This is a genomic window from Palleronia pontilimi (assembly GCF_016412875.1).
In the GTDB taxonomy this organism is placed as follows: domain Bacteria; phylum Pseudomonadota; class Alphaproteobacteria; order Rhodobacterales; family Rhodobacteraceae; genus Palleronia; species Palleronia pontilimi.
Genome location: NZ_JAEKPD010000022.1, coordinates 1 through 57545, shown reverse-complemented (window position 1 = coordinate 57545; position 57545 = coordinate 1). Strand labels below are relative to the sequence as shown.

Below are 57545 nucleotides of genomic sequence, written 5' to 3'. Positions count from 1 at the left end.
CGGCATCAAGCCCAACCGCCCCGAAACGGGATACGGCTACCTGGAGAAAAGCGAACCCCACAACGGCCCCCAGCCGCTGGCGCGCTTCGTGGAAAAACCCGATGCCGCCACCGCGCAGGAAATGGTCACGGGCGGCAAGCATCTGTGGAACGCCGGGTTGTTCCTGTTCCGCGCCGACGTGATGCGCGCGGCCTTCGAGGCGCACGCACCGCAGGTCCTGCAGCATGTGGAAGCGGCCTACGTGAACGCCCGACGCGATCTGGGGTTTACCCGGTTGGACCCAACACATTGGGCTGGAATAGACCCTATTTCGGTCGATTGCGCGGTGATGGAGAAGGCTAACAACCTGTCGGTCATGCCCTATACCGGCGCTTGGTCCGATCTGGGCGACTGGAAGGCCGTCTGGCGCGAAACCGAACAGGGCGGCGTGGCCACCGCAGGCCCCGCACTGGCGATGGATTGCACCGACACGCTGCTGCGCTCGGAAAACCCCGACCAGACCATCGTCGGCATCGGACTCGAAAATATCGTGGCCATCGCCATGCCCGACGCGGTGCTGGTGGCCCACAAGGACCGGGCGCAAGAGGTCAAGCAGGCCGTCGCCACGCTTCATGCCCGGGGACTGAAACAGGCCAAGACTCTTCCGCGCGACTATCGCCCTTGGGGCTGGTACGAAAGCCTGGTCGTCGGCGGGCGCTTCCAGGTGAAACGTATCGTGGTCCATCCCGGCGCCGCCCTATCGCTGCAATCGCATCACCATCGCTCGGAACACTGGATCGTGGTTGAGGGCACCGCGCGAGTGACAGTGGACGACGAGGTGAAGCTCGTGACCGAGAACGAAAGTGTCTACATCCCGCTGGGCGCCGTTCACCGGATGGAGAATCCTGGCAAGCTGCCGATGGTGCTGATCGAAGTTCAGACAGGCTCTTACTTGGGCGAGGACGACATCCTCCGCTACGAGGATGTCTATGCCCGCGACTGAGCCCCCGAAATTCGGCACCTCGGGCCTGCGCGGGCTGGTCACCGGCCTGACCCCCGATCTGGTTGCGCGCCATGTGGCGGGGTTCGTGACCGCCTGCGACGCGGGCACCACGGTGCTGATCGCCGAGGATTTGCGCCCTTCGTCCCCCACCATCGCCGCGATGGCGGCCGCGGCGGTGCAGGCGGCAGGTTCTGTTCCAATCCGGCTGGGCGCGCTGCCCACCCCGGCGCTGGCGCTGGCCGCGCGCAAGGCGGACGCGGGGGCGATCATGGTCACTGGAAGCCATATCCCTGCTGACCGTAACGGACTGAAATTCTACACCCGTGGCGGGCTTGAGATCACCAAGACCGACGAGGCGGCCATCGTCGGTGCCGCTCAGGCAGACGCCCCTGCCCTGACAGGGGCTCCCGATGTGAATCCAGACCAAAACAGAGCCGCATCCGACGCCTATATCGCCCGCTATGCAGAGGCATTCGGCACCAATCTGTCAGGCCTGCGGCTGGGCCTTTACAGCCATTCGAGCGTGGCACGCGACCTGCTGGCCGATCTGCTGACGCGGATGGGAGCCGAGGTGGTCGAGCTGGCCCGCTCGGGCGCCTTCGTGCCCGTCGATACGGAAGCGGTATCGGACGCCACACGCGCCCTGTTGGACGATTGGGCGAGCCAGGGCTTCGACGCGATCCTGTCCACCGATGGCGATGCCGACCGGCCGCTGCTGACCGACGCGGCGGGCCGGATTATCCCCGGCGACACCTTGGGCGCGATCACCGCGCAGTATCTGCAGGCCAGCCATATCGTCACCCCCGTGACCAGCAACACCATGCTGGAGCGGATGGACTTCACGGACGTATCACGCACCCGGATCGGATCACCCTTCGTCATCGCCGGAATGGACGCGCTGGCGGGCCAGAACGTGGTCGGGTTCGAGGCCAATGGCGGCTTCCTGCTGGGCTTCGACGCGCAGGGACTGACCGCGCTGGTCACCCGCGACGCCGTCCTGCCCCTGATCGCACCGCTCATGGCCGCGAAAGCCCAAGGTCATAGCCTGTCCGACTTGGTCGCCGCCCTGCCCGTCCGCGTCACCGCCGCCGATCGACTGCAGCGCGTGGACCGTCCCTCAGCGCAGGCCTGGATCGACAGCTTGCGCGACGACCCTGCCGCCCGGGCCGATTTCTGGGATGGCGCGTCGACCGTACTAGACCTGACCGATGGTGTCCGCATGACCCATCCTTCGGGCAACATCGTGCATCTGCGCATGTCCGGCAACGCGCCGGAACTGCGCGTCTATGCGGAAGCGGACGGGGCGGATGCGGCACGAACCTTGCTGGAGAACGGATTGCGCCGGGCGCGGGCCGCGATCTCGTGACCCGCTTCGTCATCCTGGGCCTGCCCCGGTCCGGCACCACCTACCTTCAGACGCTTCTGAATGCCCATCCCGATATTCATTGCCGGGGCGAGATGTTCGACCCCTGGCAGATCGACGACGACGGAGACAAGATCCACGACACCGACGCGCTGGTCGCCCGCGACCGGGATCCGGGGGGCTTCCTGGATCGAGCGCTGGCGGGCGATGGGCTGGACACGGTGCCGCCCGTCCTGGGTGTGAAGATCCTGTTCCAGCATGATCCGGCCCTGTTTGCCGATGTCGTTCCCGCGCGCCCCGACCTGCGGCTTATCCATGTGGTCCGCTCCAACAAGTTGGCACAGTTTGCCTCGATGCGTCAGGTTGAGAAGACGGGCGCCTGGACGGCACGGGCCGACAGCGCCCCGGTCAAGGTGAAGGCGGGACCGTTCTGGGCGCTGGCGGAATGCAATCGGCTGTGCAACCAAGACCACCTGCTGGGCGTCTGGCTGGCGGGTCTGCCCCATGCGCGCCTGACGCTGGAGTATCGCGATCTGTTCGCCCCCGAAATCTCGGGGCGTCTATCCGATTTTCTCGGAAGCTCCCGGCGCGACCTGTCGAGTCCCCTGCGCAAGCAGGGTCAGAACCGGGTGATCGACCGATTCCAGAATGCTGCCGAAATAGAGGCGCATTTCCGCGACCGGGATTTGGGTCACTGGCTGGGCCCTGAACTCGGCTGACGCATGACCATGCGCGCACCGGCCAAACCGTCGCGCGGCACGTCAAGCACGGCGAAACTGATCGCGGGCTTCGACGCATCGGGGCTCCGCGCCACTTCGGTCTCCATCGGCAGGACCGTGCCATCAGCCAATCGCAGCCGCCAGCCATCCCGTGGCGCGGTGGTGCCCGTCAGTTGCAAGAGATCCGATCTCCAGGACTGGCGCGGCGGGTCAATCCTGCAGCCCAAATGCGTCACGAAATTGGCCCATTGGGCCGGGTTCGGGTCGGGAACTGCCCCCAGCGTCATCGGCGGGATTTCCGAGACCGCCTTGCGGAACGCATCGTGGTTCGGCGCAAGCGCGTAGAGGCTCTGGGTCTTCTGGCCGCCGCCGAACAGTATCTCGCGGTCTGCGCCATCGGCGGCGTCCCCGGCACGGTCTAGGCCCAGGCCAGCCGTCAGTCGCGCCAGTCGCGCCAACGAAAGGGACGGGGCGTCGTAATCGTAGAGATCCTCGAAAACCGCGATCAACGGGCGCGTTTCCAGCGCATCAGCCCGCTCATATACCGCCAGAAGACGGGCCCGATCCAACCGTTCGCGCGCCAGAAGGCCGTCGATCGGAATGGGCGTGTTGCGGGCGATCCGGCTCAGATTGTCGATGCTGTTCTGCGCCACCATGCGAGCGCCCCATACGCCCGAGGCCCCGGCGAAATGCAGGCTGACCAGACGGTCGCCAGGCGTCCGGCGGATCAGGAAAAGGTGGCGATATCCGTGCGCCACGCTGCGCTCCAGCAACGCCAGCGACAGGGCCAACGGCACCGTTTCGACGCAGTGCTTCATTAGGATGCCATCGGCGCAGATCCGGTCCAGCGGCGCGGTATCGCCGTCGCGCTCGAAATCGGCACTGACCTTGCCGAAAACCCGGTTCTTATTGAAGGGTTCGTGCTGAATGGACCGGAAACGCGACCGCCGAAACACATGCTGAGCCAGATTGGTGCCTCCGGTCCGGCGCAGCGTCCAGATGATGAAGGGGCGCGCCTCTGTCGCACTGTCGCGATCGCTCGCATACGGTGTTGACGCCATCCATGCCTCCAGTTTTCGATCGAGCGATCCACTTAACACGACCGGTTAGGCCGGGCCAGATGGGCCCGCTGCCAGGCGCGGAACATCGGTCTAGCCGAACAGGAAATCAGACGCCGACAGATCGGCAGCATCGACGTTCACCAGGGTTAATCCGTCCGCCTGCATGATCAACCTGCGCATGGCCCGTCGCCGTTCAGCGGATCGTTGCCGCGATCGCCACCTAGGAAGTCGCGCCCGCCACTCCCGCACAGGTCGAACTTGCGAACGTCCCCTGCGCGGTGGTCACGATCTCGAGCCCCAAGGTCCCGTGATCCAGACTCCCCTGCCCGGTCGCCACCTGTCCGACGAATTGCAAGCCCGTCTGCCCGCCCTCGCGCCCCCCCCAGCGCGGCCGGAATGACCCGCGGGCGTGGCGGTGGAACGAGCGACAACAGGGTCGTATGGTAGGCTTCGCTCTCACTTCCGCCAAGCTCGTTGATGATAATGGAGACCCACCCGGGCCGCGCGGCGTTGCGCTGCGGCACGAGGTTGCCTAAAGCCAGCGAAACGCCGTCAACCGGGGATCGACGCGATGCACATTCTGGTAGTGGGAGCGGGCCTGTCGGGAGCCGTGACCGGGCGCGCCCTGGCCGAGGCGGGCCACCGCGTGACGATTCTCGAGGCGCGCGACCATGTGGCGGGCAAGTGCCACACCGCGCGCGATACGGAGACGGGTGTGATGGTCCATACCTACGGGCCACACATTTTCCACACCGACGATGAAGACGTCTGGGGCTACGTGAACGCATTCACGCCGTTCAAGCCCTACAAGAACCGGGTGAAGACCACGTCCCGGGGCGCGGTCTATTCGCTGCCGGTGAACCTGCACACGATCAATCAGTTCTTCGGGCGGACGATGCGCCCCAATGAGGCCCGCGCCTTCATCGAAGAGCGCGCCGACATGACCATCACCGATCCGCAAAGCTTCGAGGAGCAGGCGCTCCGCTTCGTCGGCCCCGAGCTCTATGCCGCGTTCTTTAAGGGCTATACCGAAAAGCAATGGGGCTGTTCACCCACCGCCTTGCCCGCCGCGATCCTCAAGCGCCTACCGCTGCGCTTCAACTACGACGACGATTATTTCGCCCACCGTTTCCAGGGCATGCCAGAACACGGCTACACCGTGCTGGTCGAAGCCATCCTGGATCATCCGAACATCGACGTGCACCTGTCGACGCCATTCGACCTGGAACATGGGCAAAACGCGGATCATGTGCTCTGGACCGGGCCGCTCGATGCGTATTTCGGCCACCGGCTGGGACGGCTGGGCTACCGCACGCTGGATTTCGAGCCCTTCCGCGCCGATGGCGACTACCAAGGATGCGCGGTGATGAATTACGGCGATCCAGACGTGCCCTATACCCGCATCACCGAACACAAACATTTCGCCCCTTGGGAAGACCACGAGACGACTATTTGCTTTCGTGAATACAGCCGCGCATGCGGGCCGGACGACACGCCTTACTACCCGATCCGGCTGGTCGAGGAAAAAGCGCTTCTGAACGATTATGTCGCCGCCGCCGAGGCCGAGACAGGCGTCACTTTCTTGGGGCGGCTGGGCACCTATCGCTATCTCGACATGGACGTCACCATCCGCGAGGCACTGGACGCGGCCGAGATGCTGAAAAGCGCCCTTGCCGCGGGCACGACACCGCCAGTCTTTCCCAAATCGCCGCTCTGATCAGGGCACGGAGCGCGACAGCCGTCTGCCAGGCGGCGCCAGTCGGGGATGTTATACGCAGCGAGCCGGACATTAATGCGGCAATCCGGGGCTTGATAGTTCCTGATCTTAACCTCCAGCGCGAGCGTCCGACCGTCGATCTCGCTCAGCACCGGCCGATTTTCGCGAGGCAGATCGCCCGGCGAACGGCCCAACCTCGTGCAGATCCGGGCGAAATCCTCGCCCAAGCACTCCTAGGGAAGCATCTCGTAGGGAAAATGATGTCGGCGATGGGCCCACCGCGCCCGTAGCAAAATATCCGGCGCTGCAGATGCTGCTCGCCCGATAGGCGGCAAATGTTCCAGTCGGCGCGCGCCCGGAAATCGGTAAAATCCATGTCGGGAGTCAGCGGGCTTTCAACCTTGGTGCCCCTGCGATGGCGAACCCAGCTGCCGATCCAGTTCACCGGATTGCTGCATGACGCCGAAACTCAGCACCCGGTCGGGCGCCACGCCCGCTCGGGCGAAATCACCGCGCGCGTCTCCAACACCTCGACTAGCGCCATGTGCTTGCGGGGCGGATCCTCCTGCTGAGCGATATCGGCGAAGGGCCACAGCACCGCCTCGAGCGATGCCGAGGCGGTCTTAGGCATTGGCCACGAACAGATGCCGCTTGGAGAAGCTAAGAAACATGGCCCGGTTCAGACCCCTTTATGGACCAGTTTGCGTTCTAACACGCGGGCCACCAGGTCTGCATCGAACGGTTCGTCCAGCAGATCGAAGAGCGCGCGCAGAGCGTCCGGATCGGCACAGTAATCGTCGTAGCGCAGCGTGACGCAGCGCGCGGGCGCGCGCGCGGCGAAGGCGGCGAAATCGCTTTCCATCTCGGCCAGGATGCGAGCGACGTCACCTGACGGCATGGTCCGCCACCAGCCCGACCGCGCCACTGCCCCGTGATCACGCGTGTTGAAAACGATGCGCGCCTTGGGAAAGGTGTCCGTCAGGAAGTGCAGGTAATCCACCACGTTTCCGGCATCGCGATGGTGGCGGATTTCCTTGAAGCCCGCGACACGCGTGCCGGGCGGCAGGGTCAGGACCTCGCGCACAAAGGTATCGGCCAGCGCCGTCGCATAGCGTGCCGTGTCCACCCGCTCGGCCCCGTACCAGGGAACGGTCGGCGCGGTTTCGTGCCCTTGCCGGTTGAAGCCCGAAAACGCGTCATTGCTCATCAGCACAGCATGGGCCGCGTGCAGATGGCGCAAGGTGCCCGCGTTCTCTCCGCGGATGCAGTAGCCCGGCAGCGTGTTCAGAAGGCTCTGGATCAGGGTCGAGCCCGACCGGCCATAGGTCACGACGAAGACGTATCCGCCATCGGGGGCGTGCAGATGCGGGAAGTCTGTCATGGAGATCATGGGTAATGAAACCACGCCCGCGGCACAATGCGATTTGCCCTTGTCGGCCTTGCGGACATGACCCAACAAGTCGCCCATGAACAGCCCGGGCCAGACCTCCCCGCGCGTCTGCGTGATCGTGCCGGTCTTCGATGTCGAGGACCACATCGCCGACTGCATCGCGGCTCTACGCGCCCAGTCAGGCGTCGCGTACGAGGTGATCGTCGTCGACGACGGCGCCCGCGATGCGAGCGCCGCGCGGGCCGAGGCCGCGATGGCGGGCGATTCACGCTTCCGCCTGATCCGGCAAGACAACCGTGGCCTGTCGGCGGCGCGCAACCCGGGCCTTGCCCACACGACCGCGCCGCTGATCGCCTTCGTCGACGGCGACGACCAAGTGGCACCGGACTTTCTGTGGCAGATGGTCGACGCGCTGGACCGGACCGGCGGCGACTGGGTTGCATGTGCCATCGCCTTTCGGAACACTGACCCGGGCGCACCCGGCCACGGCACGCTGCATTCGGCCATTCACGGCGTGGCCGACCTGTCGCGCCACGGAAGTCTGCGCCGCTATCCCCTGGAGGACTGGCGCGATGTCGCGCGGCACTTTCCGTCGGCTTGGAATAAGCTCTATCGGCGCGACCTGATCGAAGGCCTTTGCTTTCCCGAAGGCACCTGGTTCGAGGATCACGAGTTCTACTGGCAAACCGCCGCGCGCACCGATCATATCATTCACCTGCCGCAGGCGATCTATATCCAGACCCGCGGTCGGCCCGGCCAGATCACCGCGCAAGACGACGACCGCATCGCCCAACAATTCGACGTCTTGCGGCGATTAAAGTCCATCATCGACCGCGGCGGCAAATCTCACGGCGCAGAGGCGTTCGCCCATATCGCCAGCCGCTTGCTGTTCGAGCGCAGCACGGTCCTGCGCCATCCCGAGCGGCGGGCGCGACACGCCCGGGATGCGGCTTTGTTCCTGCGCGAACACGGCCTGTCTTACACGCCTGACTGGGATCCCGACATCGCCCTGACTTTCGGATGCGAGCTGGCAGGCCACCTGCCCCTGTCGGTGATCATACCCTGGAACGGCACCGATGATCTGACGGCGACGTTGGCCGCGCTGGCCGCGCTGCACGGTCCGGGGCGCGAAGTGCTCGTGGTCTGCGACAGCCCCGACATCGCCGCCCGCGCCGATCTGGGGGACCATCTCGACGCGCGCGCGGTGGTACAACCCGGGCAAGGTCCCGACCCGGCGCGCAATCACGGTCTGGCCTGCGCGCGCGGCGCATTCGTCCTGTTCCTGCGCGCGGGCGACACTGTCCTGCCGGGCGCGGTGCAGGTCCTGGCCGACCGCTTGTTGCAAGACGGGGCCGATCTGGGGGTGATGGGCCATATCGACCCGCAGGACCGGGCCCACCAGCCCTTCTTTCGCCGCCCCCCCGATCCGGGGAGCCTGACACCCGCCGATCTGATCGAGCTGCGGCCGGTCCTGTCCGCGACCCTGTTCCGGCGGCAGGCCCTGCAAGACGCGGCGCAACCGTTCGGCACCGCGCCGCACGGCGACTGGTCCGTCCTGCTGCGCGCCGCCCACGCGGCCCGGTCGATTACTTGGCTGGACTGGCCCGGTGTGCGGCTGGCCGCGCCGTCCCGACGCCCGCTCCGTATGCGCGACCTGCTCCGCGGCCACGCCGCACTGATCGCCTCCGTGCCGCCGGACCGGGCGCGAGGTCTGCACCGGGGCTGGGAAGCGCGGCTTTTCGCCCGCGCCCTGCACGACACGTTGCTGCGCGCCGACACCTCCCCGTCGCCTCGCCGGAAAATCCGCGCCCTGGCCGCCATCCTTGCCGCCCGACCCGATGGCCGATCCTGGGGTGCGGGTACGTCCGGGGCAGTGTTCGACCCTGATACCCCCCGTGCCCTGCGCCGGTTCGTGACCGCGGGCCGGTTGGCGCGCCTGAGGCTCTGCGCATCCCCCGTTCCGCTGCAGCGGCTCTCGCAATCCACGACCCAGCTTGCGGCCGATCTCGGCGGCGCACTCTTCCTGCCACTTCGACCCGGCGACATCCTGCGCTTCCGCGCCCGCTTCGACCGCAAGACACGATACGCCAATCTGGGCCTTCTCGACCGGGACGGGACGCAGGCGCTTCTCCATATCTCGCTGCAGCCCGATACCGGCAAGATCGCCTGCAACGATTTCCGCGATGGTCACTGGGGCGAGGTCGTCGAAGCTCCGTTCCAGCTGCGGGGACGCGACGACGTAGAGCTGAGCCTGACCGTCGCGCCGTCGCGGACCGACATCGCGCTGGACGGGCGGACGGTTCTGACCTTCGGGGATGGACGGGCCCCGGTCCGCTTTACCGATCTGGGGGCGGTGCGCCATGCCGATCCGGCAGGCGGCATCGACCTTGCCTCGGTCTGCTTGGCGCGAGTGCCCAAAACGCGGGGCGGCCCCACCGTCTCACGTGGGCAGCTGGTCCTCGACGACCGCCTGATCCTGCGCGGCGGTCTTCACGGCGATGCGGCCGCGCGGCTGGAGATCACCGGCGGTTCGGATACGACACCGCCCATGCCGATCGTGGATTCCGGGACGCACCAGATCACGGCCGCCCTGCCCGGTCGGCTCTGGCGGGACGCAATGACGCTGACCATCCGCATCCTCGACGACCGGGACGGCGTGCCGCCCGTGTCGCTGACCGTCGGGAAAGCCGATATTCTGGCTAGGTTGGAGACGCTTTTGACCGATCCTGACCTGCCCGCCGATCCCGAAGCCGCGATGCTGGCCATAGAACACGCCCGCTTCGCCGAATTGTCGCGGGACCTGTCGCCCACCGCCCGAGCGGCGCTGGACAGGCTGGTGCGGTTCTACGGGCTGGGGGATTTCCTGCCGCCCGCGGCACGGGATCTGGCGCGCCCGATCGACGGCGGGCAGGTTCTTCTGAACGCGGCCCTGTCGCGAACCTGCGAGGCCTTGGCGGCCGACCCGCCCCCCGATGCGGACGCGGTGCTGGCCCAGATCATCCTGCCGCGCCCACTGATGCAGACCCACCTGCTGGATCTGGCCGAGGCCTTCACCTGCGACGGGCGCGACCCGGCGCCGCTGTTCCGCCACGCGCGGCGCAACGGGACATCGCCTTTCGCGCCCGGCCCCGATCTCTGGCGCAACTCCGCGATGCTGCCCTTCCTGTGGGACCAAGGGCAGCTCGGGCCGCTGGTCGACGCCATCCGCTCGATGGAGCCCGATCACGGCGCATGGTACGCCACATCACCACTTGCCTGGGTCATGGGACAGGCCCTGTCGGACGGGACCTGCGCCCCGCAGGACCGCGACGCACTCGCAACGGGCTTCATGGAGTTCGTCTCTGGAGATGTGGGTTCCTATCCCCGACGCGCCGCGTGTCGCGACCTGACCCGCACCGCCGCGGATCTGGTGGCGCGGCGCGATCGGCTGATCCCCGATCTCAGCGCGCGCGTCATCGATTGGGCCGCGCGCGAATTCGGACCGTCCCGGTGCCTCTGGGACGCTCTCTCGCAACTGACGAATTCAGACATCTTTCCCACGGAACTGGCCGTCCATCGGCAGGCATGCGCCGCCATCGTCGCGCCTGTTTCGGGCACCGGACGCGATGAGGCCTTGCGCCTCTTCGATGCCGCCAAGAGCCCTGATGCGGTTCGGTTCCGGCGTGACCTGGGGGCTGCCGCCGATCCCGGCGAGACGGGCAGCGAACTTTTGCGCCGCACGGCCAGCCCCGGCGCGCCAACCGTTCCCGATGCCGGGCGGATCGACACGGTGCGCCGGGCGATGCGCGATCTCTACGTCAACACGCCGCAATCGCCCGATGCGGATCTGCAGATGCGCATCGGGCGCCGCATGGCCGCCCTGAGCGAACCGGTCCCCGATGCAGCCTGCGCCGCTCTTCTGTCGGAACTGTCCGCGTTTTCGGATGCGCCGTTTCACCACCTGGGGCTGGGGCTGGCCCTGCGCCTGGCCGCCATGGCCGATCAGGACGGCGCCGCGCGTGTCGATGCCTGGCTGACGGCCCGAAACGTCACGACCCATGCACAAGCGCCCGCGATCCGCTCCGGCCTGTCGATCCGCAACCGCGCCAGAACACCCCTGTCCCGGTTGCACGACATCATCGTTGTCGTCGTGTCGTGCCGCGCGAATCTCGAGACCCGCATCCCCGCCATGCGCCACGGGTGGCTGGGTCAGCTTGCCGCGAAGGGCATTCCCTACATTGTCGTCACCGGCGACGGGGACGGGCAGCAGGAGGGCGACGTGGTGCATCTGGACGCCCCCGACGATTACGAAGGCCTGCCGCAGAAGGTGTTGGCGGCCATAGACTGGGTGCGGGATCGCACGCAGGCGGGCCACATGCTGAAGGTGGACGACGATTGCTTCGTCGAGGTCGACACCTTTTTCGACAGCCTGACCTACATGAAGTTCGACTATCACGGACGCTTGCTGTCGCGCCTAGCGGGACATATGGATCGCGCCTGGCACATGACTAAGTCCAGATCCCAGCGCGGCCGGTTCGAGCTTGACCGCTCGCCCGAGCCGTCGATCTACGCCGATGGCGGCACCGGCTACACGCTCAGCCGCCACGCCATGGAAGCGGTGGGGAACACCGCCCGTAGCGTCGCGGGGCGCCGTCTGATCGCGGCCAGTTTCATGGAGGACAAGATGCTGGGTGACCTGCTGCGCCTGGCTGGCATCGGGCTCGAGGACGAGGATTACCACGTCACGGTCCGCCGCCGCACCCATAGCGGCGGGATCCCTGTGCCGATCTGGGTCAACGGCTTTGATGCCAGCGCCGCGGCGCCGGTGAAACTGGTTCATCTCGACACGCATCTGGATCAGAAAAAGGCGCTGTCTCGGCGTGCTTCGCCCGACCTGACGCCCGCGAAGATCTGGCCCAGCTTCCTCGACACACGGCTTGGCTATCTCAGCCACGCGCTAGAAATGGTCACGCCCGCAGACCGGATTGACCGGCTGCGCGAGGTCCCCGTGGCCGTCGTGGCCGTCATGCGCAACGAGATGTTCCTGCTGCCGCATTTCCTGGACCATTACCGCCGGTTGGGGGTCGGTGCCTTCGCCATCGCCGACAACCTGTCCGACGACGGCACGCTGGAATACCTGGCCGCACAACCCGATGTGGCGGTGTTCTCGGTCGATACCGAATACCGCCTTTCGCAGTACGGCGTGGCGTGGCAGCAGGCGATCCTGTCGGCCTTTCGCGTCGGGCGCTGGTCGCTTCTGGCGGATGCGGACGAATTGCTGGTCTGGCAGGCCGACCAGACCCAAACACTAACCGAACTGCTGGACCGTCCCGATTTCGCCGATGCGGATGCGGCGCGGATCTTCATGCTCGACATGTATCCCGAGGGGCCCTTGTCGCGCGCCGATTTCGCGGAAGCGGACCCGTTCACGCTGGCCCGCTTCTGCGATGCGCGCCCGTTCCTGCCGGGACATCCCGGCAAAGGGCCGTTTTCCAACAGCGATACCTGGACCAGCGCCCTGCGCCACCGCCTGATCCCCGGATCGCGTCCGCAGCTCTTCGTGGCGCAGAAATACGCGCTGCTGCGCTATCACCCGTTCCTGCACCTATCGGCCGGGCTGCATTATGTTGGTGGCGCCCGCCATGTGGCGGCGCGCGAGCTTCTGTTCGGCCATTTCAAATACAATGCCGATTTCCGCCGCAAGGCTCTGGCCGAGGTCTCGCGCGGCCAACATTTCAACAATGCCGAGGAATATCGACGCTACCTGGCCCTGACATCCGAAGGGCGTGAAACGGTCTTCGAGACGGGCGTGTCTGCCCCTTGGACCGACAGTCCCTTCGTCCGCGCGCGGCTGGATTGATCCCGCGGCCGACGTCAGCGCCTCGCGTGCGGACCTTCGTAGATCTCCAGCAATTCCGCCAGATGTGCCGCCATGCTCTGGGGCGCACGCGCGTCTCGCCAATAGGCGTCGATATCGATCTTCCCGTCCAAAATCGTCTCAATCCTTGCCCGAAAAGAAGCCGTGTCCCCCGACGTGAAGACCATCGCGTCATGGTTCGCCAATTCGCGCGCACCGCCCCGATCGCTGGTCAGAAGCGGGATACGCCGCGCGTGCATCTCGATGGCGACCTGGGGCAGGTTGTCTTCCCACAGAACGGGCACGACGCCCACATCCACGTCGTCTAGAATGTCGTCTAGGTTGTCGTGGGTGTAGCCGTCGTGGTGATGCAGACCGGCGAGACGTCGGGCCAGGACGTCGAGCCGACCCATCGCGGCCGCATCGCCCCGGCGCGCGGCGACGGTCAGCCGGACGCGCAGTGCCAGATGCGCGGGCAGTGATTCAAGCGCGTCGAGAAGGAAGAAGAATCCCTTGTCGCGCCGCATGTAGCCCAGATAGGCCAAATGCAGCGTCCGAGCCTTGCCCGGCAGCGGCCCGCGCGGCTGCGTGTCGTCGAACAGGGCGGCATGGGCCGTGCCGATATAGGACGTGCGCAGAATATCGCGGGACACACCGTGGGACGCGGCGATGTCGCAAACACGGTCCGACACGCCCAGCACCGTATCGGCATGATCATTGAGCGCGTCGATCATGGTGCGCCGCCGTCGTGCGAAGGCGCCCGAGTGTCGGGGCCCCCGCGCCGCGGGAAGGGAGGCCACATCGCCCGGCTCCACGGTTCGGGGATGCGCGCGCACCCGGCGCAGCGCACCCACTGCCCGCGATCCACGATGCCCCACGCGGATGGCGGCCCCGAACGTCGCGTTAAACAGCCGCGACCCGGGCGTCATGCCCAGCCGCTGCAACCGGTAGGACAGCCCATGCGCCGCCGTCACGAGCTTAGCGGACGGCTGGTGCATCAGGCAGCCCACGCAAGCGCGCCCGTCCCGAAAGTCGTCGCAATGGGCCTCTTCGCGCTGCCACAGGTTCACCTGAGGACAGATCGGATAGTAGTTGTGCAGGCTGGCCACGATGCGCAGGTCGGGAAAGCGCCCCTTCAGCGCCGCCAAGACGCCGATGGGAACGCCCTCGAAATTCTGGAAATGGACCACGTCCCATGGTCCCGTTTGGGCCACCATGTCGCAAAAGGCGGCTTCGGTCGCGGGGTGGGACAGCTGTGCGTCATGGCCGAAGGAATGGTGTCCGGGGGCCAGAACACCCGAATTGACCAGGACATAGCGGCGGTCGCGGTCGGCCCGCGGGCCCACACGCGTGGGCTCCCACCGCGGCGCACCTTTCGGCAGATCGTGGATCAGACCCGCACTCAGACAGGCCGCCTTGACTCCGTCGTGGTTCTCGAACTGGGCCATCAGGTTGCGCAGATAGACGGTAACACCGCCGCCGCGCTTTTCGGGGTCCAGGTAGTCGACCCAATTGTAATGCAGGATACGCAGCGGCCGGACCGCGTTCGTCACAATTCCGGCTCCAGCCAATCGGCGCGACCGATCGTGGTGAAATAGTTCTCGATGGCCTTTGGATTCTGGAAACGATCGAGGATATTGTTGCTGCCCTGCTTGACCAGGGGGCTTTTCATCTTGCGATCCGGCTGCACGCCCAGAAAGCCGCAGATCCGTTCGTTGAAGCCGGGGGCGAACAATTCGCGGTACTCAAGCTTGATCTTGTGATGCGGCAGATCCTCAAACACCCGCGAAAACAACGCATCGGTGGTCGCGTATTCATGCCAGATATGGCTGACCTTGCGCGGCGCGACCTGGATCTTCTTCGACACATGTTCGTCGACCGTGTTCTGCGCCCATTTCCGCTCGGACGACGCCTTGATCCACGACGACACCTGCGCCAGCTTGTTGTCGCGATGGACGTAGATCAGCGTCACGTCCGGCGTCTTCAGAAGGTGATCCAATACCCGGATGTTGTGTCCCAGCATGAACTTGAACCCGACCCTTTCGACCTTGCGGGTCTCGGCCTCGGCGAAGAAGGCGTTCATGTGCTCTTCGGGCGCCGCATCGCGCGACAGGACCGTGTCGATATCCCGTTTCTTGTCTGAGACGTTGACCACCGCATAGGGATTGAACTGCTCACCCGAGCAGTCGATCTGCCGGTGGGAATTCAGCAATGTCATCAGGTAGGTCGTTCCACTGCGCGGCAGTCCCATGAGAACGAAACGGCGTCCCGGAGCAGGCGGAAAAACATCAGGCGCGGGCATGGCAGTCGCTTTCGATCACATGAATTCCGAGCGGATATGCACGTGCACGCGTCGAAGGGTCAAGGCGGTGCCGTCGACGGTATACCCTCCGTCGGATGCCCGGTCTGGATGTAGACCCCCAGGATCCGGATCGTCGACAGCGCTGCGTGCATTCGTGCCGGTCCCCTTAGTCAATACGAAGATCAGGTTGGACTTGGATACCGGCGACGGCGTGCCGGTGGGGATCGGGACCGACAGTGTTCCGCGCATGTCTTTTTCGCTGGAATAGGCCCGCAAGGGTGTGCTTTCTGCGCCGCGGCCCGATACGCCCAGCTGGGTCATGTTGACCGCGGCGATTTCCAGCGGGTAAACGCTGACGCCCGCCTGCGGGAAGACTTTGCCGCGGTGCATATGCAGCATCCCAGTCGTAGCATTCCCGGCGCTCCAGCGCCTCGTTATGGGTGACGTACTTCTGGCCCCGCGCGGGTTGGACCGGGGGAAGGTTCAGCTTCGAGGTATCCTCGGGCATGGGGCGGCTCCTCTTTAGCCGCCCTCATGGCAGAGCGGGAGAACCCATCCGCCGAAGCTCCGTCCCGTCCCCGGCCCGTATCCACAACGGTCGCTACAGACCCTTTGCCACCGCATCGAAGGCTCTGAGCCGCCCGATCAGCGCCTCCATGCGATCCACTGGGATCATGTTCGGGCCGTCGGACGGCGCGCGGTCGGGATCCTCGTGCGTCTCGATGAACAGCGCCGACACCCCCACCGCGCAGGCCGCGCGCGCCAGGACCGGAGCGAATTCGCGCTGGCCGCCCGACGTCGTCCCCTGCCCGCCTGGCTGCTGCACCGAATGGGTCGCGTCGAATACCACCGGATAACCGGTCCGCGCCATGGTCGGCAGACCGCGGAAGTCGCTGACCAGCGTGTTATAGCCGAAGCTGGTGCCCCGATCGCACAGCAGGATGCGAGTATTGCCCGTGGACGCGATCTTCTCGGCCACGTTGCCCATGTCCCACGGCGCCAGGAACTGGCCCTTCTTCACGTTGATCACGGCACCCGTCTGCCCGGCGGCCAGGAGCAGGTCTGTCTGGCGGCACAGGAATGCCGGGATCTGGATCACGTCGCAGGTCTCGGCCGCGGGTGCGCAATGGTCGGGCAGGTGCACGTCGGTCAAGGTCGGACAGCCAAATTCGTCCCTGATTCTGCCAGGATGGACAACCCTTCCTCCATGCCAATGCCCCGCTCGGTCCCGATCGAGGACCGGTTGGCCTTGTCGTAGCTGGCCTTGAAGATAAAGCGGGTACCGGTGGGCGCGCAGGCCGCGGCGATCCGTTCGACCATCATCCGTGCGTGGTCCAGGCTTTCCAGTTGGCAGGGTCCGGTGATCAACGCGAAGGGCTCACGCCCGCCGATGGCGATATCCCCGACCTTGACCACGTTCGTCTCGATGAAATCCATCATGCCTGTTCCTTCAAAGCTATCTCGATGCGGGGAATGTCCTCGGGATTGTTCAATTCCCAGAAAACGCGGCCACGGCCGTCCACCTCGACACAGGCGACCGTCACGCCGTTTTCTAGGAAGCGGAGCTGTTCCAGCCCCTCCAGCTCCTCCAGGATGCCGGGGGCGAAGCCGGTATAGGCTCTGAGCGCGGCGGGCCGGTAGGCGTAGACACCCACATGATGAAAGACCGGGATCGGATCCGGCAGCTTGCCGGGATCGATGAAGGGAATGACCTCCTTCGAGACATAGAGCCCGTGGCCGTTGCGGTCGAACACAACCGTCGTACCGCCGACCCGGCCGACCAGCCGATCCTCACGGAAATGTCCATAGGTCACCGCATCGCAGCGCAACACTGGGGTGGCCACCTGCGCCGTGTCATCCCGCGTCATGGCCGCCATCAGATCCTCGATAAACCAAGGCGGTGTCAGCGGCGCGTCGCCTTGCAGATTCACGACCAGATCCGTCTCTATTCCCGCGTTTACCAGCGCCTCAGCGCAACGCTCGGTGCCGTTGCGCGCCTCGGACGAGGTCATCACGACATCGGCTCCGAAGCCGCGCGCGTGTTCGGCAATGCGGTCGTCATCGGTGGCGATCGCGACCCGGTCCACGCCGTGCACCTGACAGGCGGCGTCCCAAGACATGCGGATCAGGCTTTTCCGCGTGCCCGACGGCAGCGTCAGCTCGGCCAGCGGTTTGCCTGGATATCGGCTGGATTGATAGCGCGCGGGTATCAGGATCGTGGTCTTCATGGATGCCCTTCTGAACCGACCCGACCGGAGTAGCGGTTGGCGCGTCCTTTGCCAATGGAATATCGGCCTGGCCTAAGGGAGGACACGATAACCGATCTAGGAAATCCCGGGCCTCTCGCATGTCATCGCCATGGCCTGTTCTTGAATGGGTAAACATTTCTATTTGAGTAACCAATTTACGGATCATTACCCAGTAATAAATTAATAACCGCGGCACGCTGCGTGTGGCAATATTTAAAATGATAATCGGTAATTTTAGAATTATCTAAAATTCAGGAATTATCAAATTTCGCCATTAATGGTTTATCCAATCGAATGCGCAATTAATACCCGGAGCGTTTCAAGCTTAACTTGCGCATGGTTCAAATTGCGGGTGCCAAATTGAGTCTCATAAATCACGGACATACCATCACTGGATCGTCGAAGGACGACGACCTGCAGTTTGTCGGCGGGTCGATCACGCTGGACGGCTACGGGGGCGATGATCGGATAACCTATTTTGCTGACGCCACCAACGCCCACGACGACATGACGATCCTTGCGGGTCACAAGGGCGACGACATACTTTGGGCCGAGATATCCACGCGCGGCCAGGTCCATATATTCGGCGGAGACGGTGACGATCGCCTGATCCTCGACCTTACGAAGGCAAGCGGACCTCAATCGCTTCTCGCCAGCGACCCGGTACAGGATGCGTCGATCGGTCGGCACGGCCATCATGTGTTCGGGGGCAGCGGCGCGGATACATTCGAGTTTCGCGATCTGGACGAGGCAGAGAACAAGGTCATCGGACGCATAGATGATTTCGACGCGTCCCGCGACACGATCAGTATCGACGGCCAGGTCGTCGATTTGACCGACCCGCCTGCGAATGTCCGCATCGTGGGTTATCAGGGTCAGCAATGGATTCTAATCGACGACAAAATCCTCTACGCGCTCGAGGGGGCCCGCCTCGAGACCGAGGAAGAGGAGGAAGTACATTTCATCCACTGGCCCGAGGAGTGGAAAAACGGTGTGCCAGCCTCCGCCGATGAAATTTGGATCGATCAGGTCAACTTCGTTCCGTTCGCGATCTATTCCGATCGAATCGATACCATGAACCATGTGACATGCACGGGATTGGACATTCGTGGAAGCGCCGAAGCGGATTATTTCTATTCCAACAAGAGCGGCGGATCGTCCGAAGTGATAAACGGCTACGCCGGCGACGATGTAATTCACGCGTCCACCGGTCACGACACGGTTTTCGGCGGCAAGGGCAACGACGCCATCGCCGGGGGCCTCGACGACGACCGCCTCTTCGGGAACGATGGCGATGACAGTCTATGGGGCGGAAGCGAAAACGATCTTCTGAACGGTGGGGAAGGGTCCGACAGCCGGTGGGGGGGCACCGGGAATGACCTTCTTCTGGGCGGCAATGGGAACGATGTCCTGATGGGCGGATCGGGTCGGGAAACGATCTGGGCGGGCTCGGGGTCCGACACGCTGCGTGGCGGCGTCGGCAACGACAGGATTGGGGGCGGAACCGAGAACGACCTTCTTCTGGGCGGCAATGGGACCGATGTCCTGCTGGGCGGATCGGGTCGGGACAGGCTGTGGGCGGGTTCCGGCTCCGACACGCTGCGTGGCGGCGGCGGAGACGACAGGCTAGGCGGCGGCGGCGGAAACGATGTCCTGCACGGCGGAACGGGCCAGGACAGGCTCTGGGCGGGTTCCGGCTCCGAGACTCTGCCTGGCGGCAGCGGAGACGACAGGCTGGGCGGCGGCGGCGGGAACGATCTTATCGACGGCGACAGCGGAAGCGATACGCTGATCGGCGGAAGTGGTCAGGACGTCTTCGTGTTTAAAATCTTTGGTGCAACGGACCGGGATGTGGTCAAGGACTTCGACGACGACCGTGACATGCTGGTCTTCTATGGCGACACACCCGATGTTCAGAGCACGGACGGCGGCGCCTTGTTCAAGATGGACAATGGTTACGAGTTGTTCGTCGAAGATCTGTCCATCTCCGACATCGACAACTGGAATTTCACTGTCTTGTAATTCGTGGGAGATCCTCCCCGACCCCGGGCGCGGCGGTGATCTCTGGGCCTCCGCCCCTGCGCGCCGCAACCCGTTCGCCGGATGGATTGCCGCTGTGCGGACCAACGCTTACACCACACCCGCGCGCAGCAGGTCGTGAATGTGCAGGACGCCTTCGGGACGCCCGTCGCCATCCACCACCATCAGCGCCGAAACCTTGCGCTCATTCAGCACCGCCAGCGCCTGCGCGGCGAGCATGTCGGCGGACACGGTGACGGGGTTTCGCGTCGCGACATCGCCCGCGCGGGCCTGCATCAGTCCCTCCATATGCCGCCGCAGATCGCCGTCGGTCACCACGCCCGCCAGACGCCCCTGCCCGTCCACCACGCCCGCGATGCCGAAGCCGCGCGCGGTCATCGTGACCAGCGTCTCGCCCATCGCCGTATCCGCGCCCACCAGCGGCAGGTCATCCGGCCCGTGCATCAGCTGACGCACCCGCATCAGCTGCGCGCCCAGCTTGCCGCCCGGATGGAACACCGCGAAGTTCTCGGCCGCGAAGCCGCGGTCCTCCATCAGCGCCACGGCCAGCGCATCGCCCAGGGCCAGCGTCAGCGTGGTCGATGTGGTGGGCGCCAATCCCATCGGGCAGGCCTCGGGCGCGTCGGGCAGGGTCAGCCGATAGGTCGCCGCGCGCATCAGCGTGCTGTCCGGCCGCTTCGAGATGCCGATGATCGGAATCGAAAAGCGGGTGCAATAGGTGAGGATATCACCCAGTTCCGTCGTCTCGCCGGAATTGCTGATCATCAGGCAGATGTCGTTTGCGCCGATCATCCCCAGGTCGCCATGGGACGCCTCGGCGGGATGGACGAAATGCGCGGGCGTGCCGGTGCTGGCCAGCGTCGCCGCAACCTTGTTGCCCACATGCCCCGATTTGCCGATCCCCGACACGATCACGTGGCCGGGGGCGGCGCGAATGGCCGCGACGGCCGCCGAGAAGTCGGACGGCATGGCGTCGGCCAGCCCGCCCAGTGCGGCGGCCTCGGTCATCAGGACGCGGCGCGCGGCATCCAGGGGCGTTGATCCTGTCGATCCGCTCATGTCTTATTCGCCTTTACCCGGCCCATGTTGTCCTCGTGCATCGCGATCGCTTCCTCGAGATCCTCAAAGAAGGTCAGCCGCCCATCTTCCAGCACGATCCCCGCATCGCAGAAATTCCGCAGGTCGCTGGTACTGTGGCTGACCAGAATGGCCGATGCGTTTTGCATGCGCTCATGGAACAGCGCGCGGCTCTTGCGGCGGAAGGCCGTGTCGCCCACCGCCGTCACCTCGTCGACCAGATAAGTGTCGAACGGAATGCCCATCGACGTGCCGAAGGTCAGCCGGGACCGCATTCCGCTGGAATAGGATCGAACCGGCATGTGGAAGTGCTTGCCCAGCTCGGCGAAATCCTCGACGAAATCCTCCAGCTCCTGCGTATCGGCGCCATAGACACGCGCCAGAAACCGCACGTTCTGCGCGCCGGTCAACTCCCTGTGAAACGACCCGCCCAAGCCCACCGGCCACGAAATCGAGCCGTCGCTGACGATACGCCCCCGATCGGGCTGGAGCGTGCCCGCGATCAGCTGCATCAGGGTCGATTTTCCCGCCCCGTTGCGTCCCATCAGTGCCAGCGAATGACCGGTGGGCAACACCAGATTCAGATGGTCGATGACCACCTTACGAAAGCCGCGCAGGTTGAAGCTCTTGGTCAGGTTCTCGAATACGATCATGGCCGTTTCCGCCTATTGCGTTCCTGCTTCCCGCGATCTTTCCGCCGCCGGGGCTGTGCTGGACCGCGCCTCACCCACGGTCGCGGATCGAATAGTAGACCAGGGCCAAGACCGACCAGAGCAGCACGAGGAACCCTCCCGCGATGCCGGTCAGGACCAGTCTTTGGGGGTATTCCGACATTTCGGGCAATGTCGGCGGAATATAGGTCGCCAGATAGCGGCTTTGCCGCGATGCCTTGGCCCGCGCCACATCGAGGGCCGCCAGCGCCGCGCGATAGGTTTCTTCCGCGAATTCACGATCGACGATAAGGCCTTCGTACTCGGCGATAAGCGTCGGGTAGTCTTCGCCGTCGGGGTCGGCGCTGTTGTCCTCCGTGGCGAAGCTCTGTCGCTCGTCGGCGATGCGGGCCCGGATGACGGTAATGCGCTGCTGGGCCTGGCGCAGCCGCGGATCGCCCTCGCTGGTGGTCTGCTGCAGCAGGTCGTATTCGATCAAGGCTTCGGCCAGTTGTTGCTGCAGATTGTTCATCACCCCCATCCGGCCCTGGATATCAGCCGACGGATCGACAATCTGGGTCCGTGTGCGGAACGATGTCAGGGCTTCACGAGCGGTTTTTAGCCGCAACAGGGCCTCATCCAAATCGGCGCGGGCGTAGCGCATCGCGTCCTCGCGCGATTGCAGGTTCAGATCGTTGATCATGTCCTGGCTGCGCGCGACGATCTCTTCGTTGATCGCGTGGGCCGTCTGCGGCGCGAAGGCGAGGCTGCGCACCTCGATGAGGCCGGTGCTCTGGTTGAAGGTGATCCGCACCTTGCGCTGCCAGTGCTCCTGCAGAGCCTCAATGGTGGGATCGGGCCACAGCGCGAAGATCGGATCACGCGGGAACGGCCCGGTGTAATGCGTGACCAGGTCCAGCGCATCGTCGACGCCGCGCACCATGTCCTGGCTCTGGATAAATTCGTAGAGAATATCCGCATCCGACGACGCGCTCGATCCGGTCAGCGCGCTCAGCCCGCCCAGGATTTCCGACGCCCCACCCGACTCCTCCTGCCGGATGGTGAACCCGGTGACCGAAGAATACTGGTCCACGGCGAAAATCCACAGGTAGATGATCGTCGCCAGAAGCGGACCGACGACGATCCCGAGGAAGCTGTACACGATCCCCCAGTGGCGCCGCCGCATCTGGGCCGGGCGCGCGACCGGGTGCAGCGGCATCTCGGTCGCGGCAGACTTCTTCTTGCCGCCGGATTTGACGTTCTTCTTGAAAGAGCCGGGGTTCGATACGGTCTGACCCGTAGGCTGCAGCATCGCCTGCGGGTCTGTCGCAGCGCGCCCTGAGCCGTCTTCGGAACTGATCATGGAGTGGAAATCCCGGCCTGGCAGGGTTTGTCTTTCATCACGCAGGGTCTTACATATCGCAGGGCGCAATTGCCAGTCTTCCGAACGGTTCCGCTGCCCATGTCCGAGATCACAGATCCGCGTCATCGCGGCGCCAAGCTCAAGCGCGTGAACCGCTCTTTCGCCGCACCGCGATCGATCATCGCGCTGATCCTGCGCGAGATGTCTTCACGCTATGGCCGGTCACCCGGAGGCTACATCTGGGCCATCCTGGAGCCCCTGGGCGCCATTCTCGTCCTGTCGGTGGGATTTTCGCTGCTGCTTCGGGCGCCGTCCCTGGGAAACTCGTTCCTTCTGTTCTACGCGTCGGGCTTTCTTCCGTTCCAGCTGTACCTGAGTATCTCGAACGCCGCCGCACGCTGCATCACGTTCTCGAAATCGCTCCTGTTCTATCCGGCCGTGACCTGGATAGACGCGCTTTTGGCACGGGTCATCCTGAACACGCTGACTGGGATGCTCGTCTCCTATATCCTGCTCACCGCCATCTTCATCGCCACCGATACGGGCACCGCGCTTTCCATCGGCCCGATCGCCCAAGCATTGGGCTTGGGCGTCCTGGTTGGGATCGGCGTGGGCGCGCTCAACTGCGCGATCATGGGGCTCTTCAGCCCGTGGGAGCAGATCTGGTCGATCATCACCCGGCCGCTTTTCATCGCCTCGGGCGTGATCTTCCTCTACGAGGATCTGCCCCCGCTCGCGCAATCCATCCTGTGGTGGAATCCGCTGATGCATATCACCGGCCTGATGCGCAGAGGCATCTATTCAACCTACAATGCCACCTATGTGTCCATTCCGTACGTGACGCTCGTCAGCATGATCTGCCTGGCCCTGGGGCTTATGCTGGTGAGGCGGCACTACCGCACGATCCTGAACAACTAATCCGCCAGCGCGCGCACCTCGTCCAGCCGCAACCCCGTGCGCCCGCGCATCCCGTCCTCCACGGCGCAGGCCCAAACCCGGCGAAAGCGCGGCGCGTCCGCTCCGTAATGCCGCGCATCCAGCCGCCATTTGGCCGCCAGAACCGGCCCGAACAGCCAGAACAGCGGACCGGCGGCGTGGCGGTACATGATCAACCGGTTCCGGAACAGGTAATAGGCTTTCCAGAGCGGCCGGATCCGCGCTGCCCCCTGCCCCGGAACGTAGGTCGCGCAATCGTGCTCGAACCGCAGCGCCGGGTCGAACAGGATGCGCACGTCGGCCTTGCGCAGCCGCAGCGAATAAATCACGTCATCTCCGTAGAGAAACAGCGCCGGATCGGGCAGCCCCACGGCCCGAATGGCTGTTTTTGGCAAAAACAGCCCCACGAACGACCCCATATCGATGTCGCGCAGCGCGACATCGTCATAGGCCGCCGCGTCAAGCTGATAGCCGTTGCGTCCGCCCCCCGTCAGCGTGGCCCACAGGACGCGGGGCCGCGCGAAAGGGTTCAGCCCGGGGCGGTTCATTTCGCAGATATCGCCCGACGGATAGCGGACAGCCCCGGCATAGGCCGTATCGCGGTCCCGCGCCACGGCGTGAAAAGCCGCCAGCGCTCCCGGCTCGGGTCGCGCGTCGTCGTCCATCAGGGCGATCCAGCCCGCACTCAGGCGCGACAGCGCGTGTTCGATGCCAGCGGCGAAGCCCCCCGCACCGCCGCGATTATCGCCCAATCGCAGGACATGCAGCCGCGCATCGTCCCGGCCCGCCAGCCAGTCCCCCGTGCCGTCACGGCTGGCATTGTCGACCACCAGAACCGCCGCCAACTGATCGGGTGCCGCTTCAAGCAACCGCGCCACGGTGATCTTCAACTGCTGCAACCGGTCATGGGTGACCACCACCGCCACAAGACGGTCCGAATGTTGTGTGACCTCATCCACCATCCGCGCCGTTTCCGATGCCGGACCGGCGAGGTCAAGTGACAGAAGACGATGCGGTTGCTAAAGCGGAACCGCGACGGATGGGACGGACGCGCATGTATATCGAAACGACCCCCCTGCCCGGCGTTCTGATCCTGACGCCGAAACGCTTCGGAGACGATCGCGGCTTCTTCGCCGAGACGTGGAACCGGCAGCGCATGGCCCAGGCCGGGCTCGATATCGACTTCGTGCAGGACAACCATTCGGTTTCGGCGCGTACCGACACACTGCGTGGACTGCACTACCAATCGCCGCCCCACGCCCAGAGCAAGCTGGTGCGTTGCGGCCGCGGCGCGCTGTGGGACGTGGCGGTCGATATCCGGGTGGGCTCGCCCACCTACGGTCGGTGGACCGGCGTCGAACTAACGCCGGAAAACGGCAAGCAATTGCTGATCCCCAGTGGTTTCCTGCACGGTTTCGTCACCCGCGCGCCCGATACCGAGATCGTCTACAAATGCAGTGATCACTACCACCCGGATTGCGACGGCGCGATCGCCTGGAACGACCCCGACATCGGCATCGCCTGGGGCCTCGAAAGCACGGCCCCGATCTTGTCGGACAGGGATGCAAAAGCTCCCGCTCTGGCCGATATGGATCCTGTTTTCACGTGGGGCGCCCCATGAAGATCCTTGTCACCGGCGGCGCGGGCTTCATCGGCTCCGCCCTCGTGCGCCGCGCCATCGCCGACGGCCACGAGGTCGTCAATCTCGACGCCCTGACCTATGCCGCCTGTCTCGATAACGTGGCCACCGTCGCGGACGCGCCCGGCTACGCCTTTGTGCAGGCCGATCTGCGCGACCCGCCGTCCTTGGCCAAAGCTTTCGCTGCGCACCGCCCGGACGCGGTGTTGCACCTGGCCGCAGAATCCCACGTGGACCGCTCGATCGACGGGCCGGGCGTGTTCATCGACACCAACGTGACTGGTACCTACAACCTGCTGCAAGCCGCCCGCGCCCACTGGAACGACCTCGGGCGCCCCGATAATTTCCGCTTCCACCATGTCTCGACCGACGAGGTCTTCGGCTCCCTAGGGGCAGGGGGCAAGTTCACGGAGGACACGCCCTACGCCCCGAACTCTCCCTATTCCGCGTCAAAGGCCGCCAGCGATCATCTGGTCCGCGCCTGGGGCGAGACCTACGGCCTGCCCGTCCTTCTGACCAACTGCTCGAACAATTACGGGCCCTATCATTTCCCCGAGAAGCTGATCCCGGTCGTGATCCTAAACGCGCTCGCCCATCGCCCCATTCCGGTCTATGGCAAGGGCAAGAACGTGCGGGATTGGCTCTACGTTGAGGATCACGCCGACGCGCTGCTGACGGTCTTGCGAAAGGGCCAAGTCGGGCGACGCTACAATATCGGCGGCGAAAATGAAGCGCGCAACATCGACCTGGTGCAGATGATCTGCGCAATCCTGGACCGGTTGCGACCCTGGCATCGCCCCTATTCCAGCCTGATCACGTTCGTGACCGACCGCCCTGGCCACGACCTGCGCTACGCCATCGATCCGGGCCGCATCCGCGCCGAACTGAACTGGCGCCCCTCGCTCACACTGGAACAGGGCCTTGAGAAGACCGTGCAATGGTACCTGGAGAACGAACCCTGGTGGCGCACACTGCAGGGCCGCGCCAACGTGGGCGACAGGCTGGGGCGGGGGGCGTGAAAGTTCTGGTTTTCGGGGTCTCGGGCCAAGTCGCCACGCATCTAAACCAGCATGATTGGGTGACGGGCCTCGGTCGCGAGCAAGCGGACTTGAGCGATTCCGAAACATGCGCCGCGATCATTCGCGACAGCGACGCCGATGCCATCATCAACGCCGCCGCCTATACCGCCGTGGATCGCGCCGAGTCCGAGCCTGACCTGGCTCGCAGGGTCAACGCCACCACCCCAGGTGCCATGGCCCAAGCGGCCGCGGATCGCGACATTCCCTTCCTGCACATCTCGACCGATTACGTCTTCGACGGGCAGGGCGAGGACCCGTTTCGGCCCGATGCCTCCCCTGGGCCACTGAACGTCTATGGCCGCACCAAGCTGGCGGGTGAAGAGGCGGTGCGCGGGGCAGGGGGGCGACACGCGATCCTGCGCACGTCCTGGGTCTTCTCGGCGCACGGAATGAATTTCGCGAAGAGCATGCTGCGGCTGCCTGAGACCCGCGATGCGCTGACCATCGTGGAAGATCAGATCGGCGGGCCGACACCGGCGGGCGCGATCGCCGACGCGCTGATGATCATGGCCCGGGCCATCGCGGACGGGCAAGGGGGCGGTACGTATCCCTTCGCGGGGGCGCCGGACACGTCCTGGAAATGTCTCGCGCGCGAAACATTTGTCGCCGCCGGACGTGATGTCAAAATCATCGGCATCCCCACCGCAGACTATCCAACACCGGCCAGGAGGCCGCTGAATTCGCGCCTGGATTGCAGCGACCTCGCGTCGGATTTCGGTGTGACACGTCCCGACTGGAAAGCCGCCCTCCGGGACATTGTAAAGGAGCTGACATGAACGTCGCACGCAAGGGCATCATCTTGGCCGGGGGCTCGGGAACACGGCTTTACCCGATCACCCAAGGCATCTCAAAACAGCTGCTGCCAATCTTCGACAAGCCGATGATCTATTACCCGATCAGCGTACTGATGCTGACCGGTATCCGCGAGATCGCGATCATCACCACCCCCGACGACGCGGACCAGTTCCGCCGGTCGCTGGGCGACGGGTCGCACTGGGGGCTGAGCTTCACCTGGATCGTCCAGGAACGCCCCGAGGGGCTGGCGCAGGCCTATCTTCTGGCGGAAGACTTTCTGGACGGCGCCGCGTCGACCATGGTGCTGGGCGACAACATCTTCTTCGGACACGACCTGCCGATCGTCTTGGGCAACGCCGCGGCGAAAGGGCAGGGTGGTACCGTCTTCGGCTATCGCGTGGTGGATCCCGAACGCTATGGCGTGGTCGATTTCGACAGCGACGGCAGGGTGAAGTCAATCATCGAGAAGCCCAAGGTCCCCCCGTCGAAATATGCCGTGACGGGGCTCTACTTCCTGGACGAAACCGCGTCCGAACGCGCCAAGAGCGTCACCAAATCTGCGCGTGGCGAGCTTGAGATCGTCACCCTGCTGAACATGTACCTGGCCGATGGGCAACTGGATGTGGCGCCGATGGGCCGCGGCTTCGCGTGGCTCGATACCGGCACCCATGGCAGCCTTCTGGACGCGGGCAATTTCGTGCGCACCCTGTCAGAACGCCAGGGCCAGCAAGTGGGCTGCCCCGAAGAGATCGCCTTCTCGAAAGGCTGGATCGACCGGGATGCCTTGCGCGCGCTAGGCGAGAAATTCGCCAAGAACTCTTACGGTCAGTATATCTTGGGACTGCTGAAGGACTAGGTTTCTTCTTGCAGCCAGGCCAAGATCGCATGCCGGAAGTTCTCGTCGATGGCGGGGCCGGACAGGTGCACGGCGCCATCTTCGAATTTGACCAGATCCAGCCCCTCCCTCACCGAAAGACGGGATGTTCTGGTGCGCGGCATCGGATCCCCGCGCCCGCCCTTCAGCACATTCTCGATCGCGTCTTGCTCGCCCGTGGCGTCATCGATCAAAGCCTCTTCCAGCGCCTTTTCCAGTTTTCGGGCCAGGGTGGGGTCGGCGTCGAGCGCCTTGGACAGGCGCAGCCCCGTCCGCTCACCCAGGGCTTCGGGGAAGCGCAGCGTGCCGTCGAGGGCTTCGACCACCGTCACGAAGCTGCGGATCTTGGATCGCTTGGCGCGGCTGGCGGCGTGGAAAAGAGACAGAAGCGCCTTTTTCGTATCGGGAAACGCGCCCTGTTCGACGGCTTTCAGGGCAATGCGGGCGCGTTCGTAATAGCTCAAATTGACACGGATTTCGTTCTCTTCGACCATCGACAGATAGGCATCGCTGGCCTCGGAAGGACTGCGCAGAAGCGCCAGAGCAAGGACAGTTTCGCCCTGGTCGGCGAGGATCCGCAGGGCGTGTAGGCGCCGCCAGCCCGAGATCAGCCCATGGCGGGGTCGCGCGTCGCGACCCAGATCGACGACTTCGATGGGTGTCTGCTGGCCGCGCGCGCGGATGCTGGCAACAAGAGCTGCCATCTCGCTTTCATCGATGCCCACGCGGTCGCGCACCAGATAGGTGGCGTCGATATCGTCCAGCGGCAGCGCCACGACCATGCGGCCCTGGGCGCGGGCGTCGGACAGGGTCTGCGCCAGCTCGGCCGCGGCGGCGGAACCGGCCGCGTCACCCGCCACACCCGCGATGGGCGGCGGGGCGGAGATGGGGGCACTGGCGAAGGGCGCGCGGCCTAGGGTGCTGTCGCTGAGGTAGTCGGTCTTGGGCGGGTCCAGTCGTTTGCGCTTGGCCATGGGGCGATCCTTGGGTCAGACGGGATGGCGTAGAACGGGTGCCGGTATGGAGATGTTTCGCGCGCGAAACATTTGGGAGATCTGCCCCCACCCTTGGCAAAGCCGCGTCCCCCGGAGGCATTTCGGGAAAGATGAAGCCGGGTGCGGGCTCATTCGGCGGCGGCACTGGTTTGCCGATCACGGTGCCAGGCACCGATCAGCAGCTGCTTGAAAGCGGCGTAGGTGGCGTCGAATGTCTCGCGGCCGCGCACGTAGGTTTCGCGGTTGAAGTCGCGGTAGTCGGCTTCGTAGATGCCCTGGACCTGCTCGCCGGCCTGACCGATCAGCGCGGTGATGCCCTGACGGTGCGGCGACAGGGTGGGACCCAGATAGGCCTGCATCAGGGCCGAAAGCTCGGCCTGTTGCGCGCCGTCGTAACGGGTGATGACTGCGCGCACGGCGTCCCACTCGAACCGCGTCTCGTCGCGCCCCAAGGCGCGGGCGGCGATGTTCTCGCCCTCCTCAATCGAATGGAAGGTGGTGTGGAGCATGTCGAAGAAGCGCCCCGTACTGTCGAATTCCAGGAAGGATGCGCCCAAGGGGACAAGCAGGATATCGGCAGCGGCCAGCCCATTGATCGTCAGGTAGCCAAGGGCCGGTGGCGTATCGACGAAGACCACGTCGTAATCGCCAAGCACCCCGTCGGCGGCCAGCGTGTCGGTCAGCGCGTCCCACAATTTCCAGCCGCGGCCCTGCATGCGCCAGACGGGCATCTGGAACTCGGCCCAGTAGAGATTCAGCTGGGCGCCGATCAGGTCGATATTGGGCCAGTGGGTGGGCTGAATCAGGTCCTTCGCGGTGATGTCGAGCGCGTCCGACAGCGTCTCGTCCAGCGGCTGGGGGGGATCGCCGCGGTCGAGACGGCGCTGGTTGTCGGCGCGCAGGTATTGGGCATAGTGACGGGCCAGCAGCGGGAAGACGGTCTGCCATTCGTCTTGAACGCGGCCGCCAAAAATCGACGTCATGGAACCTTGGCTGTCCAGGTCGATCACCAGTACCTTGTAGCCGTCGAGCGCGGCGGACATGGCCAGGTGGGCTGCCGTGCTGGTCTTGCCAACGCCGCCCTTGAAATTGGCAACGGCACAGATCTTGGCGGGCAGGCCCTTGGGGCGGTAGGGAAGATATTCCTTGGCCTTCGACCCCTCCTGCCCGAAATGGGCCTTGAGGCGCAGCACCTCTTCCAGCGTGAACCACTTGGCACCGCCCGGGGTCTCGGACAGGCCCTGGGGCAGATCGGGGTTCTGCTTCAGCACGCGGCGGAAATGGCCTTGGGCCACCGGGATCAGGTAGCGTGTGATCTCCCACGTGGAGAACATCCGCAGCTTGCGGGTGCCGTCGCCCTCGAGGCCGCGCGAGGCCAGATCGTCGCGGCCCCGGCTGCAGGCGCGGGCGATCTCGGCGAAGGCTTCGGTGTCTGTGGCAGCGCCGAGCCCGGCCAAGGCTGCGTCGGGATCGAGTCGGAAATAGGGGGGAAGGGGGGCGTTGGACCTGGGAGGGTGCCTATGGATGAACTGCTGCTCGGCACGTTGATGTGCGCTATTTTCGGCAGGATACCACAAAAGCGCGCACATGGAAGAAATCTTGTGACGCACCGTCCGATTCTGTCGATTTTCTCAGCATTTGCCCGGGCTGACCAGCGGTGTGACGGGACAGGAGGTGCGCTGATGCAACTTCTTTGCTGTTAGAGAATGTTAGTTGAATCGTTACGTGAAGATGATCGGTGGTTCAGAGTCGCAGCAACATCCTGAAATTCCCATGATTTTCTTAGCGCGGTCCGATCCGGGCGACTCTGAACCCACGATGGAACGACTCCGAACCCACGGGGGCGCGATTCCGATCCCCCGATCCGGGCGCTGGACCGGGGCCTGTGGATATGTCTAGGGTGTTACTGAACCCCCGAAGAAGTCCCGGCGCGCCCGAATGACGCCGGACCGGAAGGTTCGCGAGCAGGACGGACGACATGAGCAGCGGCACCCATCCGGGCGGGCTTGGACCCGCGCGCCATCCCTCGGGCGATTTCTTCGTCTGCGACATCTTCGGCGCCAGCCTGAAGGACGATCTGGCCAGCATGGAGCATCCTCTGTTTTCGCTGTCGACGCGGCCCGACAGGCGAATCCTGAGCTATAGTCACAACGGCGCCGACATCACCGTGACGCCGTCGGTGCGGGGACGGGCGACGATCCACGACAAGGACATCTTGATCTATTGCATCAGCCAGCTGGTGGCCGCGCTGAACGCGGGCCGTGCGGTGACGCGCACCCTGCGGTTGACCGCGCATGACCTGTTGGTTGCCACCAACCGCGACACGTCGGGCGACAGTTACGCGCGGCTGGTGCAGGCCTTCGAGCGCCTGGCGGGCACCCGTATCACCACTAATATCACCACCGCGGGCGAAGAGACCACCAGCGGCTTCGGCCTGATCGAGGCCTGGGAAGTGGTGCGTAAATCCCGGGGTGGGCGCATGGTATCGGTCAGCGTGACATTGTCGGACTGGCTGTTCCGCGCTGTGCTGGCGAAATCGGTCCTGACGCTGTCACGGGACTATTTCCGCCTGAGAAAGCCTTTGGAGCGGCGGGTCTACGAGCTGGCGCGCAAGCATTGCGGGCGGCAGCCCGGCTGGCATGTGGGGCTCGCGACGCTGCATCTGAAAGCGGGATCGACGGCGCCCCTGCGGGTCTTTCGCGCCGCCATTCGCCGGATGATCGCGGAAGACCATTTGCCCGATTACCGGCTGGAAGAAGTCCCGGGCGACCAGTTGCGCGTCACGCCGCGCCGCGCGGTCCCGCCGCCGGGGATGGGGCCGCCGCCCCTGTCGGACGACACGCTGGAGACCGCCCGCGCCATGCTGCCGGGCGCCGACGTCCACGCGCTGGAGGCCGAGTGGCGCAGCTGGTGGGAGGTCTCGGGCCGCAAGCGTCTGGCCGCCCCCGAGCGGGCGTTTTTGGGCTGGGTGGAGAAGAAGTCCGTGAAAGGGAAGGGGGCGCCATCGTGATGTCGACCGAACCGGTCGGGGTCTTCATGGAAGCCGCGCCTCTCCTACACGCTATCGATCGCGCGGAGCCGACACCGGGAGCACGGCAGTGTCGCACTATCCAGCAAAGCAGGATTTCCTCGCGCTACCGTTTTATCTACATTCAGCCGCCGAAAACCGGCGGCAACAGAATCCAGTTGGTTCCGCGACCGGTCCGTGACCAGGGTTGTCCTGAGAAATCACCGGGACAGCCGTGATCAGCGTGCGTCATCCGTGAGTGGGGCAGGAGATCTTGGCGGACCAGACCCTACAACGCCTGGTCAGACGGCGCTTTGCCGAGGATTGCGACGCCTTTGGATACGTCCGGGCTCCGCCACGTGCATGCAGTTGCTGTCTCGATTCCGTCGCAAGTCCGCGCGATAGGGCGCTGTGAACAGGGAAAGGACCCCACCATATGACCCGCACGGCACTTGTGACCGGATCGGCTGGATTTATCGGGATGCATCTGTGTCGGCGGCTGCTGAAGGACGGGTTCCGCGTCATTGGGCTGGACGCGATGACCGATTACTACGACGTGCGCCTGAAGGAGCGGCGGCAGGGGATGCTGTTGCAAAGCCCGGGCTTTCGCACGGTCAACGACCGGGTCGAGACGCCCGGACTGCTGATGGACCTGATGGCCAAGGAACGCCCGGACGTGGTGGTGCACCTGGCCGCGCAGGCGGGGGTGCGATACTCGATCGACAATCCGCGGTCCTATCTGGAGAGCAATATCGCGGGCACCTTCGAGCTGTTGGAAGCCGCGCGGGCGCATCCGCCCGCCCACATGCTGCTGGCCTCGACCAGCTCGGCCTACGGCGCCAACACCGCCATGCCCTATGTCGAGACCGACCGTGCCGATCACCAGATGTCGTTCTACGCCGCCACCAAGAAGGCGACCGAGAGCATGGCGCATTCCTACGCCCATCTCTACGGCCTACCGGTCACCATGTTCCGCTTCTTCACCGTCTACGGGCCTTGGGGGCGGCCCGACATGGCGCTGTTCAAGTTCGTCGACGCGATGCTGAAAGGACGTCCCATCGACGTCTACAACCACGGCAACATGCGCCGCGACTTCACCCATGTGGACGACCTGGTCCACGGCATCCGGCTGCTGATCGACGCGGTGCCCGAACGCCCCGCGGACGGCGCGGTGCCCGAGGGCGGGGTTTCCGGGGCGCCCGTTCCGGGCGACAGCCTGTCGCCTGTGGCACCCTTCCGAGTGGTCAATATCGGCAACGGCGCGCCGGTCCCCTTGGGCGATTTCATCGACGCAATCGAAGCGGCGCTGGGACGGACGGCGGAGCGCAACCTGATGGAGATGCAGCCCGGCGATGTGCCCGCCACCTGGGCCGACACGGCGCTGCTCGAGCGGCTGACGGGATACGCCCCGGCCACCGATATCCGCGCGGGCGTGGCGTCCTTCGTGGCGTGGTACAGGGACTATTACGGCGTTTGAGGCGAAACGCCGCAGCCCCGCGCCCTGCGGCAAAGACCCGCCATCGGGCAGGGGCGTGCGGGGCGGCAACCCGCCCATGGGGGCGGGCGGGAATTCACACCGCGGGCGGTGTCGGGTAGCGCGATGTTAACCTCGCGCTCCCTAGATTGGGGTGTCCCATTGGCCCGAATCCAACCGCCATGCAGTTCCTGACCGTCCCGCGCGTCACCCTCCTTGGCGCGGCCCTTGCAGCGGGTGGCTGCCCGGCCGCCCAGGGGGCCGCGCCCGCCCAGCAGGCCCGCCCGGTCGTGGCCCTGGACTGCGCCGCCGCCGAAGCGCGCCTGCCCGGCGCCTGCCGCGCGTTGAAGGATGCGCTGCGCGCCATCGCGCCCGGTGCGGTGCAGCGGGTGATGGACGATCTCTCCCGCGCGCCGACCCGGCCCGGCGATCTGGCCCTGGCGCTGCGCATCGCCGACGCGCGGGTCCGACTCGACTGGCGCCACGGCGCAGACGCGCTCCGGCCGGGCCCGTCGGCGCCGCTGCGGCCCGGCGCGGCGCCCGGCCCGCTCGTACGGCGCCTACTGGCCGATCTGCCCGACCCCTTGCGCCCGAAAGCGCGTGCGCGCCCAGCTTTCGACCCACCCGAACCATAATCCTCGCCGATTTTGCGCCCATAACGCCCCGCGCCCTCACCCCCTTGTTCCTTGCTACCGGAGTCCGCCCATGTGCACCGTGTGTTCCCAGAGTGCCCCGATCGCGTCCAGCTGCGCCTTGGGCAGCGATGTTCCGCCCACACCGCTGGCCGCGCGTCTGGAAGACGCCTCGGTTTTGGGCACCACATCGGGGCCGATCAGCGACGCCCCACGGGGTGTCGGCACCGTCGACGAGATGGCGGAATACCTGACCGACGGCTACTGGGAGAGCCAGAACTTCTCCCGCTTCGCCTTTGCCGATGGTGACATCACAGTGGACCTGAGCGGGCTGACGGTGGCGGGACGGCAGCTGGCCCGCTGGGCGCTGGAAGCGTGGGAAATGGTCGCCGACCTGTCCTTCCGCGAAGTCGGCGGATCGGCCGATATCACCTTCGACGACAACCGCAGCGGCGCCTTCGCGCGCGCCAACGCGGTCGATGGCGACGGGGTCAATTCAGCCTCATCGGTCAACGTGACTTCGGACTGGCTCCGGATCTACGGCACCGGGATCGACAGCTATTCCTTCTCGGTCTACCTGCACGAGATCGGCCACGCGCTGGGTGTGGGTCATCTGGGCCCGTATGGGGGCAATGCCGTCTACGGCCGCGACGAACTGTTTTCCAACGACAGCTGGCAGATGTCGGTCATGTCCTATTTCAACCAGACCGATAATCCGACCGTCGATGCCAGCTACGGCGCGCTGGTGAGCCCGATGATGGTCGATATCGTTGCGATCCAGGAACTCTACGGCGCGCCCGGCAGGGACGGGGTCACCGCGGGCAACACGACCTGGGGGGCAAATACCAATCTGGAGAATTACCTGGGTACGCTCTTCGACGTTCTTGCCGGCGGAACCGCACCCGCGGGCTTCCTGACCGAAAACGAAGATCTGGCTTTCACCATCTACGACCAGGGCGGCATCGACACCATCGACCTGCGGTTCTCGACCACCGACAACGTGATCTCGATGCGGGGTGGCTCGTTCTCGGATATCGAGGGCGGGGTCGGCAATGTGGGCATCGCCAGGGGCACGGTGATCGAGAACCTGATCGCCGGATCGGGGGACGATCGCGTTATCGGCAACAATTCCGACAACATCATCCGCCCGCGCGACGGCAATGACGAGGTCGATACGGGCGGTGGCGACGACTTGGTCTTCGGCGCCGCCGGGCGGGACATCATCCGCGGCATGGATGGCGAGGACACGCTGTTCGGCGGGGCGGATGACGACACCATCTTCGGCGGGTCGGATGACGATCGGCTTTATGCCGGCGGCGGCGACGACATTGCCGGCGGTGGTGCCGGCGACGACCGGATCGGTGGGGCGGGCGGCAACGACCAGCTGTTCGGCGGCGGCGGTGCGGACAAGGCCTTCGGCAGCGCGGGGTCCGACAAGGTTTTGGGTGGCGGCGGCAGCGACACGCTGTTCGGCGGCGATGACAACGACACGGTCGGCGGTGCGGCCGGCAACGACGTGGTCTTCGGCGGCGACGGTGACGACAAGATCTGGGGTGGTGGCGGCGACGGCGCCGACCGTTTGGCGGGTGGCGGCGGCAACGACACGATGGGCGGTGGCGATGGTGCCGACACGCTGATCGGCGGGGATGGCGCCGACCGCCTGTTCGGGGGCGCCGGTGACGACATCTTGGAAGGCGGAGCGGGCAACGACCGCCTGTTCGGGGCGGAGGGCGCCGACACGTTCGTCTTCGGTGCGGGCGACGGCGTCGACATCTTCAGCACCTTCGACGCGTCGGAAGACAGGCTGCAGCTCGATGATGCGCTGTGGTCCGGCACCCTGAGCGCAAGCGAGACCGTATCGGAATTCGCCGCGATCAACGAGGCGGGCAATGTGGTCTTCGATTTCGGCTCTGCTGCGTTCGAGCTGGCGGGCGTCGGCTCCACCAGCGGGCTGGAGCAGGCCATCGACATCGTCTGACACCGGGGGTCGGATCGTCGGCCCCGACGCGCGGTATCGGCGGGCTGGACCCTAGTCCAGCCCCGACAGGTCGCGGGTGAAGACCTTGCCCGCGACGTCCGCGATATCGTCGGTCAGACGGTTGGCGACGATCAGATCCGCCTCGGCCTTGAAGGCATCAAGGTCGCGGACCACCCGGCTGCCGAAGAAGGTCTCGTCATCCAGGACCGGTTCGTAAACGATGACCTCGATCCCCTTGGCCTTGATGCGCTTCATGATCCCCTGGATCGAGCTTTGGCGGAAATTGTCCGATCCCGCCTTCATCACCAGCCGGTGAACGCCCACGATGCGGGGCTGGCGGGCGATGATGCGGTCCGACAGGAAGTCTTTCCTCGTACGGTTGGCGTCGACGATGGCGCGGATCAGGTTCTGCGGCACCTCCGAATAGTTCGCCAGAAGCTGCTTGGTGTCCTTCGGCAGGCAATAGCCGCCATAGCCGAAGGAGGGGTTGTTGTAGTGATCGCCGATGCGCGGGTCGAGCCCGATGCCATCGATGATCTGGCGCGTGTCCATGCCGCCCGCCATGGCGTAGCTGTCGAGTTCGTTGAAGAAAGCCACGCGCATGGCGAGGTAGGTATTGGCGAAGAGCTTGATCGCCTCCGCCTCGTCCGGGTCGGTGAACAGCACCGGCGCGTCCTTGCGGATGGCGCCTTCGACCAGCAGGTCGGCGAAGGCGCGCGCCCGGTCCGAGCGTTCGCCCACGATGATACGCGAGGGATGCAGGTTGTCGTGCAGCGCGCGGCCTTCGCGCAGGAATTCGGGGGAAAAAATCACCTGGTCCGTGCCCATCTCGGTGCGGATGCGGTTGACGAAGCCCACGGGCACGGTGGATTTGACCATAACGGTGGCGCTGCGGTTGACGGCCCCGACGGCGGCTATCACCGCCTCGACCGACGAGGTGTCGAAGGAATTGGTGAGCGTATCGTAATTGGTCGGCGTGGCGACGATCACGAATTTCGCGTCGGCATAAGCGGCCGGGGCATCGGTGGTGGCGGTCAGACTCAGTGACTCCTCCGCCAAGAAACGCTCCATTTCGGCATCGACGATGGGGCATTGGCGGGCGTTCACCTGATCCACCCGCGCTTGCGATATGTCGACGGCGGTGACGGGGTGGTTTTGGGCCAGCAGCACCGCGTTCGACAGCCCCACGTAGCCGAGTCCGGCGACGGCGATTTTCATTGGATGCATCCTTTGACTGCGCGACATGCCGCAACGGGGACGGCCCGCGCGCGTCTATAACGGTCCGGACCGGTCCTGCCTAGCCACGGTGGGGGCAGGGGACGACGATCGGGCGATGCGGGACGCCTGTCGATCACTCCGTGACACGCGCGGCGATATCGATCAGCCTATGACGTCTGCGAGCCTGATGGGACGTCAGCTGTGCGCCTGTTTCCAGCAGCTTCGACCTGACGAACATCCGGGCCAGCGACAGCAGGCAGGCCGCATCGAAGCCCGGGCCCCGGATCAGCCCGTAGCCGGTCTCGAATGCGGCGAGATCGTCGTCGGGGATCATGCCTGCGCCTTTCGGCGTTCCTGTCTCCGGCGCAACACAAAGGACCCGGATCAGGAGCGTCGCGATCTCGGGATAGAGGACCCCGGTCCCGGCGCGCTCGAAATCGACAAGCCCAACCTCGCCGTCCCGGCCCACAAGAATGTTGGCACAGTTCATATCGCCGTGGAAATGCCCACGGATATGACTGGGCGCAAGCAGCACGTCTTTCAGTGCGTCGAGCCGGTTGCAAATTGCGGCGAAGGCGGGGGATGCGGACGCGCTACGGGCCGGGGATCGCAACCGTTCGAGCTGCACCGCTGAGGCTAGAGGCGCTGGCAGGGCAAGTGTGCCGTGATACGCGGCAAGGATCCGGCCCGTCCGTTCCAGAAAGTCGGCGCGGCGCACGCGATCCGCACCGACCTCGCGAAGTCGAGCCCCTAGAGTTGCCCCCTGCAACGGCGTCATCAGCATCATGGCGCGACGTTTGTCGTGATGCAGGATGCGCGGCGCGACACAGCCCGGATGATGCGTCAATCGCTCGGCGGCGCGCCCGGCCGCGGTCACTTCGTGGGCCATGCGATGTCTTGCGTCGGCACCGTGGGCGCATTTGCAAAACGCGACGCATCCCGTGGCTCCAACAATTCGAAAAACCGTGCTGGACCATGGCTTGTCGGGATTGGAAGGGATTTTCTCAAGTCGTAGGGTGTCGCCTGTTGCACGCCCCGGCAGATGCGCCTTCGCAAGCCGCAAAACTTGATACGCGGCAAAATCGGCGTTCGGGGCGGGGTCGGCGTGCGCGCGTGAAAAAGCTTTTCGAAACATGGATGTCTCCTGAGATCGCCACGCGAAGAAATGGAAATGAAGCACCATCGGCAGAATCGTCTGTCGGCCCCATCGGGGAAGCGTGATCCATTTGTTTCGCGAACACCTGGCCGGGGAGAATCGGATGACAATGGAGGACCAGTAATTTGGCCGTAACACCGGTCGGAAAGTCTATATTGCGCCTGCCGATTATAAATTCGTATCCTTCCACATGGCCATGCCGCACACAGCTATGCTGTGTACTATCTCACCAGCTTAGAGATCTCGACGGGACGAATTGACGCAAGGTAATTCGACACAATGCGGCAACATCTGAAAAAAACAGCCGAGGCGCGCGGAACCAACGTGAAGCGTTAACCCACTTTTAACCATTACAGCAAAGTTAGGGTGTACTCACTGCAACCTATGCGTGCTGCTAAGGTATAATCAAGGGTAATGGAATGGAAAAATATAAGTGGCTTGGCGAACTGTTCGACAATCTTGACGATCTCTATCGTTACGCGCAGTTCGCAGGCTTGGAGAATCTCAAGCACAAGATCGACGGGGCGAGGCAGGCCGCGTTAGCGGATATGCACCGTCTCAAGGTTATGGATGGCATCACGCTCCCTTACGAGTCCACCCGCTACAGGGATCGAGATGAAACCCAGACCCCGCAGGACAGCAAGCGCACAAGCAATATCAAATCCATCGTCTTCAGCAGGGAAGGAGTCTTGCTGAATTAAGTCGGACGCCTCTCGAGCGCAGGCCGATCGGCGGAAATCGGCTCGCGCTCGATCTGTTAACCTTTTGTTCATAAAGATTAGCGATTTGTTTTACGATTAACTTTAGAGCGAAAGTATAAAAATGATCACCAATGATATCATCGCGCGGACGCTTTCAGCGGCATCGCAGGCAAGAATGATGGGGTTTGACGCCACTGCCGATGCCCTGGAAGAATTATTGGCGGAAATGTTCGAAGAGCAGCACCGCCAAACACCCGCAAGAGAATCGAAACCGCGGGATCGAAAGCTGTTGAGTGCGTCGTAATCCGTAAAGATCTGCGCGCTTGCGGATAAAGTCGGGCGCTGGGTCCACATGCGCACTCTGCGCGCCCCGTCCTTGGGCACCCACTTTTCTCGACCGCTGGTCGTTCCGCTCTTTTCATCCACCGGCGTGGTACCCGCGTGCCCGGTCACAGAATCGCCTGGCGTGAGGTGATGCCAGCCGCTCGACATGGGAGCGCCGACACGGTGACGGAATCGCCATCGAGGGCGGTTCCGTGCCGTCGTCCGAGCCCACCATCGCCGGTCGTCGGCGCGCTGCGATCACGGCGCCTTGCGTTCTCGGGCGGCGCCGCGGCCGGATAGCAGACGTATCTGCAATCCGCGCCATGCACTCGCGGCTGTAGTCATCCCCCACGGCCAGACTCCGGATCCGTCGCCCGTCGATGAGCATGTCGCTGACAAAAATCGAGGCTTGAGCGCTCGTTCGGAGCATCCGGCACCCGCATCGGTCGCCGTGTCCCGAGGGCGCGCTCCCGCCCCCCCCTGCGGCGCAGCAGCAGTGTCTCCTCGCCGTAAGGCCGCCTCCGCTTCTTGGAGGTTCGGTACGATCCCCTGTCGTTCGCGCATGATGGGGATGCGCCGATACCCGAAGCGACGCCGTTCGGGCGTAGGCTCCGATTGCATACGCTTGTCCTATCCACGGCCAGGGACCTGGCACGCTCGGTGCTGGCTCACCCCGTGGATCGCCGCGACATGTGCCACCGTCGCCCGCCTGACGTGCTCTGCCCCTTGGTCACTGGACTGTGAAACTGGAGTTTTCGGCTACGTCTTCCCGGCTGGAAGTGGAGCGGGGCCACATGAAGTTACCGAAGTTCACTGGGGCGCAGAAGGCACTCATCGCGGCCGGAAGGGACGCAGACCTTTTGATCGAGATGGGGCTGTGGGACGCCACGTAAGCTGTCCAGGCGGTTCAGCAGAGACATCTCCGCGTCCCCGCCTGTACCGCGGGTACCATCCTACCACGGCATCTTTGTTCCATAAATATCCCGGAGGTGAATGCCCCGTTAGGGGCAGAGGAGGCAGAGCCTCCTGGCCGCCCGCGGCGGCCAAGATGCCGAGAACAGTGCCTGCGAGCAGATCAGGAGCAGCGCCTCACTCGCCGTAGAACACGCAGGCATCGATGCCGGTGGTGGTCGTGGTCCAGGTGCCCCCAAGCAGAGCGCAGGTGGACGCGTTGCTGGCCAGGAAACGCGGCAGCGTGACCGTCAGCGCCAGAGCCAGGACGAGCGCACCCAGACCAATCCAGGGCAGGCGGCGCTTCAGGCGTTCCGCCTTCCGTTCCCGCTCGACGACCTCGCGCAGGGCACTGGACCTGTCGTCCTCCGCTCTGGCCAGCGCCTGAAGCGTCTTGTCGGTCTGGAGGGCCAGACGGCGGACGATTTTCGCCATGTCGGTCGCGACCTGCCCGAGCCCGGCGTTGAGGGTCTGCGCCAGGGCGTCGCCGTGGCGCGTGGGGTCGGTCTGGTCCTTGGCGGCGAAGGCCGCGATCCGCGCCTCCGTCGAGACCTTGATCTGCCGGTCCGACACGGCGGTGAGAGCGTCGATCCGGTCGGACATGCTGGCCACGGCCGTTGCCATGAGATCAAGGGTTTCGCGCAGCTCGTCGTCGGAGAGCGGGGCAGGGGAGGGAGCAGCGGAACGATCGGACATCTGTTCAGACATGGGGGGCCTCCTGTCCGGGGTTCAGGCATCCTGCGGGACGAAGAGCCCCCGGAACTCGGGATCGGCGTAGTAGCGCAGCTTCTGCGCCAGGGCAGACGGCTCGCCCTGGACGCGCAGGAGCTCCAGCTCGGGCGGCATCTGCAGGATCTCGTCGGGGGTCAGCAGATCGCGGCCGGTGAGGTGGTTGGAGAAGCTTGGGCCGTCGCCGGGCTTGAAGCTATCGGTCTGATAGCCCCTGGTTTCCTGGCCGATCATCTGGCTCAGCCATTTCGCGGTCTCGAAGTCGTTCACCCCGAAGACTTGTTGGACGCCCGCATTGGCGATGAAGGTGTTCGCCCGGTCGCCGTAGAGATCACGGAGCTGGCTCATGTCCTGGAGGATCGGCCAGAGCTGGAGCCCGTAGCCCGCCATCAGCCCCATGGCGCGCTCCACGGCCTCCAGACGGCCCAGGGCGGCGAACTCATCGAGCAGGAACAGCGCGGGGGCCTTCAGACGTCCTGTGGCGCTCAGAGGGGTCGCAGGAGCATCAGAGCGGGCAGGGGAGGCCCCAGGGTCTCCTGTGGGCCCTGACAGGGCCGCGGGCGCGCCTGTGGCGCCTGCCGGTGTCGCTGACACTTCTGCATCCCGGGCGATGTCCTGGAGGGCCTGGGAGACGAGGAGACGCAGCCAGCGGCTGTAGGCGTCCATCCGGTTGGGCGGCAGGACCAGGAACACGGAGGTGACCCGGTGGCGCAGGTCCGCAAACGCGAAGTCCGACCGCGCCATGCAGCGGGCGATCCGGGGGCTGTCGAGGAAATGTGTGTGGCGCTGTGCGTTGGACAGGACCGAGGCGGCTTCCCGGTCCGCCTTGCCGAGGAAGCGGTTGGCCGCGCGGGCGATCAGTCCTCCCGCCGCGTCGCTTTCCTGCATCAGTTCCAGCAGCGCCCTGAGCCGGTCCGGGGGCAGGGTGAGATATTCCCGGATTGTGGCGAGGGACCGGCGGTCGTTCTCCTCGTGGCAGACGCAGAACATGATCAGCCCGCCGAGGAGGGCCTTGGCCTCCTCGTTCCAGTGCGCCTCCTGCACCTGTCCGGCCGGGTCCATCACCAGGGCCTCCGTCAGAGAGGCGGCGTCCTCGCCCAGGTCGAGGCTGTCGGGTGTGAGCCGGTCGAGCGGATTGTAGGCGGCCGAGGGCAGGCCGGAGACCTGGAACGGGTCCAAAATATGGACGGTCCCGAAGCGCCGGCGGGCCGCGCCCGCGATCCGGGCGTTCTCGCCCTTGGGGTCGATGACCAGCACCGAGCGCTCCACAGCCAGCAGGTTCGGGATGACCGTTCCGACGCCCGTCCCCGCGCGGGTCGGGGCCAGGGTGATCAGGTGGGCGGGACCGTCATAGCGCAACAGCCGCCCGGTGCCCGGATTGCGCCCGATCAGGAGACCTTCACCGCCCTCGTGTTTCTTCAGCTCCTTGCGGCTGGCGAAGCGGGCCGAGCCGTGGCTGTCGCCGGTCAGCCCGAAGAAGACGTCGGCCCCGGAGACCATGCGCCAGTACTGGACCCCGAGGAGAGCACCGATGAGGATACAGGGGCCGTAGATCACCCATTCCCAAGGAGACTGACCGGGCGGCATGTCGAAGAACGGGGTCGAGAGAACGAAGCCCGCGAGCGCCCCGAGCATCGCGCCGAAGGCCATGGCGCCGACCAGCCACCCGAGAAGGATCGGGGTAACAATCACCCGTACGAAGACCCGCGCCACCCCGCCCACGAAGAGCAGGACGCCCTGCATCAGGCGGACCCGTCAGGATCAGCACCAGGGGCAGGGGAAGACGCAGCACCGCCCGGGGAGGGACCGTCCCCGCCGGAGGCCGCGCCACCCCACTCCGCGAAGGCCTTGCGGTCCTGGTCGCGGGAGAGGTTCCGGATCAGCCGGTCCACCATCGCCGCCGCCCCCGAATCCCGTTCCGCGAGATCGAGCAGCGCCCCCCCGAGGATGACCTTGCGCCGGGTCTCCAGCTTGCGCTGCCGCGTGGCTTCCCGGTTCTTCAGAGCCTGCAACCGGGCCTTGGCCTGGGCGTAGCGCTTCTCGGCGCGTTCGAGTTCGGTCTCGGCCATGTGTCAAACCATCCGCGGTCAAACTCCCGTCATGGTTGTAAGACTCCGCCCTCCGCGTCCAGAAACAAGCGGTCTTCCAACCCAGGCCCGTCTTTCGGCGAAACCTGGCGGATGGCATCGCTCGGATGGGCGGAAGTTGGCAAAAAGGAGCTGGTGGCCCCACCTGTTCTTGCAGGATCGGACGACTGCGCAAACCCTGAGCTGAGGATCAGTGAAGGGCGCACTTATGCAAACTCTCCACCTGCGGTTCCGAGATTTGCGTGCGATCTCCTTGGGGCAGAGCCCCGGCCGATGGCCATCCCCTTCGCTGCGTGCCGCATCGAGATGGAAGGGCGCACCGCCCCTTCCAAACCTTCCCAGACCAACGTCAGCCGTTGGATCGCGTCCCGCCGCCCGACACCCTGACGGCATCCCGTGCCCCGTGGCCGGGGCTGGATCGCCGGGGGTGCCGCGCTTGCGGGCTGCGCGGATTGTAGCGGCCGAGCCGTCCATTCCTTGCCGGGTTTGCCGATGGCAAACCGCCGATGCGTTCCACCAATCTCCCGCCCACCACAAGGCTGGGGAGATTGGTGGAACGCATCGGCAAGTCCGTGCCTCAACCGCCTCTTGGGCGGCATCGTTCGGACTGTCTTTTCCCCTCCGGCCCCAGCGGTGCGAACGCGCACTTCGATCTGGGGCGCGGGCCTCCGGGAAAAAGACGGCTGACCGGACGGCCAATGCGGGACCATTGGCCGGGGTCAGCAGCGGCGCGCGTCTGCATCGTTCTCATTACGGAGCGGGGTAGGGCGATGGCCAGCTACCACCTTTCCGTGAAGACGATCAAACGCAGCGCCGGGCGCTCCGCCACAGCGGCGGCGGCCTACCGTGTGGGGGAACGCATCGAGTGTCAGCGCGAAGGCCGCATCCACGATTACACCCGCAAGCAGGGCATCGAGGAGACCTTCATCCTGACACCGAAGGATGCGCCGGACTGGGCGCTCGACCGCTCGAAACTCTGGAACGAGGTCGAGGCCAGCGAGACCCGTCGCAACTCCGTCACCGCCCGCGAGTGGGAACTGGCCCTGCCGTCCGAGATCAGCGCCGAAGACCGGTCGCAGATCACCCGCCAGTTCGCAGAGGAGCTGGTCAACCGCTACGGCGTGGCCGTCGATGTGGCGATCCATGCACCGCACCGGGAAGGCGATCAGCGGAACCACCATGCCCACGTCCTGACCTCCACCCGCAAGCTCGAAGCCGGGGGCTTCACCGCCAAGACGCGCGTGCTCGATTCCGCGAAAACCGGCGGCGTCGAGATCGAGCAGATGCGCGGCGTCTGGGCCGATCTACAGAACCGCGCACTTGAACGGGCAGGGGAGGTGGAGCGCGTCGATCACCGCAGCTTAGAGGCGCAGCGCGAGGCGGCGCTGGAGCGGGGCGACGAGCTGACGGCCGAGGAGCTGGACCGCGACCCGGAGCTGAAGCTGGGACCGGCGGCGAACTCCATGGAGCGCCGGGCGAAGGCGCTGGCCGAGCGCCAGGGCCGGGAATACGTGCCCGTCACCGAGCGCGGCGCAGTTGTCCATGCCGCCCGTCAGGCCCGTGCCGCGTTTCGCGCGCTGCGCGAACGCCTGGACATCGCGCGGGAGACCTACGGGGCCGAGCGGGACGCCGGGCAGGGGCGTGTGTCCGCCGGTCTGGCTGCGCTCAGGGCGGCGGCCGCAAAGGAGCGCGGCGCACGGGCCGGGTCGGAGGATATGCGGGAGAGGTTGGCGAAAGTCGTGGGCAGGTCAGAGGACCGGCAAGACACGCCCACACCGGAGCGGCGGAACTATGCACGTGAGCGGCTGAAGGAGATCATGGAGAAGGAGGCCGGACGTGATGGCCAGGCGGCGGTTCATAAACTGGACGGTCACAGCGATCCCGAGCTTGGCGAGAAGACCGGGCGCGAGGCGCGCAAGCCGTCCGTGAACGAGCGCCTGAAGGACGTGCTGAACAAGCCGCGCGAAAAGCTGGAGATCGGGGACGACCGCGACCAGGAGAGGGATCGGGAGGTCGAGAAGGATCGGGACATCGACCGCGGGCCGACGCATGGGATGTGATCCCGAAGGGCAGCGTTGCCGAAGGTCGGCTGTGAGCTCATGTTTACGAATGCTGCAGAACAGTAATAGAGCATATTGCCGCCAAATTTAAAGTCGATAAGACAGTGATGGCGGCCAGTTGCGTGCAGTCTGGCATTTTGGGAGTTCGGGAATTCTATGAAGCCATTTATGTCTCCGGAAGACGAGGCGACCAAGAAGCTTCACCGCCTTCTGATAGGAGTTGGTGTTTTTTGCATTCTCATGACCAGTATCAAAGTCATACCTTCGATACTTATCCGACAGACCGAAATCGTGACGATAACAAGCGTGGATGTTGCGCGAGAATGCCGAAGTCGGAGAACCTATAAAATATGGCCGAAATACCGGTCCAGCATACCGAAAAGTAGTGTGGGATACTGCGGGCTGATCATGTCAGATCATGGAAGCTTTGAATTGCCAGAAACGACCTGGATTAGCCTGTTCGGAGTATCTCGAGAGGATTATTTCGACGAGTTAGTTGAAGGGTGCCGCTATCGCATCGTGGTAACAGGCCCGGGTCTGGCGCTGGCAGAAGGGCGTAAAATGTCCAACAGTAATCGTACGCTTCGGAGTCTCGACCTATTGGGCGACTGCGCTTAATTGGACAGCGCCTGGGGAGTGGCAGCTTCGTCCGCAAAGCCGCCGCATGGTCGCGGCAGGATATCTGTGATCCCGGCTGTGTGCCGGTCTCGTTTTGAGCGATAGACACGGCAGGGGATCGACGGGCTGACGCCCGCTCACCCCAGCCCTGACGGTTCCCAAATCCTGTTGATCCGCCTGCCATCCCGGCAGGTCCGGGAAAACCGGCAAGCGCCGCCTTCGGCGTCGGTTCCGGTCGAGAATCCCGGTTCCTCCCACGCGTGAGCCGCGCGGTTCCCTCCCAAATTCACGCCCTCCACCCGGGTGTCACGGCCCCGCCGGGCCGCAGGACGGGCTTTGCCCTTACCTGCTCTGCCGTCCGGAATGCATGGGCATTCCAGACAACAGAGAAGGAAGGCCCGCCCATTGGCGGAAAGGGAGACAGACCCCGACCGCATCACGCGAGGAGGGGCACAAATGACCGCAGAGAAGTTTGACGTTTACACCCATGTCACCAATCAGATCGTCGCACAGATCGAGGCGGGGACGCCGCCCTGGCGCAAGCCGTGGACCGGCGGCGGCGGATCGGTCAGCCTGCCGGAGCGGTTCAACGGCGAAGCCTATCGGGGGATCAACATTCTGGTGCTCTGGGCAACCGCGATGGCGAAGGATTACAGCTCGGCCCGGTGGATGACGTTCAATCAGGCAAAGCAGCTCGGGGGCCATGTCCGCAAGGGCGAGAAATCCGCCACCGTTGTGAAATACGGGACCGTCGAGCGCGAGGACGAGAACGGCGAGGAACGCCAAATTCCCTATGCCAAGGCCTACCGTGTGTTCAATGCCGACCAGATCGAGGGCTTGCCCGCTGAATTCTACATCCTGCCCGATCCACCCCGTGATCTTGGCACCGTCGCCGATTCCGCGTTGGAGGCGTTCTTTGCCGCGAGTGGCGCGCAGATCGACGTGACCGAGGAGCCGCGCGCCTACTACAACATCAAGACCGACCGCATCCACATGCCGCCGATCGCGACCTTTCACAGGGTTGCGGGATACTACGGCACCTTGGCGCATGAGCTGACCCACTGGACAGGGGCTACAAAGCGGCTCGACCGTTTTGGCCGGTTCAATGACCGTAAGGCCTATGCGTTCGAGGAGCTGGTCGCCGAGATCGGCAACTGCATGCTCTGCGCGCAAATCGGGGTGGAGCCCGAGTTCGACCAAAGCGCGGCCTATGTCGAGGGGTGGCTGACGGCGATGAAGGAAGACAGTCGCGCGATCTTCCGCGCCGCGTCCGAGGCGCAGAAGGCCGTGGACTACATCATGGATCGCACTGCACAGGCCGACCGGATGGCCGCAGAGTGACTGCCCGCCGCCCAGAATGATCGAGGCTCCCGTCAGCAGGCGGGGGTCTTTTTGCGTTGTGGCGTGATCGTGGGCGAGGCGGTTTCAGAGTGACCTGTCGCCGGGCAACCTGAAGGCCGCTCGCCGACAGGCCTAGCGCTTCGCGCGGACGGGCATCAGATGCCCGGAAACGGTCCTTTCCGCCGATGACAGAAAGGGTTGAGTTTTGGCACATCCCGCGCAGCGGGAAAGCTGGCTTGGAGCCTTAATCCACTTGTCGCCGGGCGAACAGAAGTCTGCTGATCTTATGTGCTGAATCGAGTACGAGATCGCAATGAGAGGCAATCACGCGGAATCGAGCACTTCGAACAAGGCCTGGGCACTCCTCGTCATGTGCACGGGTGTTCTGGCGCTTGTCGTCAACGACGCCATTGCGAAGGGCTTGGTGGCCCGCTTCGATCCGTTCCAGATTCTGCTGGTCCGGAGCCTGATCGCGCTGCCGATCGTGGCCGGTCTGGCGTTCTGGACCGGTGGTGGCATGACGCTGCGGTCGGCCAAGGTCCGCGTCCATATCCTGCGCGCCGTGCTGGCCGTGGCGGCGACCTGGCTCTTCATCCGAAGCCTTGCGGACCTTCCACTCGCCGAAGCGACGTCAATCATCTTCGCCGCGCCGATTTTCGTGGCTGCCCTCTCGATGCCGCTCCTGAAACAGCGCGTCGGCAAGAAACGCGCGGTCGCTATCGCGGCAGGCTTCGCGGGTGTCCTGATCGTGCTTCAGCCGGGTACGGATACCTTGCAGACGGCTTCTCTGCTGGCGCTGGCTGCCGCCGCCGTGAACGCCCTCGTCATGATGAGCGCGCGGTGGATCGACGAACGCGACGGCTTCTGGACGATGACCCTCTACATGACGCTGTTCTCCGGACTTGCCTGTGCCTTCACTTTGTTCGGAGACTGGCCGACCTTTGCGCGGCCCGATGTCTGGCTGTTCCTCGGAATGGCCGTGGCCGGAACCCTGGGGATCGCGCTGATCTCCCACGCCTTCCGCATCGCAGACGCGGCTGTGGTTGCGCCTTTCGACTACACGGCCCTGATCTGGGCCACGGCCTTAGGCTGGCTGTTCTGGGGAGCCGTTCCCGGCCCTTGGGTCTATGTCGGCGCGCTCGTCATCATCGCCAGTGGCATATACCTGATCTTTCTGGACGACCGAAGGGACGCTTGATGGACGCTCAGGGAACGGTGCGGGTCACGACCCATTTGTGTTTCCCGATCGGGCGCAACCGCGCAAAGCCCTGGCGCTCGAACGTGGACAAGGCCCCGTTGATTAGGAAGGACCCCGAGACTTTCCGGCCTTCGGTGTCCTCCGGATATCCCTCCACACGTCCGCCGCCCAGCTTCTCGATCTGCTCCAAGGCACCTGCCAGCGCCGCGGACGCCACGCCCTTGCCGCGATAGCCCTTGCCCGAAAAGAAACAGGTGATCCGCCAGTCCGGAAGCACCGGATCGGTCGCGAGATGGGCCCGCCCGTTCTTGATGCGCGGCAGTTTAGGGTGACGACCGGCGAGCCTCATAGAGGCGGAACGTCCCTCAAGCTTAGCTGATGGAACGCGGACCTTCTTGCTCATCACAGCGAAAGCCCAGCTCGTCCCGACAGCGGACATAAACCCCGTGCCATAACCTATGAGTCACAAACGGTCGTTTTAGAACGTTCCATCCAGCCCACGCCCGGACAAAAGCTTGACCGTTCCATAACCCCCGTTCAAAACCAACGTAGTTTTGGGAGGTTTCTGGGAGATGTGCGGTGATCATTGGATACGCGAGAGTGTCGACCGAAGGTCAGAGCCTTGAGGCTCAGCTGGACGCACTCGACGCCGCTGGGGTCGAGAAAACCTTCTCAGAGAAGATCTCCGGATCGAAGCGCGCCCGCCCTGCTCTAGACAAGCTGATCGAGCAGCTCCGCGACGGCGATGTCGTGACGGTCACCAAGTACGATCGCCTGTCACGATCGCTGCAAGACCTCTTGGCCATCGTCGACGCGATCCGTGCGAAGGGTGCGGGCTTCCGATCCCTGGCCGAGGACATCGACACCACCACCTCGGCCGGGCGCCTTGTCTTCCACGTTTTCGCCTCCATCGCCCAGTTCGAACGCGAGCGGATTTCGGAGCGAACGCGCGAGGGTTTGGCTGCGGCGAAGAGAGCTGGTCGGGTCGGCGGCAGACCTCCCGCCCTGTCCCGACAGCAGCGGGACGAGGTTCGCCGCCTTCGCGATGAGGAAGGTCGGCGTATCGCGGAGATCGCCCGTCTGTTCGGCGTCAGCCCAAATACTGTACGGCGGGCTTGATGATCTGAGGCAGTCTGTTCACCAGAAGCGGCCGTTCGGGCAAGCCGCAGAAACCTGGTTGGCCAGCAACCGTGGGAGCCATTCGATCTTGGCCGTTGCTTTGTGATGGGCAGCCTTCGTGATCCGCACTTGATGGTGTGACCGCCCTCCGGTGGTGCACGTTGGTCGCTGGGCTGTACGATCAAGGATGAAGGCGTGCTAGCTTGAACGGACCTTCTCACTTCAACCGCAATCGAAACCTTCGGAGAAACGACATGAAGATGATCTTGACCGCTGCCTTGGCCTCCACGATTGGCCTGACGGCATTGGCTGAACAGCACGACGGCTCCGGCGAGAATTGGTATCCTTCGCAATACGGAGAAGACGATGAGATCGGCGCGGCCAATCTGTTGACTCCCGAACTGGTGCAACGGGCGGCTGGACTTGTCACCGAGGGCCGGACCTATGCACTCGGCATCCCAGTCGGACCCGATACGCCTGGCTTCGGGGTGCGCGAACTGGATATCAACATCTTCATGCCAGGCCAGGAAGGCGGCGCGACCCTTGGCCCGAACGAGATGACCTACGTGGATGACGTCATCATGGGCTGGATTGGACTAGGTTCGCAGATCGACGGGCTGGGCCATTTGGGGATCGCGAACACGTTCTACAATGGGAACCGACCGGGCGACTTCATCACGACGGGAGGTCTGACCAAAATGGGCATCCACAATATTCCGCCCATCGTGACCCGTGGCATTGTGCTCGACATGGCTGGCCAAGCCGGTTCCGACGTGATGGAGGAAGGCACTCTCATCTCGGTCGCGGATATCCAAACCGCGCTCGACGCGGCCGAGCTGACGATTGAGGAAGGCGACGTGATCCTGCTCCATACGGGCTGGCTGACGCTGATCGAAAGTGAGCCGGACCGTTTCGCGGCCGGCGAACCTGGTATCGATGCCGAAGGTGCGGCCTGGTTGGCCGAGCAAGGCGTCGTCGCGGTCGGCGCAGATACCTGGGGTCTGGATGCGGTCCCAAATCCCGATGGTCTGGTCTTTCCTGCTCACCAGGAGCTTTTGGCGAAGAACGGAGTCTACATCCTCGAAAACATGGCCACGGGACAGCTAGTCGAGGACGGCGTGAGCGAATTCATGTTTGTTCTCGGTCAACCCCGCTTCGAGGGCGCGGTTCAGTCGATGATCAACCCCATCGCAATCCGATAAGGTAGCCAGGGGAACGCAAGGAGCAGGACCAGTGTCCTAACGAAACGGAGACACTGGTCCCTAACCGATGCGCGAGTCTTTAGATCGCAAGGCATGGTTTATGGTAAGTGACCTGCCACTGAACTTTCATCCAGCCGCGATCCGCCAGCAGCCGCAGCCCGGCAAGTCCGAAGAACGCGCCAATTGCGGCTTGAATGCTACACCGCGCACGACTGTAATCTCTTTTCTCCTGCCTCGTGGCGGGGGATTTCGTCGGGATCGTGAAGGGGTCTCAGGAGCATTGGCAAGATGTCTTGAATTGCGCTGTCGTCGTCCGTATTCTCACGCGATACAAACCGCTGGAGGCCCCCCATGCCCGCAACTCCCGTGTCCTTGCGCCTGGACGACGATCTTCGGTCCCGGCTCGCGGCAGAGGCCGCCCGCCTCGATCGGCCCGCCGCCCAGGTCGCCACCCGTGCCATCCGGTCCTGGCTCGATGCTCAAGACGCTCTGCGCCGACAGATTGAGGATGCCGTGGCGGAGGCTGACCACGGCGTGTTTGTGTCCTCCGAAGCCGTAGGTGCCTGGATGGATAGCTGGGGCACTGAGCACGAGGCCCCTCTGCCGGAGGCGGACATTCATCCAGGAACCGACGCACGCTGAGCCTCCGTGCGAATTGCCTATCTTCGTTCGGCAACCGGCGATCTGCGCTGGTTGCGGTCCTACTACGGGCGAGTGTTTCCCGAGGGGGCCGTGAAGGCGCGCGAGGCAGTGCGACGAATGGAGGGATTGGTCCTCGACAACCCGTTCATTGGAACGACAACGCATCACGCGGAGGTGCGCCGCCTGCGGATCACACGCACCCCCTTCTTCGTCCTCTACCGCCCCACTCCCGAACGGATCGAGATCCTGCGCGTCATCGACAGTCGCAGCCTGGACAGCATGATCGAGGAGGGCTAGACAGCAGACGCATCGGATGCCTCGAGGATCAGAATCGTTCTTCGTTGAGCGAATTTCGGATTAGAACAGCATGATGTCTCATCCAGATTTCGTCACGCACTATCACTCCGTACGAGATACGCCGTTTAGGAACTTGAGCGACCTGGCTCCGGCGGACCTCGACGCCACTGTTGTTGGCCTCATGGATCGGCGTCGAAACGATCCGAACTACAAGCGGGTCTTCGGGCGTAAATACATGGAGTTGCGCCGGAGGACCGAAGCGAAGCTGCGAGCGCTCTTCATAGATGCGGGCGGGCGTCCCAAGAGAGCAGCGCCACACTACCTTTTTCTGGGCAGCTCATCATGGTTCGCAGACCTCTATCCTGATACCTGCGAGGTGCGCGTCCCACTGATAACCTTAGACGAAGCCACGACAAGCATCACGTATCCAGACAGCTTCGTCGCCATGCGGCTTGGCGAGGAGTTCGGTCTGCCCGTGGGACCTATGCGACCGTACCATGATCGCGTCTATCGCATCGGAGAACTAGGGTCAGGACTCATAGCCAGTAGACATCGAGTGCGGCAAGGGCGATGGCTGACAGGAAGGCCTTCGGGCATCTATCGTAGCGGGTTGCCACACGCCGCCAATCCTTCAACCTGCCTAACATGATCTCAATCCGGTTGCGGCGTTTGTAGCGATGCTTGTCGTACTTCACCGGTTTCTACCGCTGTTTCCGACCAGGGATGCAGGCGCGTATACCTTTGTTTCTCAACGCTTCTCGGAACCAATCTGCGTCATAGCCACGATCTCCAAGCAAACAGTCCACCTTGGGCAAACTGCTCATCAATGCACGGGCATCGATGTAATCGCTGACCTGTCCTGAGGTCACGAAAAGGTTCAGCGGGCGTCCTTAGCTGTCGCAGATGGCGCGTCTGTTAGCCAGAATAGACCAGACATGCTCACCGCTCGTTTATCGAACCGTGAATCACGCAGCCAAGCGGAATTCAATGGGTTCTGACCCTGCCTGAGCTTTATGAGACGCTAACTGCGGATCTCGAAGTTGAGATCCGCAGTTAGGTAATAGCATATTTTAGTTTTGGAATTCCTCGTGGGTCATGCTTCCAATACTTTTTGACGATGGGCCAGAGGCTCATTATTGAACCAAGCTCGCGTCTGAGCAGGTGGGATATTTGCGTTTTTTGAGATGCGGGCCTGTGCTTCTGATTCAAAATCCCATAATCCTACAGAAATTCGTTCTCGCCCCTCGCCCTGGCTTCCAATCACTTGCGGGCAGGCGCCGATACGCTTGTAGATCCGAACCATACGAGCATCGAATACACCAACAAAATGTCGGAGGCTATAAGCCGTCATTACTTCAGCTCCCGCAAGCATAAGTGCTGCTGCAGTGCCTGAGTCAGCGTTGCGTGAAAGACAGAAGCGGGTGCACTCCCAGATGATTGGACTTTTAATCTGTTTCCCGCCCATGAGGTGGGAGAAATACTCATTCACCATACACCGACCCTCAGTTGGTAGAAGACGCATGGAGCCGCCATGCTGACCATCTTTCCTTTCCCAAATTACGTAAAGGGCATTCAAGGCGTCGTATTCGTCCATTTCGAATCCTTGCGAATCAACGCTTACTTCCCAACCAAGTCTTCTTTGAAACTGGTCAGCTCGGTCCCGAAACATTGAACCTTTAAGTTTAGGGAAGTCCTTCAACTGGTTCGAACTTAAAAAACGGATCATGGCAGACCTCATGGTTAACGTTAGAGGCCCAATTTTATACTTTATGGTTAACAGACTATTCTCCACAGCTCTTCTATTTATCTACAATTATATATTTCGATTATTAACGTTCGAAAGCGTAGAGATAAATTATTAAGATTTTCTGCCTTTTCAGGTTCGTTGCTAAAATCTCAACCTGATCGGTCAATTTGTCCGGCGATGTCACTTGCGATCTCCATGATCCGGTGGACCCGGGCGGACGGTTCTTGGCCCTTGCGCGCGATACACCATAGTTCGTGATGGCGGGGATGGGTCATGGGCGCGACGGTCAGCCGGTCTCGGCCCGGGAAAGGCCTCGATTCCACAGCGAGGCAAGAGGGTGTAGCCAATGCCGCAGGCCACAGGTGCCGGGATCTGGCCGATCTGGTTCACGACGGTCCGGATCCGCAAACGGTCCGCGCCGATAAAAATGTCGGGAAAGTTTAGGGGCAGAAGCTCGTTGGCGTAGGCATAGCGGTCGGGGTGCGCCACGAATCCGCGGGTCCCAAAGGTCGCCTTTCCACCGGGGGCATCGACGGGAAGGATCAGGCACAGTTTCTCCCGCCCGATCAACAGGGAATCGAGGCGTGGATGTCCGGGAGTCCTGACCGACCACGCTCAGGTCGAAAAGCCCCTCCAGAACCCCAATAGGACGCTGTCTTGTGGTGCCGTTTCCAGATGGATCGTCAGGTGCGGAGCATATTGCGGGAGAAGCGCTCTTGCGGGACCGACGCCGTCAGGGTGCCGTCGATCTCCATGACCCGCACCATCTGCGCCGCGGCCGGTGCGGCCAGCCAGAGGATGAGGAGAGTGTTAGCTGCCAGTCGGCAGGTCGTTCCGTAGCAGCTTGAGCGTCGTGCGCTGTCCTTCCTCGAGCGGGATATCGGCATGGGAGAAGCCGATGCCCACCAGAAAGGAGATGACCCCGGTGACGGTCTTGAACTCGCGGATCTTGATATCGCCGCGTGAGGTCCGGGTCCGCGCCGTGACCAGGAGCTTTTCCATCCCGTCGTCGCTAACAACGCGGAAGATCCAGGTGCCGTGCCAGCTCGGTCCCTTCTTGAGGGCGTCGGACTGGGCCACCACCTCGATGGCGTAGCCTTCCGCGGCGAGGTCGCGGAACTTGGTTTCGGTAACCACATTTGGCACTGCTTTCTCTAAATCTATCACCTGGGCCATGCTTTCTTATGTTGGTGCATGGCCCGGCATCCTTCCCGGAAAGCTAAGCCACGCGATACTATATTATTGTTCTTCGGATATAGTTTTATTTTTTTCCGCACTCGCGAAGTTGTCATCATTACGCACGAGAGTGGCTGTCAAACAGGGAAAGACGGAGCTTCTGAAGCATGCGTACGCAACATATGCTGCCGCCAATCCTTATAATATTGGTCGGTTTGATTGCGCGTCCTGCATCAGCCGAAACATGACTGTTGCCGCTGCGGCCCTTCGTGCCGAGCGATCCGGCGGCCGCGCGGGAATATACCGACATCATCCGGAGAGACTTCGAGCCCTACATCGAGGACATCCAGACCCACTTACGCTGCCTTGAGGCGGAACATGCGCGTGCGTTCGAAAAAGCGCGTGACGTCAGCGAGGAGAACGGCGCGTTTCTCGAAATGGTCGGCCAATAGGAAAGGCGGTACGAGTATTCTGTACCGGAGAGGGCAAGAGAGTGTTTCGGCGAATTGCGTCGGTCGTCTCTGGGCGTCGATGCGCGAACGAGACAAATCCGTCAATAGTTCACCTGCTCGAACCCATAATTGTCTTTGTAGTCGCGCCAGTCGACGAAGACGGATCTGTGCAAGATACTTGGGTAGTCCTCGCCCGATTCCCGCTGGGTGGCAAAGCGCACATGGCAAACTCGGATCAACCGGACGAAGTCGAACTGCGAACTGCTGATTTCGATATCCGCGCGATCCCGGATCAGCCGAAGCGCGTAACGTTATCGACTTCCGCGCGATAGAAGATCGTATGGCGAATTGGCCCAATGGCAGGGTTGAGTTAATGTGCAATGCTAAGCACGAATTACTTCTGGAGGTCCCAGAAATCCGCGAGAGCGTAATTTCGAGAACATCCAACGTATTCGGGTGTTCGGCAATCAGGGGATAAGTAGCTAATATTCGGCGGATCGACCAACAAGAAGGCATTCATCATGCTGGTTGATAGACTACAGTGGTTGAGTGCGGGCGTGCCTTTGGAACCTCTTTGTAAGCAGAATTTGCACTTCGGATATGAACCCACTCCCAGCGGTTTAATTCAACCTATAATTCGTATTATGATCTGTTTTCGCAAAGCCCGTGCGACGGCTTGGTCAAATACGGCGCGGGTAACATCTGCCAGTGCCCACCCGGCGGCGCATTGTCATGCGCGACAGGATACTCATGGCGCGAAGGTTCCGAAGCTGCAGGCCTCAAGAAGGTAAGGGCATCGTCATCTTGCGCCAAGCGTAGGCCGTAAAGCGAACAATCACGAGCGCCATGTTGGTGACGCGGGACATACATGGATCGAGGAACCGCGGCTACGTTCGTTCCCCATCCTCTGAGTGCGGTTGTTCCCCGGCGCGATTTCAGTATGACGCTTCCATGACATCGGCTGGAAGGATGACTATTCCATGGTGATCTTGACCTTCCCCCGGTATCCGGGCCATTGCGAACTGGACTTTTCCACCTTTGAATGGACGAAGGAGGAAGACCCATGAAGCGGAAGCGTTTCACAGAAGAACAAATCATCAGTGTGCTGAAGGAGAGCGAGGCAGGCGCGAAGACGGACGACATCTGTCGGCGTCACTGTATTGACCCAGCGGAATCTGCTCAAGTTAAGCCGCTAATCGGAATGCCTCGACTGGGGTGCGCATGGCAAGCGCCTGATGAGGGCGGCGGTGATTGTAGAAGCTGATCCAGTCGCCGATCGCTCGGGTCGCGTGTTGGATGCTGTCGAAGCGCTGGCGGTGGATGCACTGCTCTTTCAATGTTCGGATGACACGCTCGACCATCCCGTTTTGTTGCGGGCAGTGCGGCGTGATGAACTCCTGCTTCAGGCCATAGCTGCGGACCAGCGCCGTGTACTTTCGACTGGTGAAGACGAGGCCGTTGTCGGATCGCAAAAGGAACTCTTGCGGCACTTTGCCAAGTGTTCCGAAGCGACAGATCAGCGCGTGTTCCAGCGCACTTGCGGCCGTGGTCGCCTTCCCCGAGCGCGACAGGTGCCAGCCTAGAAGCTCGCGGGTGTGGCAGTCGATCACCAGGGCCAGAGTGGTCCAGCCATCGCGCCCGGCCCAGACGCGGCAAAGGTCAGTCGACCAGCGCTCATTGGGCGCGGTCGCCACCGACGGAAGAGCCTCGATCCGGGGCCGCATGCCGATGGGCCGCTTGCGGACCTGCCAGCCCTTGATCTGGAAGATCCGTTGCACCGTGTTCTTGTTGAAGCCGAGAAGCCAGGCGACCGTGCGATAACCGAACGAGGGTTCTTTCTCGATCATCGCCTTGATCGGCTCGGCGAAGCGGGGATCGACCTTGGGCGCGGCCTTGACCGGCTTGTAGTAGACCGTCCGCCGCGGGACGCCGAACCAGGCGCACAGCTTGGTCAGCGGCACCGCAATCCCATCCGCCAGTAGGCCCTCATGGAGCGTCCGGATCAATTGCCGTCCTCCCGCTCCATGCGGGCCGCCAGCTTTTTTCGGGCGCGCAGCTCCAGCATGGCCTCGCCATAGGCCTCCTGCAGGTCCTTGAGCTGCTTCTCGTATTGCTCACGGATGTCGAGTGGGTTGGCGCGCAGGGAGTTCTCCATGCCGCGCTTGGCATCCTCGACCCATCCTTCGATCTCGGAAGGCGACAGATCGAATGACCGGCTGGCCTCCGCCACCGTGGTCTTGCCCTGGATGATCTCTATCACCAGCGCCGTCTTGCGCTTCGCCGTCCAACGTTTGATGTTCTCGTCCATCGTCATACTCATCGCTACGTTCTCCCTTGTAGCATGAGCAGGATTTCACTGGGTCAATACA

At 63.8% G+C, this 57545-nt stretch carries 49 protein-coding genes and 3 pseudogenes (1 of these 52 running past the window's edge); 27 read left to right on the top strand and 25 right to left on the bottom strand.

The window, feature by feature from the left end; all coding sequences use genetic code 11:
- The 3 genes in view from ILP92_RS16610 to ILP92_RS16600 are tightly spaced (each overlapping or abutting the next) and all read left to right on the top strand, a layout consistent with a single transcriptional unit that may run on beyond the window.
- On the top strand, positions 1-982 hold the 3' portion of the coding sequence (locus ILP92_RS16610) for a mannose-1-phosphate guanylyltransferase/mannose-6-phosphate isomerase (protein ID WP_198917533.1). It extends 443 nt beyond the left edge of the window; the window shows 982 of its 1425 coding nt (coding positions 444-1425); its start codon lies off the left edge, out of view; the stop codon is at positions 980-982.
- The gene (locus tag ILP92_RS16605) at positions 969-2348 is read left to right on the top strand and encodes a phosphohexomutase domain-containing protein (RefSeq protein ID WP_198917532.1); all 1380 of its coding nucleotides are present in this window, start codon (positions 969-971) and stop codon (positions 2346-2348) included. The genes ILP92_RS16610 and ILP92_RS16605 overlap by 14 nt, the downstream gene beginning before the upstream one ends.
- A complete protein-coding gene (locus ILP92_RS16600) occupies positions 2345-3064 on the top strand; it encodes a sulfotransferase (RefSeq protein ID WP_198917531.1) in 720 nt (239 codons plus the stop codon). Before ILP92_RS16605 ends, ILP92_RS16600 begins: the two co-directional genes overlap by 4 nt.
- Here the strand turns inward: ILP92_RS16600 and ILP92_RS16595 are convergent.
- Positions 3037-4125: a hypothetical protein gene (locus ILP92_RS16595; protein WP_198917530.1), complete on the bottom strand. Its 1089-nt coding sequence runs from the start codon at positions 4123-4125 to the stop codon at positions 3037-3039. The genes ILP92_RS16600 and ILP92_RS16595 overlap by 28 nt on opposite strands.
- A gap of 571 nt (positions 4126-4696) precedes the next feature.
- On the opposite strand from ILP92_RS16595, the gene glf reads away from it, so the two are divergent.
- Positions 4697-5842 carry a UDP-galactopyranose mutase gene (gene glf, locus ILP92_RS16590; protein WP_214650083.1) on the top strand — a complete coding sequence of 382 codons (1146 nt, stop codon included), beginning with the start codon at positions 4697-4699 and terminating at the stop codon, positions 5840-5842.
- A gap of 469 nt (positions 5843-6311) precedes the next feature.
- Here the strand turns inward: glf and ILP92_RS16585 are convergent, their stop codons facing one another.
- Both ILP92_RS16585 and ILP92_RS16580 read right to left on the bottom strand, forming a co-directional pair.
- Positions 6312-6473, bottom strand: coding sequence for a hypothetical protein (locus tag ILP92_RS16585; RefSeq protein ID WP_198917529.1), 162 nt, complete (start codon positions 6471-6473; stop codon positions 6312-6314).
- Between the two features lie 48 nt (positions 6474-6521).
- The gene (locus tag ILP92_RS16580; RefSeq protein WP_198917528.1) at positions 6522-7232 is read right to left on the bottom strand and encodes a sulfotransferase; all 711 of its coding nucleotides are present in this window, start codon (positions 7230-7232) and stop codon (positions 6522-6524) included.
- A 76-nt stretch (positions 7233-7308) separates the two neighbouring features.
- Here ILP92_RS16580 and ILP92_RS16575 point away from each other — a divergent pair, with 76 nt between their 5' ends.
- Positions 7309-13071: a glycosyltransferase gene (locus ILP92_RS16575; RefSeq protein ID WP_198917527.1), complete on the top strand. Its 5763-nt coding sequence runs from the start codon at positions 7309-7311 to the stop codon at positions 13069-13071.
- A 14-nt stretch (positions 13072-13085) separates the two neighbouring features.
- Here ILP92_RS16575 and ILP92_RS18890 read toward each other — a convergent pair whose 3' ends face one another.
- The 5 genes and pseudogenes from ILP92_RS18890 to ILP92_RS16550 all read right to left on the bottom strand — a co-directional run bounded on the left by ILP92_RS18890 (position 13086) and on the right by ILP92_RS16550 (position 17598).
- Complete coding sequence (locus ILP92_RS18890; RefSeq protein ID WP_198917526.1) at positions 13086-14621, bottom strand: glycosyltransferase; 1536 nt, start codon at positions 14619-14621, stop codon at positions 13086-13088.
- Positions 14618-15319, bottom strand: a complete 702-nt coding sequence (locus ILP92_RS16565) for a sulfotransferase (protein ID WP_268968563.1) — start codon at positions 15317-15319, stop codon at positions 14618-14620. Before ILP92_RS16565 ends, ILP92_RS18890 begins: the two co-directional genes overlap by 4 nt.
- Before the next feature lie 66 nt (positions 15320-15385).
- Positions 15386-15769 (bottom strand): hypothetical protein, encoded by a 384-nt coding sequence (locus ILP92_RS16560; RefSeq protein ID WP_198917524.1) that lies wholly within the window; start codon positions 15767-15769, stop codon positions 15386-15388.
- A 202-nt stretch (positions 15770-15971) separates the two neighbouring features.
- A pseudogene (gene kdsA, locus ILP92_RS16555) lies at positions 15972-16807 on the bottom strand (3-deoxy-8-phosphooctulonate synthase).
- Entirely contained in the window at positions 16807-17598 is a 792-nt protein-coding gene (locus tag ILP92_RS16550) for a 3-deoxy-manno-octulosonate cytidylyltransferase (protein WP_198917523.1), read from the bottom strand. Before ILP92_RS16550 ends, kdsA begins: the two are co-directional and overlap by 1 nt.
- 357 nt (positions 17599-17955) lie before the next feature.
- Here ILP92_RS16550 and ILP92_RS16545 point away from each other — a divergent pair, with 357 nt between their 5' ends.
- On the top strand, positions 17956-19641 hold the full coding sequence (locus tag ILP92_RS16545) for a calcium-binding protein (protein ID WP_198917522.1): 1686 nt from the start codon (positions 17956-17958) through the stop codon (positions 19639-19641).
- A 108-nt stretch (positions 19642-19749) separates the two neighbouring features.
- Here the strand turns inward: ILP92_RS16545 and ILP92_RS16540 are convergent, their stop codons facing one another.
- The 3 genes from ILP92_RS16540 to ILP92_RS16530 all read right to left on the bottom strand — a co-directional run bounded on the left by ILP92_RS16540 (position 19750) and on the right by ILP92_RS16530 (position 22875).
- A complete protein-coding gene (locus ILP92_RS16540) occupies positions 19750-20718 on the bottom strand; it encodes a KpsF/GutQ family sugar-phosphate isomerase (protein WP_198917521.1) in 969 nt (322 codons plus the stop codon).
- The gene (locus ILP92_RS16535; RefSeq protein ID WP_198917520.1) at positions 20715-21389 is read right to left on the bottom strand and encodes an ABC transporter ATP-binding protein; all 675 of its coding nucleotides are present in this window, start codon (positions 21387-21389) and stop codon (positions 20715-20717) included. Before ILP92_RS16535 ends, ILP92_RS16540 begins: the two co-directional genes overlap by 4 nt.
- Before the next feature lie 70 nt (positions 21390-21459).
- Positions 21460-22875 (bottom strand): KpsE/RkpR family capsule polysaccharide export protein, encoded by a 1416-nt coding sequence (locus tag ILP92_RS16530; RefSeq protein WP_235971539.1) that lies wholly within the window; start codon positions 22873-22875, stop codon positions 21460-21462.
- On the opposite strand from ILP92_RS16530, the gene ILP92_RS16525 reads away from it, so the two are divergent.
- The gene (locus ILP92_RS16525; protein WP_198917519.1) at positions 22849-23667 is read left to right on the top strand and encodes an ABC transporter permease; all 819 of its coding nucleotides are present in this window, start codon (positions 22849-22851) and stop codon (positions 23665-23667) included. The two genes, ILP92_RS16530 and ILP92_RS16525, sit on opposite strands and share 27 nt — an antisense overlap.
- Here ILP92_RS16525 and ILP92_RS16520 read toward each other — a convergent pair.
- Positions 23664-24647 carry a glycosyltransferase gene (locus tag ILP92_RS16520; protein ID WP_214650082.1) on the bottom strand — a complete coding sequence of 328 codons (984 nt, stop codon included), beginning with the start codon at positions 24645-24647 and terminating at the stop codon, positions 23664-23666. The two genes, ILP92_RS16525 and ILP92_RS16520, sit on opposite strands and share 4 nt — an antisense overlap.
- 92 nt (positions 24648-24739) lie before the next feature.
- Between ILP92_RS16520 and rfbC the strand changes: the two genes are divergently transcribed.
- From rfbC to rfbA, 4 genes are read left to right on the top strand one after another with little or no spacing between them, the layout of a single operon-like run.
- Entirely contained in the window at positions 24740-25306 is a 567-nt protein-coding gene (rfbC, locus tag ILP92_RS16515) for a dTDP-4-dehydrorhamnose 3,5-epimerase (protein WP_198917518.1), read from the top strand.
- Complete coding sequence (gene rfbB / locus ILP92_RS16510; protein ID WP_198917517.1) at positions 25303-26343, top strand: dTDP-glucose 4,6-dehydratase; 1041 nt, start codon at positions 25303-25305, stop codon at positions 26341-26343. Before rfbC ends, rfbB begins: the two co-directional genes overlap by 4 nt.
- Positions 26340-27179 carry a dTDP-4-dehydrorhamnose reductase gene (gene rfbD / locus ILP92_RS16505; protein WP_368667916.1) on the top strand — a complete coding sequence of 280 codons (840 nt, stop codon included), beginning with the start codon at positions 26340-26342 and terminating at the stop codon, positions 27177-27179. The genes rfbB and rfbD overlap by 4 nt, the downstream gene beginning before the upstream one ends.
- Positions 27176-28054, top strand: a complete 879-nt coding sequence (gene rfbA / locus ILP92_RS16500) for a glucose-1-phosphate thymidylyltransferase RfbA (protein ID WP_198917515.1) — start codon at positions 27176-27178, stop codon at positions 28052-28054. Before rfbD ends, rfbA begins: the two co-directional genes overlap by 4 nt.
- Here rfbA and ILP92_RS16495 read toward each other — a convergent pair.
- Together ILP92_RS16495 and ILP92_RS16490 are read right to left on the bottom strand one after the other, a co-directional pair.
- Complete coding sequence (locus ILP92_RS16495; protein ID WP_198917514.1) at positions 28051-29046, bottom strand: ParB/RepB/Spo0J family partition protein; 996 nt, start codon at positions 29044-29046, stop codon at positions 28051-28053. The genes rfbA and ILP92_RS16495 overlap by 4 nt on opposite strands.
- A 149-nt stretch (positions 29047-29195) precedes the next feature.
- The gene (locus ILP92_RS16490) at positions 29196-30656 is read right to left on the bottom strand and encodes an AAA family ATPase (protein ID WP_198917513.1); all 1461 of its coding nucleotides are present in this window, start codon (positions 30654-30656) and stop codon (positions 29196-29198) included.
- Between ILP92_RS16490 and ILP92_RS16485 the strand changes: the two genes are divergently transcribed.
- From ILP92_RS16485 to ILP92_RS18755, 5 genes are all read left to right on the top strand, one after another.
- The gene (locus tag ILP92_RS16485) at positions 30588-30770 is read left to right on the top strand and encodes a hypothetical protein (protein WP_198917545.1); all 183 of its coding nucleotides are present in this window, start codon (positions 30588-30590) and stop codon (positions 30768-30770) included. The two genes, ILP92_RS16490 and ILP92_RS16485, sit on opposite strands and share 69 nt — an antisense overlap.
- Positions 30771-31045: 275 nt before the next feature.
- Positions 31046-32077 (top strand): replication initiator protein A, encoded by a 1032-nt coding sequence (locus ILP92_RS16480; protein WP_198917512.1) that lies wholly within the window; start codon positions 31046-31048, stop codon positions 32075-32077.
- A gap of 433 nt (positions 32078-32510) precedes the next feature.
- A complete protein-coding gene (locus ILP92_RS16475) occupies positions 32511-33551 on the top strand; it encodes an NAD-dependent epimerase/dehydratase family protein (protein ID WP_198917511.1) in 1041 nt (346 codons plus the stop codon).
- A 179-nt stretch (positions 33552-33730) separates the two neighbouring features.
- A complete protein-coding gene (locus tag ILP92_RS16470) occupies positions 33731-34183 on the top strand; it encodes a hypothetical protein (RefSeq protein ID WP_198917510.1) in 453 nt (150 codons plus the stop codon).
- Between the two features lie 70 nt (positions 34184-34253).
- Positions 34254-36158, top strand: coding sequence for a M10 family metallopeptidase (locus ILP92_RS18755; RefSeq protein ID WP_198917509.1), 1905 nt, complete (start codon positions 34254-34256; stop codon positions 36156-36158).
- Positions 36159-36209: 51 nt separating this feature from the next.
- On the opposite strand, the gene ILP92_RS16460 is transcribed toward ILP92_RS18755, so the two are convergent.
- Together ILP92_RS16460 and ILP92_RS16455 are read right to left on the bottom strand one after the other, a co-directional pair.
- Entirely contained in the window at positions 36210-37376 is a 1167-nt protein-coding gene (locus tag ILP92_RS16460) for a nucleotide sugar dehydrogenase (protein ID WP_198917508.1), read from the bottom strand.
- 133 nt (positions 37377-37509) lie between these two features.
- Positions 37510-38559: an aminoglycoside phosphotransferase family protein gene (locus ILP92_RS16455; RefSeq protein ID WP_198917507.1), complete on the bottom strand. Its 1050-nt coding sequence runs from the start codon at positions 38557-38559 to the stop codon at positions 37510-37512.
- A 392-nt stretch (positions 38560-38951) separates the two neighbouring features.
- Here ILP92_RS16455 and ILP92_RS16450 point away from each other — a divergent pair, with 392 nt between their 5' ends.
- Together ILP92_RS16450 and ILP92_RS16445 are read left to right on the top strand one after the other, a co-directional pair.
- The gene (locus tag ILP92_RS16450) at positions 38952-39233 is read left to right on the top strand and encodes a hypothetical protein (protein WP_198917506.1); all 282 of its coding nucleotides are present in this window, start codon (positions 38952-38954) and stop codon (positions 39231-39233) included.
- A 121-nt stretch (positions 39234-39354) separates the two neighbouring features.
- Positions 39355-39537, top strand: a complete 183-nt coding sequence (locus tag ILP92_RS16445) for a hypothetical protein (protein WP_198917505.1) — start codon at positions 39355-39357, stop codon at positions 39535-39537.
- A gap of 1109 nt (positions 39538-40646) precedes the next feature.
- Here the strand turns inward: ILP92_RS16445 and ILP92_RS16440 are convergent.
- Genes ILP92_RS16440 through ILP92_RS16430 form a run of 3 tightly spaced genes read right to left on the bottom strand, consistent with a single transcriptional unit; the run spans position 40647 to position 43306 of the window.
- A complete protein-coding gene (locus tag ILP92_RS16440; RefSeq protein WP_235971533.1) occupies positions 40647-41216 on the bottom strand; it encodes a hypothetical protein in 570 nt (189 codons plus the stop codon).
- A gap of 21 nt (positions 41217-41237) precedes the next feature.
- Positions 41238-42980 (bottom strand): type IV secretory system conjugative DNA transfer family protein, encoded by a 1743-nt coding sequence (locus tag ILP92_RS16435; RefSeq protein WP_198917504.1) that lies wholly within the window; start codon positions 42978-42980, stop codon positions 41238-41240.
- The gene (locus tag ILP92_RS16430; protein ID WP_235971531.1) at positions 42980-43306 is read right to left on the bottom strand and encodes a mobilization protein; all 327 of its coding nucleotides are present in this window, start codon (positions 43304-43306) and stop codon (positions 42980-42982) included. The genes ILP92_RS16435 and ILP92_RS16430 overlap by 1 nt, the downstream gene beginning before the upstream one ends.
- Before the next feature lie 788 nt (positions 43307-44094).
- Between ILP92_RS16430 and mobQ the strand changes: the two genes are divergently transcribed.
- The 3 genes from mobQ (at position 44095) to ILP92_RS16415 (ending at position 48541) form a co-directional block, all read left to right on the top strand.
- Positions 44095-45384 carry a MobQ family relaxase gene (mobQ, locus tag ILP92_RS16425; RefSeq protein WP_198917503.1) on the top strand — a complete coding sequence of 430 codons (1290 nt, stop codon included), beginning with the start codon at positions 44095-44097 and terminating at the stop codon, positions 45382-45384.
- Between the two features lie 1023 nt (positions 45385-46407).
- Entirely contained in the window at positions 46408-47343 is a 936-nt protein-coding gene (locus ILP92_RS16420; RefSeq protein ID WP_235971528.1) for an ArdC family protein, read from the top strand.
- A 313-nt stretch (positions 47344-47656) separates the two neighbouring features.
- Positions 47657-48541 (top strand): DMT family transporter, encoded by an 885-nt coding sequence (locus tag ILP92_RS16415; protein WP_198917502.1) that lies wholly within the window; start codon positions 47657-47659, stop codon positions 48539-48541.
- A gap of 7 nt (positions 48542-48548) precedes the next feature.
- Here ILP92_RS16415 and ILP92_RS16410 read toward each other — a convergent pair whose 3' ends face one another.
- Positions 48549-48944 carry a hypothetical protein gene (locus ILP92_RS16410; protein WP_198917501.1) on the bottom strand — a complete coding sequence of 132 codons (396 nt, stop codon included), beginning with the start codon at positions 48942-48944 and terminating at the stop codon, positions 48549-48551.
- Positions 48945-49120: 176 nt separating this feature from the next.
- Here ILP92_RS16410 and ILP92_RS16405 point away from each other — a divergent pair, with 176 nt between their 5' ends.
- The 4 genes from ILP92_RS16405 to ILP92_RS16395 all read left to right on the top strand — a co-directional run bounded on the left by ILP92_RS16405 (position 49121) and on the right by ILP92_RS16395 (position 51801).
- Positions 49121-49660, top strand: coding sequence for a recombinase family protein (locus tag ILP92_RS16405; protein WP_198917500.1), 540 nt, complete (start codon positions 49121-49123; stop codon positions 49658-49660).
- A 254-nt stretch (positions 49661-49914) separates the two neighbouring features.
- Positions 49915-50862, top strand: a complete 948-nt coding sequence (locus tag ILP92_RS16400) for a cyclase family protein (RefSeq protein WP_198917499.1) — start codon at positions 49915-49917, stop codon at positions 50860-50862.
- A 351-nt stretch (positions 50863-51213) separates the two neighbouring features.
- Positions 51214-51504, top strand: coding sequence for a CopG family ribbon-helix-helix protein (locus ILP92_RS18955; RefSeq protein ID WP_497549933.1), 291 nt, complete (start codon positions 51214-51216; stop codon positions 51502-51504).
- 6 nt (positions 51505-51510) lie between these two features.
- On the top strand, positions 51511-51801 hold the full coding sequence (locus tag ILP92_RS16395) for a type II toxin-antitoxin system RelE/ParE family toxin (protein WP_198917498.1): 291 nt from the start codon (positions 51511-51513) through the stop codon (positions 51799-51801).
- Positions 51802-52337: 536 nt separating this feature from the next.
- Here the strand turns inward: ILP92_RS16395 and ILP92_RS16390 are convergent.
- The 3 genes and pseudogenes from ILP92_RS16390 to ILP92_RS16380 all read right to left on the bottom strand — a co-directional run.
- Positions 52338-52691, bottom strand: a pseudogene (locus ILP92_RS16390) (IS5 family transposase); the annotation flags it as partial.
- A 203-nt stretch (positions 52692-52894) separates the two neighbouring features.
- Entirely contained in the window at positions 52895-53527 is a 633-nt protein-coding gene (locus tag ILP92_RS16385) for an acyl-homoserine-lactone synthase (protein WP_198917497.1), read from the bottom strand.
- 831 nt (positions 53528-54358) lie between these two features.
- On the bottom strand, positions 54359-54712 hold the full coding sequence (locus ILP92_RS16380; protein ID WP_438361562.1) for a hypothetical protein: 354 nt from the start codon (positions 54710-54712) through the stop codon (positions 54359-54361).
- Positions 54713-54975: 263 nt separating this feature from the next.
- Here ILP92_RS16380 and ILP92_RS16375 point away from each other — a divergent pair, with 263 nt between their 5' ends.
- On the top strand, positions 54976-55176 hold the full coding sequence (locus ILP92_RS16375; protein WP_235971526.1) for a hypothetical protein: 201 nt from the start codon (positions 54976-54978) through the stop codon (positions 55174-55176).
- Between the two features lie 1063 nt (positions 55177-56239).
- Positions 56240-56347, top strand: a pseudogene (locus ILP92_RS16370) (transposase); the annotation flags it as partial.
- A 13-nt stretch (positions 56348-56360) separates the two neighbouring features.
- Here the strand turns inward: ILP92_RS16370 and ILP92_RS16365 are convergent.
- Positions 56361-57137, bottom strand: coding sequence for an IS3 family transposase (locus tag ILP92_RS16365; RefSeq protein ID WP_214650081.1), 777 nt, complete (start codon positions 57135-57137; stop codon positions 56361-56363).
- 41 nt (positions 57138-57178) lie between these two features.
- Positions 57179-57484, bottom strand: coding sequence for a DUF1153 domain-containing protein (locus tag ILP92_RS16360; RefSeq protein WP_235971524.1), 306 nt, complete (start codon positions 57482-57484; stop codon positions 57179-57181).
- Positions 57485-57545 lie beyond the last annotated feature (61 nt).

Excerpts from the sequence above, each read along its gene's own strand:
- ILP92_RS16535 (WP_198917520.1), bottom strand. The coding sequence starts at position 21,389 with ATGATCGTATTCGAGAACCTGACCAAGAGCTTCAACCTGCGCGGCTTT.
- ILP92_RS16580 (WP_198917528.1), bottom strand. The coding sequence starts at position 7,232 with ATGATCTCCATGACAGACTTCCCGCATCTGCACGCCCCCGATGGCGGA.
- ILP92_RS16485 (WP_198917545.1), top strand. The coding sequence starts at position 30,588 with ATGGATGAACTGCTGCTCGGCACGTTGATGTGCGCTATTTTCGGCAGG.
- ILP92_RS16550 (WP_198917523.1), bottom strand. The coding sequence starts at position 17,598 with ATGAAGACCACGATCCTGATACCCGCGCGCTATCAATCCAGCCGATAT.
- ILP92_RS16460 (WP_198917508.1), bottom strand. The coding sequence starts at position 37,376 with ATGAAAATCGCCGTCGCCGGACTCGGCTACGTGGGGCTGTCGAACGCG.
- ILP92_RS16495 (WP_198917514.1), bottom strand. The coding sequence starts at position 29,046 with ATGGCCAAGCGCAAACGACTGGACCCGCCCAAGACCGACTACCTCAGC.
- ILP92_RS16595 (WP_198917530.1), bottom strand. The coding sequence starts at position 4,125 with ATGGCGTCAACACCGTATGCGAGCGATCGCGACAGTGCGACAGAGGCG.
- ILP92_RS16520 (WP_214650082.1), bottom strand. The coding sequence starts at position 24,647 with ATGGTGGATGAGGTCACACAACATTCGGACCGTCTTGTGGCGGTGGTG.
- rfbB (WP_198917517.1), top strand. The coding sequence starts at position 25,303 with ATGAAGATCCTTGTCACCGGCGGCGCGGGCTTCATCGGCTCCGCCCTC.
- ILP92_RS16605 (WP_198917532.1), top strand. The coding sequence starts at position 969 with ATGCCCGCGACTGAGCCCCCGAAATTCGGCACCTCGGGCCTGCGCGGG.
- ILP92_RS16470 (WP_198917510.1), top strand. The coding sequence starts at position 33,731 with ATGCAGTTCCTGACCGTCCCGCGCGTCACCCTCCTTGGCGCGGCCCTT.
- ILP92_RS16435 (WP_198917504.1), bottom strand. The coding sequence starts at position 42,980 with ATGCAGGGCGTCCTGCTCTTCGTGGGCGGGGTGGCGCGGGTCTTCGTA.
- ILP92_RS16415 (WP_198917502.1), top strand. The coding sequence starts at position 47,657 with ATGAGAGGCAATCACGCGGAATCGAGCACTTCGAACAAGGCCTGGGCA.
- glf (WP_214650083.1), top strand. The coding sequence starts at position 4,697 with ATGCACATTCTGGTAGTGGGAGCGGGCCTGTCGGGAGCCGTGACCGGG.
- ILP92_RS16410 (WP_198917501.1), bottom strand. The coding sequence starts at position 48,944 with ATGAGCAAGAAGGTCCGCGTTCCATCAGCTAAGCTTGAGGGACGTTCC.
- ILP92_RS16455 (WP_198917507.1), bottom strand. The coding sequence starts at position 38,559 with ATGGTGCTTCATTTCCATTTCTTCGCGTGGCGATCTCAGGAGACATCC.
- ILP92_RS16575 (WP_198917527.1), top strand. The coding sequence starts at position 7,309 with ATGAACAGCCCGGGCCAGACCTCCCCGCGCGTCTGCGTGATCGTGCCG.
- ILP92_RS16445 (WP_198917505.1), top strand. The coding sequence starts at position 39,355 with ATGATCACCAATGATATCATCGCGCGGACGCTTTCAGCGGCATCGCAG.
- ILP92_RS16475 (WP_198917511.1), top strand. The coding sequence starts at position 32,511 with ATGACCCGCACGGCACTTGTGACCGGATCGGCTGGATTTATCGGGATG.
- rfbA (WP_198917515.1), top strand. The coding sequence starts at position 27,176 with ATGAACGTCGCACGCAAGGGCATCATCTTGGCCGGGGGCTCGGGAACA.
- ILP92_RS16585 (WP_198917529.1), bottom strand. The coding sequence starts at position 6,473 with ATGCCTAAGACCGCCTCGGCATCGCTCGAGGCGGTGCTGTGGCCCTTC.
- ILP92_RS18955 (WP_497549933.1), top strand. The coding sequence starts at position 51,214 with ATGCCCGCAACTCCCGTGTCCTTGCGCCTGGACGACGATCTTCGGTCC.
- ILP92_RS18755 (WP_198917509.1), top strand. The coding sequence starts at position 34,254 with ATGTGCACCGTGTGTTCCCAGAGTGCCCCGATCGCGTCCAGCTGCGCC.
- ILP92_RS16360 (WP_235971524.1), bottom strand. The coding sequence starts at position 57,484 with ATGGACGAGAACATCAAACGTTGGACGGCGAAGCGCAAGACGGCGCTG.
- ILP92_RS16490 (WP_198917513.1), bottom strand. The coding sequence starts at position 30,656 with ATGTGCGCGCTTTTGTGGTATCCTGCCGAAAATAGCGCACATCAACGT.
- ILP92_RS16430 (WP_235971531.1), bottom strand. The coding sequence starts at position 43,306 with ATGGCCGAGACCGAACTCGAACGCGCCGAGAAGCGCTACGCCCAGGCC.
- ILP92_RS16530 (WP_235971539.1), bottom strand. The coding sequence starts at position 22,875 with ATGACGCGGATCTGTGATCTCGGACATGGGCAGCGGAACCGTTCGGAA.
- rfbC (WP_198917518.1), top strand. The coding sequence starts at position 24,740 with ATGTATATCGAAACGACCCCCCTGCCCGGCGTTCTGATCCTGACGCCG.
- mobQ (WP_198917503.1), top strand. The coding sequence starts at position 44,095 with ATGGCCAGCTACCACCTTTCCGTGAAGACGATCAAACGCAGCGCCGGG.
- ILP92_RS16560 (WP_198917524.1), bottom strand. The coding sequence starts at position 15,769 with ATGCTGCATATGCACCGCGGCAAAGTCTTCCCGCAGGCGGGCGTCAGC.
- ILP92_RS16440 (WP_235971533.1), bottom strand. The coding sequence starts at position 41,216 with ATGTCTGAACAGATGTCCGATCGTTCCGCTGCTCCCTCCCCTGCCCCG.
- ILP92_RS16565 (WP_268968563.1), bottom strand. The coding sequence starts at position 15,319 with ATGGGACTGCCGCGCAGTGGAACGACCTACCTGATGACATTGCTGAAT.
- ILP92_RS16525 (WP_198917519.1), top strand. The coding sequence starts at position 22,849 with ATGTCCGAGATCACAGATCCGCGTCATCGCGGCGCCAAGCTCAAGCGC.
- ILP92_RS16540 (WP_198917521.1), bottom strand. The coding sequence starts at position 20,718 with ATGAGCGGATCGACAGGATCAACGCCCCTGGATGCCGCGCGCCGCGTC.
- ILP92_RS16480 (WP_198917512.1), top strand. The coding sequence starts at position 31,046 with ATGAGCAGCGGCACCCATCCGGGCGGGCTTGGACCCGCGCGCCATCCC.
- ILP92_RS16385 (WP_198917497.1), bottom strand. The coding sequence starts at position 53,527 with ATGATCCGTTTTTTAAGTTCGAACCAGTTGAAGGACTTCCCTAAACTT.
- ILP92_RS16400 (WP_198917499.1), top strand. The coding sequence starts at position 49,915 with ATGAAGATGATCTTGACCGCTGCCTTGGCCTCCACGATTGGCCTGACG.
- ILP92_RS16545 (WP_198917522.1), top strand. The coding sequence starts at position 17,956 with ATGGTTCAAATTGCGGGTGCCAAATTGAGTCTCATAAATCACGGACAT.
- ILP92_RS16450 (WP_198917506.1), top strand. The coding sequence starts at position 38,952 with ATGGAAAAATATAAGTGGCTTGGCGAACTGTTCGACAATCTTGACGAT.